Genomic DNA, 57,671 nt, shown 5'->3' with positions numbered 1-57,671 from the left:
GTTTTTTGATGACGGACATGACAGTGGTCTTTTCACATGGGACTATTTGTACGAACTTGCCATACATCAGGATTCTCTATGGCAAGACTACCTTAACCGACTTCAGAAAGCCGGTTATCAGCGCCAACAGTAATAGGTCAAGTTATGGAAGCCAAAGACACCACCCATTTCGGTTATAAAGAAGTACCCACGGCCGAAAAAGCCAAACATGTCGCCGAGGTTTTTCACTCGGTTGCAGGTAAATATGATCTGATGAACGACTTAATGTCGCTTGGTATTCATCGCTTCTGGAAGCACTTTACCATCATGAACAGTGGTGTTCGTCGTGGGGCAACCGTATTGGATATCGCCGGCGGTACAGGCGATCTGACCCGACAGTTTTCAAAACTGGTAGGTGATACAGGCAAAGTTGTATTAGCTGATATCAATGCGTCTATGCTTAATGTTGGTCGTGACCGCCTGACGGATGATGGTATTGTGGGCAATATTGAATACGTTCAGGCCAATGCGGAAGCCCTGCCGTTTCCTGACAACAGTTTCAACTGTATTACCATTGCTTTTGGTTTACGTAATGTCACAGATAAAGATAAAGCACTGGCATCAATGTTTCGTGTACTCAAGCCAGGCGGCCAACTGATGGTCTTAGAGTTTTCTAAGCCAGCTGAGTGGATGGCACCGATTTATGATGCTTATTCATTTAAGATTCTGCCGCAGCTGGGCAAAATTTTTACTGGGGACGAAGACAGCTATCGCTATCTGGCTGAATCCATCCGTATGCATCCGGATCAGGAAACCTTAAAACAGATGATGACGGATGTCGGTTTTGAACGTTGTGAATATCACAATATGACCGCCGGTATCGTCTCACTTCATCGCGGTTATAAATTCTAGACTCATGGCCATTTTATTACGTCCAATCGAATTGGCTGTTAATCAGGCATTGAAACAGGATCCTGAAACGCGCGAACGGCTTAATACTTTTGAAAATCGTGTGATCGTGATTCATATTCAGGACTGGCAGCAATATTTACACGTCTCATTTCATCAGTCAGCAATCAAGCTGACTCATAATGATGAAGAAAATGCGGATTTATTAATCACCGCTAATGCGATAAGTCTGCTGAAGCTGGCCAAACACCCAGAGCACTTGTTCTCCAATGAGATACATATCCATGGGAATGTACAATTTGCCAAACAGTTGCAAGACGTTCTCGACGGGTTTGACTTTGACTGGGAACAGCAAATTGCCAATGTCACAGGGGACGTGATTGCTCAGCCGCTAAATTATGCCATCAAACAAGGTTTTTCATGGCTAAATGCGACCCAACGCTCCTTATCGATGTCACTTTCTGAATACCTGAGAGAAGAAGCTCACATCTTGCCAGACAAGATTCAAATCGACGATTTCATGAGTGATGTAGATAAGATCAAGGCAGATATTGATAGGCTTGAGGCACGTATAAACCGGCTGGAAACACATCATTGACGCACGTGAGCATTGACCTCAGCTATATCCATGTAAGGAGCCATTAATGAAGGCTAATCAGTTATCCAGACTGATTCAAATCAATCATGTCCTGGCAAAACATCGCCTGGACGAAGTGATCAAAGCGATTCATCTGTTACGTCCACTTCGATATTTTAGTTTTTTATCTCCTCATCGCTGGCGCAATAAACAATCGACACTTCCCAGAGGCGAAAGATTAAGACTGGCGCTACAAGACTTAGGCCCTATTTTTGTCAAATTTGGTCAGGTGCTATCCACTCGCCGGGATCTGCTGCCACCGGATATTGCCAACTCACTGGCCAAATTACAGGATCAGGTTGCCCCCTTTCCTGCGGAACAAGCCAAACAACTCATCGATAAAGCGTATGAAGCAGAATCACTGAATGAATTATTCGCTCATATTGAACCAGAGCCTCTTGCCTCAGCCTCTATTGCACAAGTCCATGCCGCGACCTTGAAAAATGGTGAACAAGTTGTAATAAAGCTGGTACGTCCCGGCATAGAACCTATTATTAAACGTGATATTGCCTTGTTATATACCCTGGCATCCTTCGCCGAACGATATTGGTCTGAAGGCAAACGCCTGCGTCCGAGAGAAATCGTTGCTGAGCTGGAAAAGAACCTGTTTGATGAACTCGACATGCTGCGTGAAGCATCCTCGGCATCACAACTTCAGCGTAATTTTGAAGGCACCACTTTACTCTACGTGCCGAAGATATATTGGAAACTGACAAAACCCAATATTCTGGTTCAAGAACGTATCTATGGCACCCCTATTAGCGATACTGAAGGTTTGATCGCCAAAGGGGTGGATATGGCTAAGCTCGCAGAAATGGGCGTTGAAATATTTTTCACCCAAGTCTTCAAACATAGTTTTTTCCATGCCGATATGCATCCCGGCAATATCATGGTGGATATTCATGATCCAAAAAACCCGAAATATGTGGCTGTCGATTTCGGCATTATGGGAACCTTGTCACCAGATGATCAGCGTTATCTCGCAGAAAACTTTCTTGCCTTTTTTAATCATGATTATCGTCGTGTGGCAGAGTTACATGTGCAATCTGGTTGGGTGCCAGCTGACACACGCTTGGATGAGTTTGAAGCCGCTATACGCAGTGTTTGTGAGCCTATTTTCGCAAGGCCACTAAAAGAAATTTCTTTCGGGCAGTTGTTATTAAGACTGTTTCAAACAGCGCGTCGTTTCAATATGGAAGTCCAGCCACAACTGGTTTTACTACAAAAAACCCTACTCAATATTGAAGGATTGGGCCGTGACCTCTATCCCGATCTGGATCTCTGGAAAACAGCCAAACCGATTTTAGAAACATGGATGAAAGAAAAAATGGGCTGGCAAGCCGCTTTAAGAACATTACAACAAGAAGCGCCACATTGGGCTGAAACCTTACCTGAAATGCCACGTCTATTATATGACTTGAGCAAACGTGCTCAGGAAGGTCAATTCAACGTAAATTTAGCATCAGCCGATATTCAGCAATTACGTAAAGAAATCAAGCAAGCCAGCTACCGTAGTGCCGCTGTTACAGCCGGCGCTGCTTTCCTGGTTGGTGCCGCAGTGATTACCGGGCTTGATGGTTATGCGACGACGATGTTTGCCGGCCTCCCAATTCTCAGCTGGGTGTTTGGTTTATGGGGGCTTGGCCTCATTTATTTTAGTATTTCAAAGAAAAGTTAATCGTTATGTTTAAGTGGATAGGCCTGATTTTAGGCTTCTTATTATTAAGTACCATGAGTGTTGGTTTACTGATTCTGGGTATTTTTGGTGCCCTGATAGGGCTTATATTTGGTGGTTTTGCTGATCGTGTACGGGCTTATGGACTTGGTGGCGCGAATCCTTTTACCAACCAAACTCGTCAAGCCGTCTTCCTGGAAACAGTCTTTGTATTGATGGGGAAATTAGCAAAAGCTGATGGCCGTATCAGTCAAATTGAAATCGACCATGTTGAAGCCTTTATCAAAAAAATGGGCATGTCTGGTGAGCACAGACAAGAAGCTATTCGTCAGTTCCAACGTGGCGCTGAACCCGACTTTGATATCAACGAAACAGTGACGAAATTTAAACAGCACTGTGGCAACACCTTTAATTTAAAACAAGTCTTACTGGTCTACCTGACGGTGATGGCTTTGGCCGATGGTAAGCTCGACCCACAAGAAAGACAGATTCTGGAGCAGGTTTCATCACAACTGGGTTATAGCCGAGCAGAGTTTAATCGAATCCTCGATATGGTGTTAAGTCAGGCTAATTTTTCAAGCGGCTATCAACAACAATATTCGTCAGGTCAGCAACGCTCTTCTATGAATGACCTTGCGGAAGCTTATAAAGCACTTGGTGTCACAGAGCACAGTTCTAATCAAGAAATTAAACGTGCATACCGCAAATTAATGAGCCAATACCATCCTGATAAATTAATGGGTCAAGGTGTACCTGAAGATATGATTGCTGTTGCTACTGAACAGGCTAAAGAAATTCAATTGGCTTATGATTTAATCAAAAAACATCGAGAGCAAAATTAGCCACCTTCATTTCAATTTTTGTTATTTCTTTGATATTATTTTTTACCCGAAATGCTTCAATCAAAGCCAAACTCGGTGTGAACCAAGGACGGAAAGTTACAGACCTTAAGATATTAAGGTGGCTGTGCTGCAATAATAACTAAGGAAGAAACACATGAAAAAAACGGCTTTTATGGGCTTGGCTTTATTTGCGGGTTTAACTAATATTGCCTTAGCGGCACCAACGAGCTTATCCACTACAGGTACCTGGCAAACAGCCAGCGGAGACTTAAGTTCACTTATTGGTCAGTCGGCACCTGCCACCTGGTCTTTCGACACAGACTTAACAACGGAGTTTGGACCATTTGGTGCTAACCTTACACCAATTCCAGGAAGCTCTGGTACGAGGCAACTTAGCAGCTCACCTAACTACATCCTCTCAGGGACAGCTGCGCCTACTGTATTTGATGGAAAGCAATTTAGCATCAGTATCTTAGATAATACTATTGCAAACGAAGATAAATTTCACTCAGATCTCGTAACGTCAATGGTCAATAAAGGTCTCAACCCTAACATGACAGGTGATGCACTTTTATTTAAAGCTAGAGTTATGACTCCGCCTCAGAAAGATTCCGTAGAATTCTTTACGATATATGGCCTAATGGTATTTGATGAAGACTTTTTCTCAACCCCAGTTTCAATATTACCTTCTGTAGACGTCCTGCTAGATAATGCATTATTTTCTTATGCATTACTGAAACATGAAATTAACTATGAAGAAACAGGCTATGCTAGTTATATTCAAACACCATCAGCCGTGCCTGTCCCAGCAAGTATATTGATGTTTGCTCCAGCATTGTTAGGCTTTCTTGGTTTGCGTCGTAAGGTGTAAAGGCATAAAAGCTTAAAATATTTAAATAAGAAAAAACTAAAAAGCCGTAGTGAGAAATTATTACGGCTTTTTTTGATCGCTTTAATAACTTAGCTTTGCTATTAAAATAATCCTACTATTGAACCATTATCATCAATATCAATCCGCTCTGCTGCAGGATGTTTTGGTAATCCTGGCATAGTCATTACATCACCACAAAGCACGACAAGAAAACCTGCACCGTTTGACAGACGAACATCACGAATGGTTAGCGTATGGTTCTCAGCCGTGCCACGTAAGCTCGGGTCACTGCTAAAAGAATACGGCGTTTTTGCCATACAAACCGGAATATCCCCGTGCTGCTCATTCAGCATGGCGATCTTATCCATCACTTTTTTATCAGCTACGACCTGACCTGTACCATATAAACGTTTAGCGACTTCGTTGATTTTGTCCCAAAGCGGCAAGCTATCCGGGTATAACAACTGACAAGGTTCGGCATCAGCATCCAGCATTTCAACCACACGCTGTGCTAATGTTTCAGCACCAGCACCACCTTCGGCCCAATGGCGAGCAAGAATAGCCTCTGCGCCCATCTCTTTCACTGCTGTTTTAATCAATTCAATCTCAGCATCGCTATCATTGACAAAATGATTGATGGCGACAACACAACGCAAGCCGAACTCGTTTTGCAGATTGCTTAGGTGACGTTTTAAATTAGCCAGTCCCGTATTCAGTGCATTAAGATTTTCAGCAGTTAGCTCTTTCAGCTCCAGACCACCGTGATATTTCAGGGCTTTTACTGTGGCGACAACCACTGCCATATCCGGTTTAATTCCCGCTTTACGGCACTTAATATTGATGAATTTTTCTGCACCTAAATCAGCACCAAAGCCGGCTTCAGTGACAACATAATCACCCAGTTTTAGTGCCATCTTGGTTGAGATGACAGAATTACAGCCATGCGCGATATTGGCAAAAGGCCCGCCGTGTACAAAAGCCGGGTTATTTTCTAAAGTCTGAACCAGGTTCGGCTTAATCGCTTCTTTCAATAAAGCCGCCATCGCACCATGCGCCATAATGTCACGGGCATAACGAGGCGTCCCATCTACCGAATAAGCGATTAAAATTTCGCCAAGACGTTGCTTCAATTCCTGTAAAGAATTGGACAAACAAAAAATGGCCATCACTTCTGAGGCCACCACAATATCAAAACGCTCTTCACGTAAATAACCGTTAGCAGGGCCACCCATACCAACGACGATGTCCCGCAGCGCACGATCATTCATGTCCATCACTCGTTGCCAGACAATACGTCTAGCATCTAACTGCAGTGCATTGCCATGATGAATATGGTTATCAATCATCGCTGATAATAGATTATGTGCTGAGGCAATCGCATGTAAATCGCCGGTAAAGTGAAGATTAATATCTTCCATCGGCACGACCTGTGCATAACCGCCACCGGCGGCCCCACCTTTCATACCAAAACACGGCCCCATTGATGGTTCGCGCACACAGACAATCGATTTTTTGCCAATTCGGTTAAGCGCATCACTCAAGCCAATGGTTGTAGTGGTTTTGCCCTCACCTGCCGGCGTTGGACTGATGGCCGTGACTAAAATCAACTTACCATCCGCTTTCGCTGCCATATCATCCATTACTTCCAAAGAGACTTTGGCTTTGAAACGTCCATACGGGTCAATATGATGTGAGGCAAGACCAAGCTTTTCCTCAGCGAGACTAGTGACTTCCTGCATTGAAGCTTGTTGGGCAATTTCAATATCTGACATGGTTTTCCTGAGCGGGGTTGAATTTGAGTCCTATTATACGTGAGTTACGAGGGAATCCCGAATAGCACATCAGTCCCCCCAACGAGGCATCAGATTATGTTCTATTTTCGCCTGGTCCAGTATTCTGGCGACAACAAAGTCGACCAGTTCATTTAGGGATGTAGGATTAAAATAGAAGCCAGGATTTGGGGGGAAAATACACACGCCAAGCTTAGCAAGTTTCAGCATATTTTCCAGATGAATCACTGAAAATGGCGCCTCCCTCGGCACTACGATCAATTTGCGATCTTCTTTGAGCATGACGTCGGCAGCGCGGTTTATCAAATTATCACTCTGGCCGCAGGCGATAGCCGATAGAGTGCCCATGGTACATGGACACACAATCATGCTTGGCACGCGATGAGAGCCGCTTGCCAATGGCGATGACCATTGCTGTTCACCATACACCCGTAACTGTTCAGGGTGGCAGTTAAACTCTTGAACTAATTTCGTTTGAACATCACTGGCCCGAGCGGGTAATTTCCAATCAAGCTCATCAGCAAGCACGATTCTGCCTGCAGTGGAAATCATTAAATGCACAGTGAGGCCTTGTTGTAACAGCACCTCCAGTAAACGCTTTGCATAAGGTGCACCTGAAGCGCCTGTAATGGCTAATGCGATCTGCTGCTGATCTAACATAATTAGGCAATCGCCTCTAAAATCCGTTGGTGAATACCGCCAAAGCCACCATTACTCATCACTAAAATTTCATCACCAGACTGTGCTTCATTGCTGATTGTTTTAACGATAGCGTCGACAGAATCAAATACACTGACATGATCGCCCAATGTTTCTGTGACTTGTTTTAGTGACCATTTCAAATCAGCATCCTGAAGCAATAACACTCTGTCTGCCTGAATTAAAGACTGAGCCAATGTCTCCTGATGCACACCCATTTTCATGGTGTTAGAGCGAGGCTCAAGTACCGCAATCAGCCGACGGTTCCCTACTTTAGCTCTTAACCCGGCGATAGTGGTGGCAATAGCGGTCGGATGATGAGCAAAATCATCGTACACCCGAATATTATTAATTTCGCCTTTCAATTCCAGCCGTCGTTTAACACCGGCAAACACTGATAAGGCCTCACAAGCATGTTCAATGGTGACACCAACATGATGAGCTGCCGCTATTGCCGCAAGGGCATTACTCACATTATGCTGACCGAGCATATCCCATACAACGCGGCCAGTGGCTTCACCATGGCGTACTTCAAACTCGCTACCATCATTCTTCAATAATGTCGCTTGCCAATCCCCCTCAGCGCCCAGTGTTTGACGTGGTGTCCAACAGCCCATATTGAAGACATGCTCAATTGCTTTCTCTTGTGGCGAAAGAATCAAACCTTGCTCAGGCACAGTTCGAACTAAATGATGAAACTGCTTTTGAATAGCGGCCAAATCATCAAAAATATCAGCGTGGTCAAATTCAAGATTATTAATAATCAACGTTCTGGGCATGTAATGGACAAATTTAGAACGCTTATCAAAAAATGCCGTATCGTACTCATCTGCCTCAATTACAAAAAAAGGCGTTTTACCGAGTCTAGCTGTTTCGCCAAAATTATCAGGCACCCCGCCGATAAGGAAACCAGGTGCCATATCGGCATGCTCGAGAATCCAAGCTAATAAACTACTGGTGGTTGTTTTTCCATGTGTACCAGAAACAGCCAACACCCATTTCCCTTGCAGCACATGTTCATTCAGCCACTGTGGACCAGAAACATAGGGAAGACCTTTATTTAACACATACTCTACGGCCGGATTACCTCGTGACATGGCATTGCCCATCACCACTAAGTCAGGGGCAGGCTCTAAATGTTCAGGTTTGTATCCTTCCCTGACATCAATGCCTGCGGCAGCAAGCTGATCACTCATCGGTGGATACACATTGGCATCTGAACCACTCACTGTCATGCCAAGCTCTCTGGCTAAAATGGCCAGTCCGCCCATAAACGTGCCACAAATCCCCAGTATATGAATATGCATTACGCAACTCCTGAAATAGTGAGTCCAACCACAATCAACGAAGCAATGGTATAAACCGTCGTTATAACCGCTGCTAAACCGGGTCGGATATCAAGTGCATACCTGAAGATATGTGCAACAACAAATAAACTCCAGAAAATAACAATAAGTACCAGTAATAAGATAATACTGGTTAGCTGACTATGAGGCTCTACCTGTCGAAATAATACAAAGACTGGCCAGCTAATCATGCCAATTAATGCACCAGTCCCTGCCATAGCTGTTAAGGTTTGCTCGAAGCGAGAAGGCAATCCGCGGATAAATAATAAGCCTTTAGTAACGATAACCAGCATGGCAGTATCAGCCAGTGCTGCCACCAAGCTAATCGTCCAGCTATGATCAATATGGCTAACCAGTACGCCGACGATAAAATACGTGACAACACTAAAGTTCAGTAATATTGAAGATGCCGGAATATCGGCCGGACTTGCCTGAAATAAACAAACCTGGAAAAACCGCAGAATCACTTTAATCATCACGGCATAATAACGTGTCACTTAAACGGAACAAAGTATTTAATGATTTTTTTCGAAGAGATATAAAAAAACCCGGCAAAATAGCCGGGTTTTTTTGTCGACATATTAATAAAATATTAATCGTCAACAACGACACCCCATGGGAATTTGCCCACTTCGATCGTTTTAATTGTTTTATTTGTAGCTGTGTCCACGACAGAAACGGTACTACTAACACCATCAGCTGTGTATAAACGTGAGCCATCACGCGTCATACCCAAGCCCCATACACGTTTACCAACAGGTACATTTGCTTTCATTTCCAGTGTTTTAGCATCTAAAACAGCGACGGAGTTACCACGCCCCGTTGTTACATAGATGGTTTTATCATCTGGGCTAACAGCAATATCCATAGGCTTGGAGTTAGGTAAGTCGATAGAAGCCTGTTTGATAATTGATAATGATTTTGTATCAATAATCGTCACTTCATTACCTACTTCACTGGTTGAGTAAGCCAACGAGCCGTCACTGTTAAATGCCAGACCACGAGGACGGGCAGCAACTAAAATATTTTTTACCACTTTATGTTTAGCCGTATCAATCACATGAACCATATTAGTGGATTCACTAGTAACAAGTGCCAAGCTACCATCAGGTGAAACGGCAACACCTTCGGGTTCCAAACCAACAGGAATGACTTCAATGATTTTGCCTGTTTTCGGATCAATGACACTGGCTTGAGCATCATCCTCGTTAGATATATAAATATTGCCATTCGGTGCGACATCAAATGTTTCAGGATCGTCTCCCGCTTCCAGCTTTTTCACCACTTTCAGCGTATCTAAATCAACAACGGCTATCGCACCTTCTTCACTAATAGCAACGTAGAGTTGTTTTTGATCCGGTGATAAACCAATCCCTCTTGGCCGCTCCCCAATATTAATGGTGTTTATCACTTCATTGGTTTTTGTATCAATGACGCTGACCGTATTGTCTTTTTCATTAGTGACAAAAACACGGTGTGATGGCTCAGCCCAAACGGTTGTACTGGCCATAATCAATGTGGCTAATAAAATATTTTTTAATTTCATCATGTTTCCTTCTTCTCTCTAATTATTTTTTACAGGTAACCATTCCAAGACTATCTAAACCACCTTTTACACCTCTCAATGGAGCTTCGGCGACAATGTTATCGTCCTTGTCAATCAGTAAAACAATCTGACGTAATTGCCCTGTTTCTCTGAATGTCGCGGTATCCCCTTTCTGCCCATCAAATGACAAGTCATTCTTGAGGTAGTTCAACATTCCTGCAGCATCAATTTTTTGCGTTCTGGCAACAGTATCTGACAACATCTTCACCGCTGCCCAACCAGCCCAAGCATCATCATCCATTTGTGTTTTGTGATTTCTGGTGAATCGTTTATTCAATTGTGAAGCAGCAAACTTAACAAAATCATGATGCCATGCATGAGCCGTCACCAATGTATCAGGATTCTTTGCCTGCCATTGAGCGAGTGCATCAGCTTTCATTTGTTTGCTCAAAGGGATATTCAATAAATTCGATAAACATGCCTGACGTAATCCATCAGCATCAGAGCTCAGGTTAAACACCGGTACATGGGCTAATTTTTTCATTTTGGCAACGTCGAGAATATGTTTAGCATCTGTTCCAACCAGTACCGCCGTTATTTCAGATTCTGGCAGAGCAGCAAGTTCTTGTTCGGTGACATTTTTGACTTGATAGTTTTGTCCTAAAAACTGTCCCTGTAGATTAGCCTCCGTGAGTCCTTGCTGAACCCCAGCCCAAACCTGCCCATCTGTTGGACCAATATAATGAAGAGTGACATTAATTGGGTTGGCAAAGATAATTTGTGGCCAGATAAATAAAACCATAAGGCCCAGCTTTTTTAACTTACTCATAATCTCTCCATTTTTATTTTGCTTCTTATTTTCCACCATACAGAATCAGGAAGCTGATTAAATCAGCAAATTCCTCAATCTTGTAGAGCACTTCTCATTTAGAAAGTTCAACCATCCACACTATTGTGTCAGTAAAACAGGCCGTTACACCTTAGGAGTTTTTCCTGTTTTGTTGATGGCAGCCATTATTGGTTTAAATCAACCATTCTATGAGCAAAGCTTTATATTCAAGAAATCAAAATGAAGGTCGATAGCTTGATTATCACAACAGGTTAGTTTTTTATGAATAAGCAATATCGCCTTCAGGTTCAACAAACACAGGAAAGTCTTGAAGAGTTTGTCACCTTCATGAGTTTCCGTTGTGACTGTAGTGGTGTACGAATATTGTCTATCGAAACAAAAGAGCAAGCCGCCATACGAGATGAAGCAGAACAGTCAGGAAAAGTGGTGCCCATTCAATCACGGCGCCGTTCTAAACCATCCACTGTAACGATTAGCAAAGAATTACGTTTTAACGACCAAAATACTCACTCATAAAAAAAGCCCGATTTCTCGGGCTTTTTTGTTAGACCTGACTACCGTCTTCGCCAATTTCCTGATCGCTGTCTTTCACTGGCGGAAGTAAATCCTCTTTACTCACCCCCATAAACAGTACAGCAGAACTCGCCACATAGATTGAGGAGTAGGTACCAATCATGATGCCCAGCAATAATGCCTCAGCAAATGAATGAATCACCTCACCACCCAGGATAAATAAAGCAAACACCACTAATAACGTTGTGAATGATGTCATTAAGGTTCTGCTCAACGTCTCGTTCAGAGAGGTATCAATCACTTCTTCTGATGTCGCTTTTCGGATTTTAAGGAACCCTTCACGCACCCGGTCAAAAACAACAATCGTATCATTCAATGAATAACCAATAATGGCCAGAACGGCAGCCAACACCGTTAAATCAAATTCGACATGTGTAATTGAGAAGAAACCTAAGGTGATAATGACGTCATGCACCAAGGCAGCGACTGACGCAATCGCAAAGCGATATTCAAAACGGAATGCCACATAAATCAGAATACCAATTAAGGCATATAAAACCGCTAAGCCTCCCTGTTCTGTCAGATCATCTCCGACTTGAGGCCCAACGAACTCGACACGACGAACATCGATCGGACTACCAGAATCAACTTGTAATAAGGAAACGACATTATTACTCATCTCCGCCATGTTCTCGGTTTCAACGATAGGTAAACGAACGAGAACATCATGGATTGAACCAAAATTCTGCACGACTGCTTCCGGATAACCACCATTTTGGAGACTTGAACGAATCTTATCCAAGTTAGCTGGCTCCTGATAACCCAGCTCGATCATGGTGCCGCCAGTAAAATCAATACCAAAGGTCAAACCTTGTGTCACCAATGAGCCTATAGACACGATAAGTAATATGCTTGAAAACGCTATGGCAAACCAGCGTTTCGACATGAATTTGATATGCGTTTGTTTATTAAAAAACTGCATGAACATGATTCCTAAATTGATAGCTTAGGTTTATTTTTACGACCATAGAACAAGTTAACTAAAGCACGTGTTCCCATAATGGCCGTAAACATAGAAGTGATAATGCCGAGTGATAATGTCACAGCAAAACCTTTAATCGCGCCCGTTCCGAAGCCAAATAACACAATGGCTGCAATCAAGGTGGTGATATTCGCATCAGCGATGGTAGAGAACGCTTTATCATAACCGGCGCTGATACTGGCTTGAGGGCTATTACCATTTCGTAGCTCTTCACGAATACGTTCATAAATAAGTACGTTAGCGTCAACCGCCATACCCACAGTCAGCACGATACCAGCAATACCGGGCAAGGTCAGTGTTGCCTGTAATAACGAGAGTAATGCCACAATGAAAATAAGGTTCGCGGCTAAAGCGACGTTGGCAAATAAACCAAATACGCGATACCAGACAAGCATAAATACCAGCACCAGTACAAAACCAATAATGACTGACTCAAAGCCTTGTTCGATATTCTGTTGCCCCATGCTTGGTCCAACAGTCCGTTCTTCGACAATTTCAATCGGAGCCGCTAAAGCACCCGCCCGTAACAGCAGCGACAAATCACGCGCTTCTGTTGTGCTGTCTAAACCAGTAATCTGGAATTTTTTACTGAGTTGATCGCGGATGGTGGCGACATTGATAATCTCAGGCACCTGACGTCTGACAGAAACCAGTTCACCATCAATCTCTTTTGTTTCCATTTTTGACTCAATGAAAACCACCGCCATTGGATTACCGATATTATCGCGGGTCACATTACTAAATGCTCTCGCACCTTTACCATCCAAGGTGACAGAAACAGCTGGGGTACCAGATTGCGGATCTAAAGTTGATGCCGCATTGATCACATGCTCACCCGTCAGCATGACGCGCTTATCCAGCAAATAAGGACGTCCATCACGGCTGTAATAAAGTTCTGAGTTCGGTGGAATGCGTCCATTCACCGCATCTTTAACATCATGCTCTGTATCAACCAGTCTGAACTCAAGGGTAGCTGTCGCTCCCAGGATCTTCTTCGCCTGCGCGGTATCCTGCACACCAGGCAGTTGAACGACGATTCGGTCATCCCCCTGCTGCTGCACCGTTGGCTCTGCCACACCCAGCTCATTAATACGATTTCTTAATGTAGTGATGTTTTGTTGTAAGGCGAGTTGTTTGGTCTCACGAATACTCTTTTCAGACATATTCATGATGATTTCAGGGGTAGCCTCATTATCAGATACTGTGACCTGAAGATCATTGAAGTTTTTCAGAATCAAAGATTCAGCTTTGTCTCTGTCTTCGGTGTTGCGTAACACCAAAATCAGGTTCTGACCTTCTACTTTGATTTGTTTATAACGAATTTTTTCTTCACGAAGTGATAAACGAATATCACTGCCATAAGTATCAAGGCTTTGCTTCACAGCGGCGTCCATATCCACTTGCATAAGAAAGTGAACACCGCCACGCAAGTCCAAACCGAGATTCATCGGTTCAGCACCCAAAGACGCTAACCAATGTGGTGTGGTAGATGCCAGGTTTAATGCAATGATGTAATCACCTACCAGTGATTTGCTTAAAACGTCCTTGGCTTTTAATTGGCTGTCAGCTGAGGTCAATCTGATAAGTAACTTATCATCTTCAAGCTGAGCACCTTTATATTCAATGCCAGCCGTTTTGAGTGCTTTTTCCGCTTTATCGGCTAAAGCCAAATCCACCGTGGCAGTTCTACCAGCAGAAATCTGCACTGCCGGGTCATCCCCGTAAAGATTAGGGAGTGCGTATAGTCCAGCGACTAACAGCACAATAAGAACAAGTAAGTTTTTCCACAGTGGATATCGGTTCATAATTCATTCCTGACTTTTACTTCAAGCCATCCTTCAGATGGCCAGACCTTATAGTTTTTTCAATGTACCTTTGGGTAAAACAGCATTGACTGATTCACGACGTACTTTTACTTCAACATTTTCAGCAATTTGAACAGTGATCGCATTATCGGTAATTTCAATAATTTTCCCCATCAAACCACCGTCTGTTACCACTTCGTCGCCTTTTGATAAGGCAGATTGCATTGCTTTATGTTCTTTTGCACGTTTTTGCTGAGGTCTGATCAGCATGAAATAAAACAGCACTAACAGGATAATTGGAAAAGCAAAATCCATCAGGCCTGGAGAACCTGCTGTTGTCGTTGCTGCATCAGCAGCGGCAGCTGGAGAGATAAAAAAGTCCATCGTTAATCCTCAAAATCAACAAGAAAAAAGAAACCGATTATGCCACAGCTGACAGGGTGTTCGATAGCATTGAACCGTTTTAAACAATTTCAGTTTCTCTGAGGGCATAAAACTCATGACGAAATTGCGTGAGTGTATTGTTTTCTATTGCCTGCCTCAGGCCACTCATCAATGTCTGGTAGTAATGAAGATTGTGAATGGTATTCAGTCTCGGCCCCAACATTTCTCCGGTTTTATCTAAATGATGCAGATAAGCCCGGCTATAGTTCTGACAGGTGTAACAATCACAATATGGGTCTAATGGTTTAGTGTCCGTCTTGAACCGGCTATTACGAATCTTAATCACGCCCTGATGCACAAATAAATGACCATTGCGTGCATTACGGGTAGGCATGACACAGTCGAACATATCCACGCCACGCATCACACCTTCCACTAAATCTTCGGGACGTCCCACGCCCATAAGGTAATGGGGTTTATCCTGCGGCATCACCGGCGCCAGAAAATCGAGTATCCGCAGCATATCTTCTTTCGGTTCACCCACTGATAAGCCGCCAATGGCATAACCATCAAAACCAATCTCCATTAGTCCATCTAAGGATATTTGACGTAATTTCTCATGCATTCCTCCCTGCACAATGCCAAATAATGCTGAAGGATTATCGCCATGCGCTTCTTTACTGCGTTTTGCCCAACGAAGTGATAACTCCATGGATTTTGCTGCGGTATCGATATCAGCTGGATACGGTGTGCATTCATCAAAGATCATGACGATATCACTGCCCAAAGCGCGCTGCACCGCCATTGACTCTTCTGGTCCGAGAAAGACTTTACTGCCATTCACTGGTGAACTGAAATGAACACCTTGCTCAGTAATTTTACGCAGCTCTCCCAGACTAAACACTTGAAAGCCGCCGGAGTCAGTCAGGATAGGTCCCTGCCACTGCATAAAGTCATGTAAATCACCATGGGCTGAAATAATCTCTGTCCCAGGGCGCAGCATTAAATGAAATGTATTGCCTAATATTATTTCAGCACCAGTCGCTTTGACCTCTTCGGGTGTCATCGACTTTACTGAACCATAGGTACCAACAGGCATAAACGCAGGGGTTTCTATTGTTCCCCGTTCAAACGTTAATCGTCCTCGACGGGCAAAGCCGTCCTGCGCAAGTAAATCAAATTTCATTCATTTAATCTCAGCAAAAAACGCCGGACAGAATAACATTTTCTTGATATTAACGGCGAAACTGACGCAATTGAGGTAGGATCCCGGTCATTGTCAGTTTGGAGAAATCAATGTCAGATCCGAGAATTATTGTTGCCCTTGACTATGCTACAGCCAATGATGCCCTGCAGATGGCCGATCAAATTGATCCGAAGCGTGCACGCGTAAAAGTAGGGAAAGAGTTATTTACCCGCTCTGGCCCAAGTGTAGTCACTGACCTAGTCTCCCGCGGTTTTGATGTGTTTCTCGATCTGAAATATCACGATATTCCTCATACTGTTGCCAAAGCCTGTGCAGCCGCTGCTGATCTAGGTGTATGGATGCTCAATGTACATACTTTAGGTGGTGCAGCGATGATGGAAGCAGCTAGAGAAGCCGTTGACAGCGCTTCTACTCAACCAATTCTGATTGGTGTTACCTTGCTTACCAGTATGGATCAAACTACGTTTGAGCAAATCGGCCTTAGCGGTAATATGTCTGATACCGTGATTCGCTTAGCAAAAATGGCTAAAAGCAGCGGCTTAGATGGCGTCGTATGTTCTGCTCAAGAAGCTAGTGCGCTTCGCGAAAATCTAGGCGAGGCTTTCCAATTAATCACGCCGGGCATTCGTCCTGCAGGTAGTGATGTTGGAGATCAACATCGGATTATGACACCAAAACAAGCAATAGAAGCTGGAAGCCATTATCTGGTGATTGGCAGACCAATTACCGCAGCAAGTGATCCAATGCAGGCGTTGGCAGATATTGAAAAAAGTCTTCTCTGAATAAAAAAGCCCGGTAAACCGGGCTTTTTTTATTTCTATATTTCAAAGCACATTTATACTTTAAATTTACTTGCCGCTTCTTGTAACTGCGTCGCCAGATTACTCAATGTTTCTACTGCAATAGAAGACTCTCTAGCCCCCTCAGCCGTATGCTCAGCAACCTGACTGATATTTACAATACCACGGTTGATATCTTCAGCCACTGAAGACTGTTCATTCGCGGCACTGGAAATTTGTGCACTCATTTCATCCATGGTGGAAATCATCGCAGTGATTGAATCCAAAGCAGCGCCAGCACTGGATGCTTTTTCAACACTGTGTTTGGCTCGCTCACGGCCTTCGTTCATCACTTTTACCGCTACTTGGGCACCTTGTTGCAAGCGTTCAACCATCTCTTCTATTTCATGAGTAGATGATTGTGTTCTAGCAGCCAGCGTACGGACTTCATCGGCGACCACCGCAAAGCCTCGACCGTGTTCACCTGCACGGGCAGCTTCAATAGCTGCGTTCAGTGCAAGTAAGTTAGTTTGTTCAGTAATGCCACGAATGACATCAACGATTGCACCGATATTACCGATATCTGATTCCAAGCTACTCAATTGTTCTGCCGCTTTTTCAACTTCGGTAGCTAAGGAGTCAATGGCTTGCATGGTTTCCATCACCACCTGCTTGCCTGCTTTAGCTTCTGTATCAGCATTTCGAGCAGCTTCTGCCGCACTGGAAGCTGTTCGAGCCACTTCTTGAACTGAAGCGGTCATTTCATTCATGGCTGTCGCCACTTGTGTCGTTTCTGACTGTTGGCGTAATACTCCATCAACCGTTTCTTTGCTGATAGCTTGCATATTTTGACTTGCTGACGTGAGCTGAGTTACACCACCAACTAAAGTATGGACTAGGTTAGCAACATTTTTTCTGGCACTATCTAACTCAAACGCCATCCAACTAAAGTCACTTTTACCAGAAATGGCCACTTTATGCGTCAAATCACCTTTCTTGATATTTTGAATTGCACCAACAAGTGTTGTTGCACGTTTGTCACCGAACCGACCAATATGATGAGCGATAGCCACCACTAAAATACTTGCTACAACAACGTATATCGCTGCAATGTAAAGAGCCTGTATTTCCTTGATACCAGAGTGATACATATAGCCTTCAAGCAGTAATAGCCCCAATAAGGCAACCACACCGAGACCACCAATGATATACATGCGTTTTCTCAAAGAGAAATTTTCAAGTTTGAACACGTCCGTCTCTCCCGGATTGAACTTAATTATTATTTTTGCCTCAGACGTATAAACTAAGACCACTATCCTCTATAGCTGAACCTAGTGTTTCCTCGGCTTCAGTCATTATATCGTCACTTTGACCGTTCGCTTGAGTAAAATTCTGAGAATTCTGCATTTGCTGTGGCTGATCATCTCTTTGCTGCTGATGCTGTTGCTGACCAACCTCTGCATGCGTTAATTGAATCCCATTTTCTGCAAAACTATCTCGTAATTTTGGCAAAGCCTGTTCCAACGCATCTCTTGTTGTAGAGTGTTGTGCGAGAAAAGTTACACTGGCCTGATCATTTTGTACATGGAGTTTTACTTCAACTGGACCTAAATTAGCCGGGTTCATTTTCAACTCTGCCTGCTGAATGCCTTCTTTAGCCATCCATACGACTCGGCTATTCATCACTTGTGACCATGCTGAGCTTTGTATATTCGGCTGAACGGGAAGGTTTACCATAGGCGCGCTTGCTGTTGTTGTAGATCCTGACTGTGATGACGTTGAGCTAATATTCACAGAGGCCGCGGTAGCCGGTGCGCTAGCTGATATCCGCTCTTGAATCGTTTTATCAGCACGAATGCCAAGCAGATCAACATCTGTTTTATCTTTGTTTTCGGCTTGTGCTGCCATCATATTCCTAACATTAGTAACCTGCTCACCATCACCTCTTTGGCGTTGTCGTTTAATGGCATCCATGATGTCGGCACGAATTTCACTGGTTTTGCCGTCTGCTTCATTCATGGATTGCAACGCCTTGGCAAAATTGGGCACTTTTTCGTCAGTCGAATTTTGAGTTTGTTTAATGACCGCTTTTTCTGTCTCCGTTACCGTAACTAAGCTGGCATCAGCTTGTTTTTTGTTAAGCGCATTGGTTTCTGAGTTAGCTTCACTTGAGGATGTTGATTGTTTTTGAGACTCTAAAGTTGATGTAACAGACGGCGCGGTCGCTGTTCTTTTTACGCCAGCGTCACCTTCCTCCGCCACATTAACTTCATCGTTGCTGGTCGCGGGTAGTTTTGTTTCTGGCGACTGGGCAACTATAAAAGTTGTTTGCGAAGCTGCTGTGTCAGAATCCTCAGAAGGTGATTCCGAATCATTTTTAGGATCAGTATCTTTATCACTGACCTTGTCCTCAGACGGCAATTTCTTGCCGTCATCGTTGTCGCTTTTTTCCGTCTTTTTGTCCGCTTCCGTTGTGACGGAGTCATCCTTTTCCGTTTTATCGGTCGCCTTATTATCGCGGCTTTCAACTGATTTCGTTTGCGACTTATTTGATTCGATAGACCTCTGTTCTGCTGTATTGATATGTTTATCAAGCGTTTCAGAGAAAGAGTTATCCTTCGATATTTCTTTGGTATGTGCTGGCTTAGTGCTGACAACACTATCGGTTTGTATAGAAACACTTTGTGGCATAACGCCTCTCCCTACTCTATCATCGTTATCGACCTGTTCATGGAGTTAGGAGCAAGCAATGTGCCAGTATTTAGAAGAGTTCGATATCTCCGGCATCGACACTTTTTTGTGAGACAGATTTGTGTTTTGTTTCATCTATTTTATTCTGGAGTTCAGCTACTGTTTTTTTGACCTCTAGAAATTTCTGCTGACATGCTGCTAGATCACCATCGGGATCCGATGACAAGGGTATCTCACTAATTACATTGATAAGTGCTGACACTGTATTTAAGCGCTTATCCATATGTTCGCTTAACTGATGACACATATCTTCAAACTGAAGTGATGTTACCGCTTGGTTTACTAAACCAGATATCTGATGACTAATCTCACTCGTACCAGATATCACGGATTGCGTTTTATCATTCAGTGCTGACATGGTAGTGGTCATTTCTGCTACTTTGGCTTTACTGTTCATTACTAAATCGGTATCGGCAGAGACCAACTCAGAAATGACATCACTTGCCTCGTCAATGGTTGACTTCACCTGCATAGTGATTTTATTTATTTCATCACTAAAGTCATCAGATTTTTGTGATAGTTTTCTGACTTCATCTGCAACAACAGCAAATCCACGCCCGGCATCTCCTGCTCTTGCTGCTTCTATCGCCGCATTTAAGGCTAATAAGTTTGTTTGAGATGCAATATCTTTTACGTCATCCAGCAAAGAAATTACGCCGTCTACTCTCTGATTAATTTCATCCAGTTTATCCATTACTAAACGACTATCTTCTGAGTTTTTTAGCAAGGTTTGCACAAGAAAGCTCATAACCGATTCGGTTTCTTTTATAAACTCAGACAGGCCTTGCTGACCATCTTTATGATCAACCAAGCTATGAAGCATATCATCCTCATTTGCTGCCTGTTCATTCAGACCTTGGAAACTACTCCCTAAAGATTGCACAGCATTTGATAACAGCGCTGAAATTTGTTCATTCTCTGCACGTATATTTTCGATCTGAAGCGTGATATCACCGACTACTTCTTTTTTTAAATCATCAATATCTGCCGAAGATAGCTGTGTCGTAGCAACCACTGTCTGCGTTTGAACTGACACATTCTCACGCAATAAAAAAAATACTGAAACAGAGGCAAATAGAACCAATAACGCCGCCAGCCAGTTCACAAAAAATAAGGCAGCCACAACAAACCCTATGGACGATAGGAAAGCAATAATATGTTTTTTATCAAACGGATTTTTCATCATATCGTCCTTAATTAACTCTCGCGTATGTATCGAACATTATCGACCCTGTTTCATGATCTCTTGAGCAATTTTATCCAGCGGTAGCATCAATTCCGCCGCCCCCAGCTTGTAGGCCGCGCCGGGCATACCCCAAACAACACTGCTTTTTTCATCCTGAACGATGTTACTTGCCCCATTTTCTTTCATCTCCATCATACCCCTAGCGCCATCATCCCCCATTCCCGTCAACATAATCCCAATCGCATTCGCTCCAACATTTTGAGCAACTGAGCGAAAGAGAACATCTACTGAGGGTTTATGACGTGATACCGCGGGACCATCATTCAATCGGCAATAGTAACGGGCTCCACTACGCTCAACTAAAAGATGTTTATCTCCTGGGGCAATATAGGCATGTCCGGGCAGTATTTGCTCACCATCTTCTGCCTGACTGACATTCAACGCCGACATTTTATCAACACGGTCCGCAAAAGGCGCACTAAAGCTCGCAGGAATATGTTGGGTAATCACAATACCCGGTGCATTAGCAGGCAAAGCACACAAGACTGTCTTTATTGCTTCTGTTCCACCAGTGGAAGCTCCAATTGCAACAATTTTTTCAGTGGTTCTTAACGGAATATTTTTTGAACTCTTAGCAATAATCGCGTCAGCAGTTAGACGCTCTTCGACTTCCAGTACCGCTTTTTGGCTCAATTGTTCAGGCTGAACACCTGCCGCAGCTTTAACCTTACTGATAATTTCTTCTGAGTAGGAGGATAACGATTGAGATAAATCTAATTTGGGTTTTTCTACAAAATCAAATGCACCTAGAGCCATTGCTTCAAGGGTGATTTGTGCACCTTTTTCGGTCAGTGTTGAGACCATAACCACTGGCATTGGTCTCAACCGCATCAGATTACGTAAAAATGTCACCCCATCCATTTTTGGCATTTCAACATCCAGCGTTAACACATCTGGATTAAACTGTTTAATCTTTTCTCTAGCCTGATAAGGGTCTCCAGCTGTCGCGACTACTTCCAGTTCAGGGTCGGAATTGAGGATCTCTGATAGTAGCTTTCTGACTAACGCTGAATCATCAATGACAATAACAGAAATCTTTTTCATTCCTTCCCTACCTGTCGAATAACTCTACGCCACCACTCTGGGGCGCGGCTTTTAATTGTTCATGATACTGAGACTCGCGCTGGTAAACAGTATCATTTTGAAGTTTCTGAATACGTTTTACATACATTTGCCCGGTACTGGGGTAATACATCAGTTTTCGTGGATGAATGTCTCCAAGATCATAAGCAATCAGAGGGATGCCCTCGGTTTGAGCGAAGCTAAGAATAAAGTCACTATTTTTACGTCCAATATCATTAGATATTCCGTTAATGATGCGAGCCCCACCACAAACCTTCATTTCTAAATTAGCGCGTTCGCCACCGGCCTTTAAAATCTCATTTATCAATGATTCCATGGCAAAACTGCCATAACGTGTTGCCATACCTTTCCATGTTTCACTAGGTGCATTTTCCGTCCATGGCAGCATAAAGTGATTTACGCCACCAATACCTTTTATTCGATCACGAATACAAGCCGCAACGCAGGAACCCAACGTTGTTGAAATCACCTCATCATCACTGCAACTAACATAGAGCTGTCCAGGTAAAATTTTTGCAACCCAGGCTTGAGCATAGTTATCCCAGTAACGATTAACGTCTTCAAACCCTTTTATTGCAGTTGGTAGAACAGGAAGTAAAGCCATCATGACTGTCGTCTGTATATTGTGTTTCCAACAGAAACAAACTGTTCACTAATATTAAATAACGTTTCTGAGTGCCCGATAAACATATAACCACCGGGCAGTATCTTTTCAGCAAACCGATGGAATAAATCTCTTTGAGTGGCTTTGTCAAAATAAATAATGACATTTCGACAAAATATCACATCAAACGGCCCTCGCATTGGAAAGGTGTGCAACAGGTTTAACCTTTTAAAAACAATATAATTCTGTAAGAAACTCTTAACCTTCACTAGGTCTGTATTCTCTTTTCCTCGAGCGAACCAAGATTTTTTTTCATTCTCTGAGAACTGAGTAATACGTTCAATGGCATAGACACCCGATGCAGCTTGCTCTAGAACATTGGCATCTAAGTCGGTTGCCAGAACTTTTACATCCCAGTCTTTTTTATCACGGAAAAACTCGTGTAAGCATATAGCTAAACTGTAAGGCTCTTCTCCAGTCGAACACCCTGCAGACCAGATACGTATTCGTTTAGTCGTTTTATTCTTGAGCATTAACTCTGGAAAAACGTATTGTTTTAAATAATCAAAATGATGCTTTTCCCGAAAAAAAGCTGTCAGATTGGTTGTAATGGCATTGATTAATAATTCTTTTATTTCATCATCACCATTTTCGATAGCATTACAAAATGTATCAAAGCTACCCTGAAACAATTTCCGAACATGTTTCGATAACCGGCTATACACCATGTCTTTTTTTGCCGGTGGCAATAAAATTCCGGTGTGCGCAGTTACGAAAGCACTTATTTTAGAAAAATGCTTATCCGAGAACTCAAATTCCCGCGCAGTTCTATCCATGAGAATACAGCTCCAGAACCGGACCAGCAGGCCTTAAAACTCTTCCCACTCATCACTTTCTTGATGATTTGACATGACCTGACGACTTGCTGTTTTTGCTGTCGCCATCGACTCCGGCCTTGCTTTGATGGCTTTTACTTCTTTTCTTGGTGCCGCAGCATCAGCTAATACAGCACGTTGTTTGGGGGATGCCTGATCAGAATCTGTTTTGAAGAACATCATCATTTCTTCCAGATGCTTCCCTTGTTCATCTAAGGATTCACTCGCCGCAGCCGCTTGCTCTACTAACGCTGCATTTTGCTGCGTCATTTCATCCATCTGAGTCACTGCCTGATTAACTTGCTCGATACCTGATGTTTGCTCTATACCTGCAGCAGCGATTTCAGAAATAATGTCCCCAACCTTTTTCGCTCCCTCTACAATTTCTTCTAAGGTTTTGCCAGATTCATTGACTAAAACAGAACCTTCCCTGACTTTTTCACCACTGTCATTAATCAGCTCTTTAATTTCTTTTGCCGCAGCGGCTGAACGCTGTGCCAAGTTACGTACTTCTGACGCAACCACGGCAAATCCACGGCCTTGCTCACCTGCTCGAGCCGCTTCAACAGCTGCATTTAATGCCAGCAAGTTAGTTTGAAAGGCGATTTCATCAATAACACCAATAATATCTGCAACGCGCTTACTGGAAGTGCTGATTGCTGCCATCGCTTGAATGGCCTCCTGTATGACGCTTCCCCCTTTTTCAGCCTTACTCCTTGCATCCACGGCAAGCTGGTTAGCCTGACGAGCATTGTCGGAATTTTGTCTGACGGTACTGGTGAGCTCTTCCATACTCGCTGCGGTTTCTTGCAGTGAGGAAGCCTGTTCCTCTGTTCGCTGACTTAAATCAGTATTACCTTGCGAAATTTCACTCGCTGCAGAAGAAATGCTGATCGACGCTTCAATGATGTCCTGCACAATGGATGAAATTTTTGTAATTGAACCATTCACCGCTTGCTGAAGTAGAGCAAACTCGCCCTCAAACTCACCATCCATTAGCTTGGTGAGGTCACCTTGTGCCAATGCATTCATCACGGTGGATGTCGATGATAAAGCTTGTTGAACGGCAAACTGTAAGTGTTTTTGATCAGTAATGTCTGAAGCGTATTTAACAACTTTATAAGGCTTACCATTTAAATCAAAAATGGGGTTATAGCTGGCTTGTAACCAGATATCTTTTCCATCTTTTCCAACACGTTGATATTCTCCGGCATCAAACTCACCACGATTGAGTTTTGCCCAAAATTCTGCATACTCAGGACTTTTTGCTAACTCAGGTGTAGCAAACATACGGTGATGTTTACCCACAACCTCCTCACGATGATAACCGACAGCATTGAGGAAATTATCATTCACGCTACGTATGGTGCCGTCCATATCGAAACTGATTACACCCATTGCTTTGTTAATGGCAGAAATTTGACCTTCAAAATTGGCGCGCTGCAATTTTGTTTCTGTAATTTCCGTTGCAAATTTAACGACTTTAAAAGGTTTGCCATTGATATCCAGAATAGGATTGTAGCTAGCTTGCAGCCAAATTTCCTTACCACCTCTGGCAACCCGTTTATATTCACCACTATCAAATTCGCCACGGTTTAATTTTGCCCAAAACTCAGCATATTCGACGCTTTGAGCTAATTCAGGCGAGACGAACATTCGATGATGCTTCCCTACGACATCTTCACGACTATAACCCACTACTTTGAGAAAATTATCATTCACATCAATGATGGTACCGTCCAATTCAAAACTGATGACCCCCATCACTTTATTCAAGGCATCAAATTGGCCATGAATATCAGCATTTCTCAGCTTCTCTGCGGTGACGTTATGCCATTCGAGCATATTGCCGATGTAGTTGCCTTCTTCATCCATCATTGCCGTGACATTCAGCCTGAAAGCCAGTGGTCCCACTTTAATATCAGCCTGATGTGGCAGATTATCAGGATTACTAAGCATTTGCCTTTGATGAGCTGGATTTTTATGAAAAAGATCAATGTTGCTGCCAACCAGACCTTTGACAGAGAATCCAGGATAGACCGATTTTAGCGTTTCTTCATGCTCACCCAGCATGTTTAGTGTTGATTGGTTGGCGTACGTAATAATGAAATCTCTATCAATCATCATCACAGCCGTTACCGCATTATCAAGCGCATTGGCTCTATTTAGGATTTCTTTATCAGCTTTTTGATTAACAGCCATGTCTCTCTCCTCCACGGACTCTTCATCCGTCGTCATTTTTTTAATAACGCTATCCAGTGTTTCATTCCAGGCTGAAGCAACAGCTTGTGACCAAGCAGATTCAGCATATTTTTCCAGCACAGTTAGCAGGCAATTTTTAACGGCCTGGTAATCCGCCTCTTTCACTCCATATGAAACATGGCGTTTACCTAATTCTGTCAAATAACTGTCCAGTAGAGCTGGATGACGCAGGTTTTGTACCAACAGTACTATCGCTGCTAATAATTTTTTCTGTTGCCCCTGTTGTGACACACCACTAAACAAGCGCTGTAACTGTGGTTGTGATGCAAAAAGTTCACTATAAAAATCAGCAACCAATAGTTCACCTTTAGCGGCGATAAAAGTAAAACTCTCCTCCACTAACTCTATAGGTGTTTTTTCAGGAAGTTCAGTCTCCGTAGATGACTCAACCTCAGCCGCCTGTTTTGTTTCATTAGCATGCACACTTTGAGTCGACGTTTGACTATCAACCGTTAACCAGGCGAGCGGGTCGTTACCCATGACGTTTTTACTCTTGGCCATCAGCCGCTCTCCTGTTTAATACATCGCTGGCCAGAGTGAAATAATCCTCCGCACCAGCACTTTTTTTCCGATAATCAAAAATTGTTTTACCAAAACTTGGGCACTCAGCTAGTGCAACATTTTCACGAATAGGGGTAAACAACACCCTGCCTGGGAAATATTTAAGCACTCGTTTGCGAACCTCAGCGGTCAATTTCCGACGTAATTGCATACGGGTCGAAACCAGCCATAATCGAATGCGATGTCCTGAAATTTCCTCTGACCGTTTTAAAATTTGCATCATACGAGATAACCCTTGTAGTGACAGATAATCCCCTGACACAGGAACGATAAGTTCGCTAGAAGCAAACATGGCATTGACACCAAGTAGCCCTGAAGAGGGTGGGCAATCTATCAAGACAAAATCATAAGCCGATAACGAGGACTCCTCGATTGCTTTTCGTAGTCGGTGACCACGTTCAACACCACCCTCGTTGATATGTTCAAACTCATTCAAGCGCGGTCCCGCAGGTACTAGATCCAAGTTATCCCTGGCCTGGTGCTTGACGACATCAATCGCTTCACCCTCAAGTAAAACAACATCAATTCCTAGTTGCTGATTATCCAGGCCCAGGCTTGTCGCCACTTGTCCCTGAGGATCCATATCGATCAACGCCACTTGTTTGCCTTGCAAAGCAAGTGCGTGCCCAAGATTAACGGTGGTAGTGGTTTTCCCCACCCCGCCTTTTTGGTTCATAATGGCAATTACACGAACATGGCCAGTAGTCATCAGCCTACCTGCTCTACACTGAGTAATTTATCGATATCCAATAACATCAGCATATATTCATCGTTACTGGTGATGCCTTTTATAAAACTGGTGTCGACGACAGTGCCTAAGTCAGGTGCGTTTGAAATCATTTGAGGGTCCACGTTCTGCGCCTCTGATACCGCATCAACCACAATACCGACAACACGATCAGTGATACCTTCTACTTTCAAAACGACAACCACTGTTGTTTTTGTGTATGGATTAAAAGGCATTTGAAATAACAATCTCAGATCAACAATTGGCACAATCACGCCACGAAGATTCAACACTCCGCAAACATGAGCAGGCGTATTTGGAATCGGCGTCACATTATCCCAGCCTTTAATTTCCTGAACCCGTAGAATTTCAACGCCATAGTGCTCATCTGCAAGTTCAAATGTGAGGTATTGCTGCGCACCATCATCGACACTATCAACAACATCAAGAATATCGAGTATTTCGTTTTCTGTAGTGATTTCAGACATCGCTCAAGCCACCTTTCCTGATGAGTTCTTTTTGACCTGAGAAGGATCTCTATGCATTGCCATTAATCCTGGAATATCCAGAATCAAAGCGACGGTACCATCGCCTAGAATCGTTGCACCAGCGATACCTTTAACTTTGCGGAAATTGGTCTCCAGGCTTTTGATAACCACTTGCTGCTGTGCCAACAACTCGTCGACAAATAACCCCACCTTATAATCTTCACAGTCAACAATCACCAGTAAGCCAGCCTGCAAATCCTCTATGCCACCCTCTACATTGAAAACATTCGTCAGCCTGATTATTGGCACATACTCATCACGTATTTTATAGAGCTCGCCTTTACCCGTTACTCTGTTGACTCTACCCGCTTCGACTTCAACTGACTCAATAATCGAAATCAATGGAATAATGTACCGTTGATCGGCAACTTGGATAATTTGACCATCCATAATGGCTAAGGTTAATGGCAATCGAATAGTAAATGTAGAACCAATACCAGATTCCGATTTGACCTCAACAGCACCACCTAAGCTATTAATATTTTTTCTAACCACATCCATTCCAACCCCACGACCAGATAAGTCGCTGACTTGGTCTGCTGTAGAAAATCCTGGTAAGAATATGAGTTCGTGTATTTTTTCTGGGGAGAGTGTTTCGTTCGGATCAACTAAACCTTTCTCGATCGCTTTATTTAAAATTTTGTCTTCGTTTAGACCGGCCCCATCATCACTTATTTCAATGACAATATTGCCACCCTGATGGTAGGCATTAAGTTTTAGCGTGCCGGTTTCAGATTTATTAGCAGCTCGACGTTTTTCGGGTGTCTCCAAGCCGTGATCTAATGAATTGCGCACCAGATGAACCAAAGGATCACCTATTTTCTCCATCACTGTTTTATCAAGTTCAGTTTGCTCTCCGCTCAGAACTAACTCGACTTGTTTTCCCAACTTACTGGTCATATCGTGCACCAGCCGAGGGAAACGGTTAAAGACAAAACTAATAGGCAACATGCGAATTCGCATGATACTTTCTTGTAGCTCACGGGTATTACGTTCTAACTGTTCAAGACCATCAATCAACTGAGGTAGCATGTTGATATCAAAATTCTCGCCAATCTGCCCCAGCATTGACTGAGTAATCACTAACTCACCAACAAGATTAACCAGTGAGTCAACTTTATCTGTGCCAACACGAATAGAAGCATCCGGAGTCACGGCTTTCTTTTTAGGCGAAACTTCATTTTTTTTCGGTGTGAGATGATCAATCTCAGCTGATGTTTTGAGTTGGGCTTCAGTTGCACTTGGCGATGGAACTTCGGGTTCGACTGTTTCACCCTCCGTCAGTGAACTAGGAGGAATCATGGGCTCATGGATATCAATCTGTTCAGATTCATGTGCCGACAGAGCAGGCTCGATATCAGGCACATTTTGTTCAAGCCGCTCAATACTCAGCTCACAATCACCATCCACCCACTCAAAGACTTCGTTTATCGCTGCTTCATCAACGTCACCCGATAAAGTCAGTTGCCAACTCAAATAACAGATTTCAGGATCAAGATCGGTAAACGGAGGTAGCTCCTCCTCATTCACCTCAACAGATAACGCCCCCAACTCCGCTAATTCACGGAACATCCGAATAGGTTCATTTCCCGTCTGGAGCATATGAGATAGAGGTTTGAACTTAATCAGCCACGTTTGAGTTAATGGCTCTGATGCGCTCACATCCGCATCAGAAACCTCATCCATTACCTTGTCGACGTCATCAGACGTTGAACCTAGTAAAATTTGCTCAAGCGCCTTTGATACTTGTTTGACTTTTTCTGTATCTACCTCTGAACTATCTTGAACAGCTGTTAACATTTCACGTAGTGTATCTACAGCTGAAAGTAATGTTTCAATCACATCATCCGTTGCTTCGCGTTCGCCATTACGAATTTGATCAAGGAGGGTCTCTAATCCATGTGTAAACTCAGAAATATTGCTAAAGCCAAAGGTGCCAGCCCCTCCTTTAATGGAGTGTGCGGCACGAAAGATACCATTGACCGTATCATCATCGATTTCTCCCTGCGACATGCTAAGCAAGCCACTTTCCATAATATCGAGACCTTCGAAGCTTTCTTCGAAGAATATGCTATGAAACTGGGAGACGTCGATGCTCATATGATTAACCCAAGACTTTTTTCACCGTTGCTAACAGCTGTTCAGGATTAAACGGTTTAATCAGCCAGCCTGTTGCACCAGCAGCACGACCCTCTTGTTTCTTTTCTGGTCCGGCTTCAGTTGTTAGTACGAGTATAGGAATAAACTTAAACGTGGATAATTGGCGTAATTGACGGGTTAAAGTCAAGCCATCCATTACCGGCATATTGACGTCAGTAATGACCAAATCAAAAGACTGTTTTTGAGCTATATCCAGGGCCTGTTTACCATCATCTGCTACGGTGACTTTATGTCCGGCACCTTGCAAAGTGAAGGTGACCATTTGCCGCATTGAGGCAGAATCATCGACTGCGAGAATATTAGCCATAACAAAAAAGCTCCTTCTTTAATATTAGTTTTTATATTTTATTGTGCGTAAAATGCTTTGATACCCAATCTATCGACAGCATCACAAAAAAGTTGACTGGGATTTGACCAAATGACAACCAGCCCCTGAAGTTGAGCATCACGATAGAACGCATAGAAAAGTTGAATGACCGCTGTATCGATACGTTCAATTTGACCTAAATTAATTTGAATAGCCTGGCCTTCAGCCATCGCCATTAACAGCTGCGCATATATATCTGCAACCTGTGCGATCGTGACCGATTCAGCACAGTTTATTTCGGAAATCGAGTCAGCCATTTTTCTATTCCTTCTATTTCCCTCGGCTATAGCGTCTCAGCTTTATCTTGGCTGATTCAACTTCACTATGCCTTTTACATGTTTTACTGGTATCGGCCTCTTTTCAAAAAAAATTATCTTAATTTTGCAACTATTGAAAATTAGGTATTTATTTTATTTATTTCGGTTTCTCAGCCATACACCGTTTGTGTGCTCATCCGCTTCGGCTTGTTCTCTTTTTAATTGTTTTTTGAGCTCTGTGGCTTCATACCGTGCCATTAAGGCATCAATAGCCTGCTCCTTATTTCTGGCTTGCAACCACATTTTTTGTTGGCGCTCGACTTTTTCATTAGCTGATTTGACTTGTGATTCCTGGCTGAGAATAGCTTGGTCTAATTTAGCTAAAAAGCTTCTCAAATCGAGTGCTTTTTTTGCAGTCATCACCATAGGATCAGCCTGTCGAAAGCGCGAGAGATACTCAGCCCGGTATTGAAGGAGATCATCCAACTGGAATTGCTCCTGTTGAAGTAAGGCATTTTGTTGACCAAGTTTTTGTAACTCGGACTCTGTTGCTTTCCGAGCCATTTCGATAACAGGATCAAGTTTTCGACTACGACTCATTTATCAACTCCACGCTGAGCAATAATATTAAAAACGGCGAGTATTACCATCCATTAGCATCGGTGTCTGTGCCACATTCTGCTGTTGGTTTTGTAATTGATTTCTTAACTCAAGTACTTGCTTCAATCGCTGATCACTTTGTTGCCAGTTAACCGCTTCATTCATGCCTTGTCTCAACAATTGCCTTAAGGCTGGGAACATGGCAATGGATTCATCAATGGCAGGATCACTCCCCTTACTATAGGCGCCTACACTAATAAGATCTTGGTTTTGTCTATAAGTAGAGTAAATCTGCTTGAATTGCTGTGCTTGTTTTAAGTGTTCATCACTTACAATATGTGGCATGACACGACTTATTGATGCTTCTACATCAATCGCAGGATAGTGTCCCGACTCGGCCAGTTGTCTTGATAAAACAATATGCCCATCTAATATGGCCCGAGCCGCATCTGCCACAGGGTCCTGCTGGTCGTCACCTTCCGTTAATACAGTATAGATAGCCGTAATAGCTCCACCGTCAACAGCTCCGTTGCCAGCGCGTTCAACCAATTGCGGTAACAATGAGAATACTGAAGGTGGATAACCTTTCGTTGCCGGTGGCTCACCAATCGCCAAGGCAATTTCACGCTGCGCCTGAGCAAAACGAGTCAAGGAATCCATTAATAATAAAACCTGCTGACCTTTATCCCGGAAGTATTCAGCAATGCTGGTTGCCAGCATGGCACCATGCAGTCGCATCAAGGGGGAATGGTCAGCGGGTGAAGCGACAACAACGGATCTTGCCATGCCTTGTTCACCGAGAATATCTTCAATAAACTCTTTGACTTCCCGGCCACGTTCACCAATCAAGCCAACTACGATAACATCGGCCTCAGTAAATCGTGTCATCATGCCTAACAACACACTTTTACCAACACCACTCCCTGCAAACAGCCCCATACGCTGACCCCGGCCAATACTAAGCAAGGCATTAATACTCTGTACACCAACATCGAGGTGTTGACGAATAGGTGATCGCGCCAACGGATTAACCGGTTCGCCGTGTAAAGGCACCTTGTCATGAACTCTTAATGGACCTTTACCGTCGAGTGGTTTGCCTGCACCATCCACCACCCGACCAAGCATGGCTTCACCGACAGGTACTAGAGAATCGCTTCGTACAGGCCTGACTTTAGCGTTAGGAACTAGTCCACGCATATCGCCTGTGGGCATCAAAAAGGTTGTTTCACCTGAAAATCCGACCACTTCTGCTTCGATGGGCTTTTGTCCTTTGCCAATAATCTCACAGCGGCTGCCAATGGGCACCTGAAAGCCAACGGCTTCGAGCGTTAATCCGACCATTCTGGTCAAACGTCCTTCAATTAAAACACTTTGTTCATCATCCGTATCCAATCGTTGTTGATATTGCATCAACTTATTTTGTAATCGGGATTGACGCTCAATATTACTCATTGTCAGCATCTCTTTCATCACCAAGCACTTTATTGATGATGCTGTTCAGCCTGGACTCGACCGTGGCATCAACGCTGGTATCAGAATTTTCTAAGCGCAGACCACCGCGAGTGAGTAAAGGATCTTCTATCCATTGATATTTGTCTGAATCGTGTTCTAGAGATAAACCTTTTTGGATAATATGCAGATCGTCAGGATGAACATAAATTTTGAGTTGACGGTCACTGATCGGCAAGGCTTCTAAAGCCGCCCGCATAGCGCCAATAACGTGTTCAGGTTGATGCTTTAACTCCCTGCGAACAAGCTGCCGCGTCATGGTAATGGCCAGGTTAACTAAATCTTTTTCCAGAATCTCATCTAATTCTGTCAGTGGCTGTTGTAAGGTATTAAGCATCTGCTGAAGCTTTTCGACTTGCAACTGAATATCTTTCAGTCCTGCTTCCTGACCATCGGCAAAGCCAGCCTGGTGACCTTCTTCATAGCCAACTTTGTAGCCTTCTTCCTGTGCTTGTTGTTGTAATGCCTCAATGGCTTTCACATCAAGCACTTGTGGAGCGTCCTTATCATCCACATCCGTCACTGCGACCATTCTTGGCGCTTCCCAGCGTTTTATGGCATCAGCAATTTCATCCGCAGATAAGACATCGGCTTGTTTGGTAACAAGCGTGTCATCAGACGAAGTCATCACCTGCACCTCCGCCTAGCATAATTTCGCCTTTATCAGACAAGCTTCGTGCTGTAGCAAGAATGGCTTTTTGCGCTGCTTCTACATCGCTTAAACGAACAGGCCCCATCGCTTCTAAATCATCACGCATCATTTCACCTGCACGTTGTGACATATTGCGTAGGAATTTCTCTTTCAATGCATCATCAGCACCTTTTAATGCCAGCTGCAATTGATCGGTCTGAATCTCACGCATCAATGTTTGCATGCCACGATCATCGACATCGATAAGATTTTCAAAGACAAACATAAGATCTTCGATATTCTGTCCAAGATCGGGCTCGCTCTCTTTGATTTTTTCCATGATGGCCGCTTCAGAAGTGCCATCAACAAAGTTAAGGATATCTGCCGCTGTTTTCAGTCCACCCACCATCGTTGATTGTGCGCCTGCAGCACCACTGAATTGTTTTTCCAGAATTTCGTTAAGTTCTGTCAAAGCAGAAGGTTGAACACCATCGAGTGTCGCAATCCGTAAGATAATATTCGCCTGATCCCTTGATGGGAATTGCGACAAAACACCTGCCGCCTGGTCTGCATCCAGAAAGGAACAGACAATGGCAATGATCTGTGGATGCTCAAGACGAATGATTTCGTAAATCCCTCTGGCATCCATCCATTTGAGCTGTTCCAGACCGTTAGTGTTACTGCCAGATAAAATACGATCTAATAAGCTGCCAGCGCGGTCTTCACCTAACGCACCCACCAGCATCTTACGAACATAATCATGAGAACCAATACCAAGACCTGTTTCTTGTTCAACAGTGGTCACAAAACTGTTTAAGACTGATTGGACTTCTTCTCGCGTCACGTTTTGTAACGTCGCCATGGCCTGACCGACTTTCTGTACCTCTTTCGGCCCCATATGTTTCAGTATTGCTGCCGCTTCCTCTTCACCTATAGAGCGAAGAAAAACAGCTGCTTTTTCCGTGCCTGTTAGTTTTCTGACTTCTTCTGCCATTAGGCATCACCCGCCGTCCAGTTTTTGACTACTTGCGCTACGAGCGCAGGGTCTTGTTGCACTAAACTTCGGACATTAGATAGTTGTTCTTCCATCTTCTCCGAACCAGTGGTCAGTTTAGCAATCTCTTCACCACTCTTGCTACTTCTGGCTAAAACTTCTTCCGGCGATAAATTTTCGTCATCATTTTCAGAGACAGGGACTTTGGTCATATCTCTGAATGCGGGACGGATAACACCAAAGATAAGGAACAGAACCACCAGTGCTCCACCGACTTGTTTTGCTAAATTCCAAACCCAAGGTTCTTCCCAGATAGGTTTTTCTGGCAAGGCTTCAATCGCTTCAGGAGCCATAAATGGGGCATTCACCACATTTAGACTGTCGCCACGTGCTTTACTGAACCCAATAGCATCCATTACCAGCGCATTAATGCGTGTCATTTCTGACTCTGACAGCGGCTGAGATGTCACATTACCTTCAGCATCAACGCTGCGTTTTTCATCAACGAGTACAGCCACGCTCAACTTTCTAACATTGCCCGGTGCCATGCGGGTATGGCTGATCGTTCTGTCTAGTTCAAAATTACGTGTTGTACTTTTTCTGCTTGAACCAGGTGTTGTGGTTGTCGTTGTTGCCTCTTCACCATTTGCCGCATTATCTGGGGCCGTTTGTTCCGGCGCAACACCACCACCAGGCGGTTGATTACTGAGAGCTCCTGGTACACCAAATGGGCCACCATTACCAACACGCTCTTCTTCCTGAAGCTGTTCGCTTCGGACGGCTGTCATGTCTGGATTGTAACTTTCATGCGTTTGTTCAGACATTGTAAAGTCAATATCTGCCACGACTTGAGCACGAACACCGCTCATACCGACAATCGGAGACAGAATATTCTCGATACGATCAATATAGATCTGCTCAACTTTACGGGTATATTCAAGCTGAGTATCACTCATTGCAACACCGGCAGCCCGCTCTGGTTGCGTTAACAAATTACCGCGCTGATCAACAATCGTCACATCGGCATTTTTCATATCTGGCACACTGGATGCGACCATGTGTGTGATGGCAGCGACCTGAGATTGATCCAATGTTCTGCCTGCATATAGATGCACTACAACGGAGGCGGTGGGATCTTTACGATCACGCACAAAAACAGACTGTTTGGGAATCGCTAAATGCACACGCGCACTTCTGACATTATTTAGTTCGGCGATAGAGCGGGATAACTCTTCTTCCATGGCGCGCTGATAACGGGCCCGCTCAATAAACTGGCTGGTGCCAAAGCCTTGATCCTGATTGAGCATTTCCATGCCTAATGCAGCACTTCTGGGCAGCCCTTCTGCAGCCAATTTCATACGCAACGTCTGCAGGTCAGCCGCCGGTACTAACACCGCCCCGGTGGTTGGATCTAATTTGTAATCCACATTCATTTGCTGCAAAACATCGACAACTTCAGAAGACTCCGCCGGCGCCATATTACCGAACAGCACTTGATAAGACGGCGTTTGTGACCACATCAGCACATAACCACCGACAGCAATACTGGCAGCAATAGCTAATAAAAATAGAACCTGCTTAACTACAGGTTGTCGTGAAATATTAGCTTGCATGGCGCCCAAAGCCGTCGTTGGTCGGGCTGCCGGCATATTAGCTTGAGGGCCGGTAGTAGCAGGTGCGTTTTCCATATATTGTCTCTACTCAGAAATGTTCGCCGACTAAATCGACATACGCATAACTTCTTGATAAGCCTCAATCAGCTTGTTTCTGACTTGTAAGGTAGCTTCAAAAGCCACACCGGCTTTTTCTGATGCAATCATGACATCAGCCAGGTTGACATTCGGATCGCCAAGTTCAAACGAGGTTTTTAAGTCGCCTGATGTTTTTTGCAAATTATTGACTTCACCTATGGCTTGTTTCATCACATTTCCGAAATCAACCCGACCATTGCTTTCAGCATTATCGGCAGAAAGTGGTTGAGTTGCAGGTGATGCCTGAGCTTGCAAAGCTCGCATTTGGGTAAGTAATTGATTCGGATCGATAGCTTTGATCATGATTCTCTGAACTCCGCTTAAAAAATGACGCTGTTAGTTGCTCTATGCAGACTTCTTGCCAAGTTTTTCGGGGATTTCCACCCCCTGCTCACGGAATTTGGCGATCTTATAGCGTAAAGTCCGCTCACTGATTCCCAGCTCTTTAGCTGTAAGTCTTCGGCTACCTTGATATTTTTCCAGCATGTCGAGAATATGACGCTGCTCCTGTGAACGAAGGTCATAACCTTCAAGCACGGGCTTATTATCTGCTTGAACAGGCAAAACGTCTGATTTCACCGTAGTATGCTCCAACTCCTGACCAGAGACTGCCTCGAAAATAATATCCTTAGCCGTAATTGACTGGCCTGATTGCAGTATTAAGGCACGCTGAAGCACATTATCCAATTCACGGACATTGCCGGGCCATGAGTGAGACAACAATCGGGACTGTGCTGCCTCGTCCAACAAAGGCGCTACACGTCGACTGTGACTTGCATGGCGAGTAAGTAATCGATTAGATAGTGGCAAAATGTCATCTATACGTTTTCTAAGTGGTGAAATTTCAAGTGGGAACACATTAAGACGATAAAATAAGTCTTCTCGAAAACGCCCCGCTTTTACCTCGTCGCGTAATGTTCTGTTGGTAGTGGCAAGTACCCTGACATCAAGTGGAATGACTTTTCTACCACCAATCCGTTCAACTTCACGTTCCTGTAATACACGCAATAACTTCGCTTGCAGAGATAAATCCATTTCTGAAATTTCATCTAACAAAATCGTCCCATGGTTTGCTTGCTCAAATTTACCAGCATAGGCTTGACTGGCACCGGTAAAGGCCCCCTTTTCATAACCAAATAAGGTGGCTTCCAGCATATTTTCAGGGATAGCGGCACAGTTAATCGCCACAAAGGGTGCAGAAGCTCGTGCTGAATGTATATGAAGATAACGGGCTAGCACTTCTTTACCTGTACCACTTTCCCCGTTAATTAATACCGTAGCATCACTGTCAGCCACCCGTTTGGCGATAGCTTGCAGCTCTTTAGATGCCTGAGCGTGAGCCACCATATCATCTTCTTCTGTTCCAAGATCACTAATATAGCGTTGCACCCGCTGTAATAACTCATCCGCTTCGAATGGCTTTAATAGATAGTCAGAAGCACCTTGATGCATGGCATCTACTGCACTTTGTACGGTGCCATAAGCTGTCATCATCACGACGGGTAAATCCGGCATCATGGCTTTTGCCCGCTTTAATAAGGTATGCCCATCCATAGGTGACATTTGCAAGTCACTTAACAATAAACCGACAGGTTCACTGGCGATTTTATCTAATGCTGATTGACCATGCTCCATTCCGGTCACACGGTATCCTGCTAACTCAAGTGTGTCACATAATGCTCTACGAAGATTCGCATCGTCCTCAACCACTAAAATATTAGATGGATTCATAACGCAACCTCCTGCGTGACTTCATCTGATGATGAACTTGATGATGTATAAAGAGGGAAAAACATGGTCACCGAACTGCCTTTTTTAGGCTCGCTTTCAATTGTTAAGTGACCTCTATGAGCTTTTACTATTGACTGAACGACGGCCAAACCGAGGCCTGTCCCATTCGAACGAGTAGTATAAAAGGGAGTCAGTACCTGGTTCAGCACTGAAGCAGACATGCCCTCACCATCATCATTAACGCTTATGCTGATACATTGCTCATCTTCTTCGTTGATGGCGTAATCTGCTTTTACTTCAATATGTCCACGCGGCTCAGATGCCTGACGTGCATTGTTAAGAAGATTAGTAATTGCACTAATTAATGCAGATTGGCTGCCATAGATATAGCCATCATTAACACGATTCGAAATGGTCAATCTGACATCACTGCTTTCTACATCATTTTGAGCGGAAAACTGCTGCTCAAGCTGGCTTAATAACTCTTGCAGAGCTACTGGTGAGGGGGCTGCCATATTTCCACGTGAAAAAGATAAGAGATCACGAATCAATTGCTCCATATGAGAGAGACTCTCTTTCACCCGTAATGCAAACCGCTGCTTTACTTGTTCGTCGGCCCCCTCTTTGAGTAATGGAGACAGATAAAGCATCGCAGAAGATAATGGTGTTCTAATTTGATGAGCAAGCCTTGCAGTGACTTCGCCAATGGTGGATAGTCGCTGTAAATGTGACACTTTGCTTTGTAAAGTTCGGGTATCAGTCACATCCTGCAATAAAATGATTTGTCCCGGTTCATGACCTAGCGGGTTGGTTGAGATATGAACTAAACGACCATCTTTCAGTGAAACATCGTGACCATCGCTGGGCTTGGGATCAAAAGCGCGTTCAATCACATTGACCCAGCGTTCACCTGAGAGTGGTTCACCTAGTAAGGATACAGCCGCTTCGTTCGCTTCCTGAATAAAACCAGAGCCATCCAATACAACGACACCAGCAGGAAGAACCGCGAGTAAACGACTATGGCGATTTGCTAATTGGTCAGCCTGAGATGAGGCTTTTTTAGTCTGTTCAGCCGATATATGGCTGACATTAGAAATAGTGCTGAGATCAATGTCTCTTGAAAAGGGTTGTTTTTGGTAATGCGATTTTTGTAAATCATCACCCACCGATAATTTCAGATTCATGTTTCTTGCTCCTACATGCACTATTGCATCGTATTAGAGCTTGAGCAATTACCATGCCCAAATTAAATCTAATTAATTATCAACAAGTTAAACAAATAAACGTCAAAAGTCCGACATTCAGCAATGACACTATTCCGTATCTCTCTGGATACCGTATTTACGCATTTTTTCTACCAAGGTAGTTCTTCGCATTTTTAATTTATTAGCGGCGTGGGCAACCACACCTTCAGCATCGTCTATCGCTTGTTTAATCAATAAATACTCGAGATTTGCCAGGTGCTCTTTCAGGTCAATCCCATCCTCTGGCAGCACCATGTCATCTGAGAGGCTATGCAGGCTATCTGTTTGAGAAGATAGCTTAGGCGGCTGTTTATCCTCAATACTGACCTCAGGCATATTTCTTGGTATATCTTGTTGCGGACTAGCGGTGATGATCGACGTGATTTCTTCTGGGAGGTCATCCCCTTCCAACCTGTATTTATCAGGTAGATCATCAAAATCCACCGTCCCATAAGGGTAGAGAATAACTAAACGTTCAACGACATTGGCTAATTCACGTACATTGCCAGGCCAGGGATAGCGACATAAGGAAGTGATGGCAGCAGGAGTAAGATGGATTGTACCTCTATTCTCATGCTCAATACGTTTAATCAATTCATTGATAAGTAGAGGTATATCCTCCGGTCTATCGCGTAATGCCGGCATTTCAATCGGGAAAACATTGAGACGATAAAATAAATCTTCACGGAAACGCCCATCAGCAATATGCTCTTCAAGATTACGATGTGTTGCAGCAATCACACGCACGTTGGCGGTTTGTGTTTTATTGCTTCCCACTTTTTCATAGGTTCGTTCTTGTAATACACGAAGCAGCTTTACTTGCATCGGTAATGGCATATCACCTATTTCATCCAGAAATAAGGTGCCGCCCTCTGCCATTTCAAAGCGCCCTTTTCTTGATGTTATTGCCCCGGTAAAGGCGCCTTTCTCATGGCCGAATAACTCACTCTCTAATAATTCTCCAGGAATCGCACCACAATTTACCGGTACAAAAGGTTTGTCTCTTCGGGATGAAAAGTGATGTAAATTTCGGGCAACGACTTCTTTCCCTGTTCCAGATTCACCCAGGATAAGTACATTAGCTTCAGAATCAGATACTTGGTCAATCATCCGTTGAACATTTTTTATCAGACGACTGTTGCCAACAAGTGATCTGAATAAATTAGTATCGGCAGAGACTTCTGTTGTCATACCCCGATAAATGGTCGCCTGTTGCAGGGCATTACTCAACTGTGGATATTTTAGCGGATAACGAATCGCGCCGATGGTGCCAGGAAAGCTTATTGATTCGCCTGCAATAGACTCGAGAGTAAATACGGGCACACGCGCTTCATGATTGACCAGTTCCCTAAGCAACTGTTTGGTTTGATTCTGACCACCACAGTCTCCGACGATAGCCATAACCACATCATCTAAAGCATTGACATGCTCAAACCAAAGATCAGGTTCACGTATTACTATCGGTTGGCAGTTTATAAACTCAATGAGTGTGCTCAACATCTCGCATCGGTCATTATCACTTTCTACGACCAATACATTATTTGCACTCATACGCACTCCATCATATCGCTTGATTCTGAACAGGCCATAAGCCATAGGTAATTGGAGTTAAGCATTTTCTAGCAGGTATTGTCAAAATTATGACGGGTTAAATTTAAGCGAGATGTGACGTATTAGTTAGATTGGTAAGCTGCTGCCACTTTTTTGTTTTTATTAAACTGGCCTAACTCGGTTTGGATCGTTTGTCTTGCATCACGACAACGTTGCTCAACATTCTGATTTAGCGTAACAATTTGTTCTATTAATGGACGCGCTTCTGACTCGTCAACATTATTATCAAGGGGAAAGATACTTTCCATTAATTCTGCTCTTAGCTTTGTCAGAGTGGAGACATCACTCCATTTGCCAGCATTCACTGCAGCACTCATGTCCTCAGTTAATCTTAATACCTGTTTTAGACGTGTTATCTCAGACATAGCTAGTGAAACTCAGGGGGAATGCCATCCCAGCCTGCTTTTATCTCTTCGAGTAACTTGGTGACTTCATCCAAAATGGCTACGTCATTACTCACATTGGCTTCAAGTAAACGCCTTGTAATGTAGTCATACAAAGAGTCTAAATTAGCAGCAATCTCTCCACCCTTTTCAGCATCCAAGCTGGTTTTCAATCCTTCAACAATCCGGATACACCATGAAATCTGATGGCCTTTTTCAGCAATTTCATTGCGGGCAATACATCCTTTTGCAGTCGCGACGCGAGCTAGTGCTCCTTCCATTAGCATCTGAATAATTCGATAGGGTGAAGCGTAATTTACTTCAGATTCTATGGCACCACGGCCATACCCTTCCATCGCTTTTTTATTCACCATTACCTGCATACTCCAATCCTTAATATAAGAATCATTCTACTTAATTTGAGTTCATCGCGGATAGTTGCGAAATCAAATAATTGCCCTGTGATTGTAAACTGCTGACCAATGTATCCATGGCTGCATACTGAGCACGCAAACGTGTTTCCGTCATTTCAAGACGTGATTCCATTTGCTCTTTTTGCGAATCCATTCTTTTTAAACGCGCATTGAGCCCTTCTTCTTTGGAGTCAATCAGTCCATCTGTTTGTAACCAGGTATCAGCTAGAGACTCTAAACGGTTAGCGAAGCCTTCACCTTCAGCTGAAAATAAATTAGCAAATGAGTTAAAGTCTGAACTTAACACCTCATTGACTTTATCTTCATCCACCGTCATCACACCATTTTTATCCAATGAAATTCCCGCTTCGATTAAATAACTAAAGCTTGAACCAGTGATGCTAGCACCTGAATTAAACACATTACGTATCTGACTTTCTATCGTTAGCAGCGTACTGTCAGCTTCTAACTGCCCACTTCGTTGAGATTTAATTTCAGTCATCAGTGCATTATATGCGGATGCAAACTCATTAACTGACTCAAGAATCGCTTCATCATTACGCGTGATGTCTAATGTGGAACTACCCACATCTTTGACATTCAACGTGACACCATCAATAGCATTAGCAATCGAGTTTGAGCTACTGGTCACTGTAAAGCCATCAATTTCTACAATGGCATCTTTCGCCGTCGAGATGGCAGAGAGGTTTTGGGTGCCACCCGAGCTGTATACGAAAGCAGATAAACCAGACGTATCAGTATCATTGCCATCACTGTCACCACTCACAGACACACTGATGGCGTTTTCAGTACCTGTTTCGTTTGATGTGAGAACTAATCTGGCGCCACTGTCATCTGTGATGATTGATGCAGTCACACCAGTGTTATCAGAAGCATTATTGATAGCGGTACGAATACCTGCGAGGGAGCTATTACTGGAGTCTATCGCGACATCGAAGCTCTCCCCCCCCACACTGATCGTTAGCGTACCTTCACCCACAGTGCTGTTGTAATCAGTAAATGCGGATGAAGCCAACTTGTCGCGAGTCGCTATCTGGGTCACATCGATATTGTAGGAGCCTGCACTGGCCGCACTGGTGGACGTTGCCGTGAACAGATCTTCGTCTTGAGAGTTAGCCTGGAACACCTTAAAACTGGATGCATTTGCCAACGACGCCATTGCCGTTTGAAAAGAATCGAGTTTACTCTTGAACGAACCATAAGCACTGATCTGTGCGTTGATAATACTCTGTTTGCTCTCGAGTCTGTCGAGCGGTTGACGCTCAAGATCCATTAAGCCTGTAACAATGCTCTCTAGATCGAGTCCCGTTCCTACGCCTAATGATGAAATTGTCGCCATGTCAATTCTCCGCCTAAACTTAATTGCAAAATTGCAGCAAGTTTTGAGCCAATCAAGCCTTTGTTTCTAACAATATACCGCGATACTTTTCCGCAGCATGTCTTGCCTCAAGAATCTCTTCTGAAGGGATCTGTCTGACCACCTCTTCAGTTTCTGAGTCAATCACTTTAATCACCGTATCCCCACTACTGTCATCGACACTAAACTGCAGGTTTCGGTTCATGTTCTGCATATAATCGTTAAGTTGAGCCACCTTATCACGCAAATCGTCTGTACGTTGTTGCTGCTGGCTATTCTGCTTCTCAGCTTCTTTCTGGAAAGCTTGAGATTGAACAGATGATTCAGTAACAGTCTCAGTCTGAACAGATTGCGTAACCGGTTTAGACTGACTAGTAACATTGTTTTGCACTGATTGAAGGGCAGATTGCACTAACAGATCATTATTAGCCATTGTCTTCCTCCTAATCTAAATACTTTGTAAACGGCATAAAGCCTGGAGAGTAGTTTACCCACCAGGCTCATGCGTTTCATCCTTTTGTTATTATCCCAACAGTGATAATGCTGACTGAGGAATAACGTTAGCTTGCGATACGATTGACACACCAGCCTGTTGCAGAATTTGCGCTTTAGTCAAAGCAGCAGTCTCAGCAGCAAAGTCGGCGTCAATGATACGACTACGTGCAGCTGTAGTATTTTCACTGAAGCTTGCCAGGTTTGAAATAACCGCTTCGAAACGGTTTTGAATCGAACCAAAAGTCGCACGCAGTGTACTCACTGTATTAATGTCAGTGTCTAATGTACCCAAGGCAGTAGTTGCACCACCTGAAGTATTAACAGCAGCAGCAGTTGTAGTCAAAGCAGTTGCTGATACAGCTACAGTATCAGTGGCATCTTGACCAACTTGGATAACAGTATTCAATCCGCTTAAAACAGCTGTTCCATTAAATTTGGTTGTATCAATGATACGTTTATTTTCTGCTTCAAGTTGAGTTACCTCAGCTTGCAGACCTGTACGGTCGGTTACTGTACCGTTAGCAGACTGTACCGCAATTTCACGAATACGTTGTAAGTTGTTACTGATTTCAGCTAACGCACCTTCAGCAACCTGGGCTAGAGAAATACCGTCAGCAGCATTACGTTGAGCCTGATTCGCACCACGAATATCTGCTGTCATTTGTTGAGCTGTGTATAAGCCTGCTGCATCATCTTTCGCACTATTAACACGTAAACCAGAAGACAAACGTTGTAACGATGTATTCAGAGTACTTTGAGATTTAGTTAAGTTACGTTGCGCATTTAATGATGCAATGTTTGTGTTGACTACTAATGCCATGAGATTTACTCCCTCATAGGGTCGAGCTATGCTCGCTTTATACATGGCGGACAAACTATGAATTTTCTAGTTTTTACCGCCTCCGAAAACATTAGCGGCAGGGAGTGAGATTTTCTTTAAGACAATTTACAAAAAAATAGGTCAGACTTTGCAAAAGTCTGACCCAGTTCACATTTTACTTTTTTCAGCTTAGCCCTGAAGCAAGGATAAGGCGTTCTGAGGCAAGGTATTCGCCTGCGCAAGGATAGAAGTACCCGCTTGCTGTAAAATTTGAGCACGTGTTAATTTCGCTGTTTCTTCAGCAAAGTCAGCATCCATAATTCGGCTACGAGCTGCACTGGTATTTTCAGACAGACTTTGTAAGTTAGAAATAACGGCTTCAAAACGGTTTTGAATCGCACCGAACGTGGCACGTAATTGGCTAAGATTATTAATATCGGTATCTAAGGTACCGAGCGCTGTCGATGCACCTGCTGATGTTGAAACGACTGCTGCTGTTGTAGCAGCAGCAGTTGCGGTAACAGTAACGGTATCAGCAGCATCAGCGCCCACTTGAAAGGTTAAAGTTACGCCACCCAACACTTTTTGCCCATTAAACTGGGTTGTATCAATAATCCGTTTATTTTCCGATTCAAGTTGAGTAACCTCAGCTTGAAGACCATTTCTATCCGTGACAGTACCGTTAGCAGACTGCACAGCAATTTCACGAATTCGTTGTAGGTTATTAGTAATCTCAGCAAGAGCCCCTTCTGCGACTTGGGCAAATGAGATACCGTCTGCGGCATTTCTCGCTGCTTGATTCGCACCGCGGATATCAGCAGTCATTTGTTCGGCTGTATATAAGCCTGCGGCATCATCTTTGGCACTATTAACACGAAGACCAGAAGAAAGACGTTGTAAAGCGGTATTAAGATCACCTTGCGATTTGGTTAAGTTCCGCTGCGCATTAAGCGACGCAAGGTTAGTATTTACGATTAATGGCATTTGAATTCTCCCATTTCAAATATTATTTGCCTGTGACCACAAGGGGTTATCAGACTCGATGGGAGTAAAGCAGTTTGCGTACCAGTTTTTTAATCGGTCAACACAAAAACCTTTAACCAATTGTTTTAATTACACTTAAACACTTTAAACCACTCATCCAAGTGATCTTCAAGGATAAATTTTTGACGTGCCCAATTTTGAAGCTGCCGTCCTTGAGCGGCAATTTTCTCCGGTTCGGCTAAAGCGGCAAGAATGGTTTCTATCCATACCTCCTCATCATTTGGAATCAATGTCACTGGCGCGCCATCTTGCTGATATGGATAGATATCGCTGGCAATGACTGGCCAGCCCATGACGCCATACTCGAGCAGCCGTAAATTACTTTTCGCATCGTTAAAAGGGTGTTCCTCTAAAGGTGCAAGAGCCAGATCCAAATCAAGATCAGCTAAAGCCTGGGGATATTGATTAAACGATACGAATTGGTGGAATTCTTTCACATAAGGCCTTAGTTCAGGTGGGCACATGCCCATAAAAACCCAATCTACTTTATCTGCTAATGATTGAACCACATTAGACATTAAGGCCAAATCGCCAGCATGCTGATGTGCCCCAGCCCAACCTACTCGGGGCTTTTTATGAGTCTTTTTCTCTGATGACGATAGGTTTAACCAGCGCCGTTTCTCAAGCCGATTAGGAATAACTGTGACATTGTCCGTATATTGACGGCATAAATCCGCCAATGGTTGAGTCGAGACAATGGTGTGATCACATAAGGCAAGTGTTTTTCTGAGCCTTGAACGCATATCCCGGAAAACCAGTTTTTTTCTCTCGCTCATTTTTGGTAAGTTGGTGACCAAGTCATCTAAGGAAAAAACAATTTTGATTTGCGTGTGCGCTTTGACTTGTTTTAGAAATTCGTAGGTCACGTCACTCAACATTTGTTGCACATAAAGCACATCTGGCTCTAGCCGCATTAGCTCGTGTAATGTCGGCAATAAGGGCTGTTCTTTAAACTCATGAAATGGCATCCATGTTAATTCAACATCACCTCGTTCTGCCAAAGCCTGCATTGGCGCAATCATTCGGTAGATACCCGAGCCTGAACCATTGATAGGAAATACAACTACACGTGTTTTGTCATGAAATCGTGGGTCCCACTGCCGTTGAATATCTACCTCAGGTGCAAAAAAACGGGAACGTAAACTCAGGTTGTCATTGTAGAAAGGATCATGAGTGAATAATTGAGACCACTTCTCGACCAATACATCTTCTCTAAGTGGGTGGTAATCAGCCACGCCATTTGACTGTTCAGCCAACTTTTTATCCTGAAATAAAGTGACATAAGGTGACCAGATAACTTTTTTACTCTGCTGCTGAATTGTGAGGCATAAATCCATTACCGAGTAACGCGTATCTGAAAATACGTTTTCACACAGGCAACCAGCTTCAATAAATGCCTGTTTTTCAATACCGAAACAAGCTGATGACACAGAGGAATATTGCTGAATACAGTGTGCACGCTCCATGTAACCAGAATCTGTAATATCCAGCCCCTGAAACATACCACTGACATCATCAGTAATTCCGAACACGCCACCTGCATGAATGACATTATTTTTGTCATCGAGGATTCGAGCACCAACAACCCCGACATCCTCTCTGGTCAACAATGGCATCATCTCATTTAGCCAATTGCCGTTCACAGCCATAGCAAAGCAGGACATAACAACAATGTAATCACCACTAGCGATTTTCACACCATGGTTAATAGCTGCCGAGTAGTTTTTCTGTTCAAAACGCGTTGAGACAAAACGTTCTCCCCACATTTCTGACATCTCAGCATACACATCCCCAAGATCTTCGACATCACTCATGACATCTACAACAACCACTTCATAGTTGATATAGGTCGTGTTGAGCTCTAACTCTTCCAAACAACGGGCAAGGAAGGAAACGTGATTATGATGAGCAATGATGATAGAAACTTTCGGCTGGTTTTTCGTGCTGTAGACCGTCTGAAATCGCGGTTTATTTTTAGGGTTCGATATCGTTGCAGAAACACCAAGCCTGTTTAGATGTGCATGGCGAGTCAACCATTCATTTTCGGCCAATAGCTCTTTATTAACGTCTAATGGAACTGATGTGAGCAATACATCGGGAATGTGAGAAAACGCTGATTGCTGATTCTGCTCATACACCTTAAATGCCATATCCGTGGTGTGCACATAAGCCAAGTTTGAATAACCACCGACCTGTTCAAAGGCTTCCCTACTAACAATAAATGAACGCCCTAAGTATGAATAGGCCCTTAAATAATCAAGATTGAACTCAGGTTTGAACCAGATATCAGCTTTAGACTCATCGACTATTTCATCACTATAGATAAACTGCGCTTTTGTCTCTAAGTTAATCGTATCCGCAAAGCTCAATAAAGCATGTGGCGCTAACTTATCACCGGGAATTAATTGCATAATCCAATCAAGCTGAGCGGCTGAAACAGCATGTTCAATATCTTCATTGAGACTTGCACCTGTGATCCGAATCCACTCAATATTCTCAGGCACATAGGAAAAAGCATCCGGGGCCGGGGTATTACTTAGAATAGTTAAACCCCAAGCTTGATAGAGCTGCTGCTCTAATGCCTCAAGCGTTTCGGATAAACGGCTAATTTCATGAGCATTTACAATGGATATTAAATGAAAACTTGGCTGTTTTCTCCAAGAATTAACCATTCTCTCAGCCATACCCGAGACAGAGGCTTCACTAGGTGCATTTCTTGTCAACCAAAGTCCATTCGTAGTCATTCTAGACGTTGGTGAAATAACGACAGACTTTATATCATCTGTATCCACTAAAGCATCTAAATGCTGATACCAACTGTAATCGATGACTTCACATGTTTTCTTGGCATTAGCCTGAGTATCGCGGATAAATGACTGAATGGTATTACGGCAAAAATTTAAGAAAACCATTTCCTCTTCTGCAACAAGATGAATGGTTTCTCTTGCTCGACTAATTTCTTCAATTGTAGGTGCTTCTGCTATGCCCGGCCCACTAATAGGGTATGTAAGGTTATCACTCAACAAATCATTCTGTAACATGACAACAGGACAACCACATAGTAATGCTTCACGTATGATCGCAGAAGGTTCGTAGCAATATAAGAGTTCAGATTTTCTAAAAATATCTGCAAGCTCAGCATGCGTCATACGAACATCTTGACAAACACTCCTTGCGCCTTTTACCTCTTCTGTGAGTTGTCCTCCTTTGGCTAGATACTTATTGGCGTAATAACATTTACCCTCACGCTTATTATCGAATGGGTTGTTATCATTATGGAAAATCTGGCTGTTAACGACAGGTACGATTAATTGAGGAAAGCGCATCCCTTCAGGAACATAGTCGTGCGTATACGTATAGATCCATTCACTCAGATCGAAGCTCTCATCACCATCAACAAACCCCGGCTTATTTAACAACCACCGGACTACAAAAGGTGCTTTGAGAGGATTGCCGTGGACCACTTCTGGATATATAACGATAGGCTGGCTATCTAAGCGACGATGACGTTCTACATCATTTAGAGACAGTCGTGGCGTTCTTAAACTATTATCCTGGATATCAGCACCAACGAGATATGCTTCCGCTCCAGCTTCATTAAGAGCATGACACAGATAGTAAAGTGCCCTGATACCAGCAGATCCTTGACGAAAACCTAAACCTTTTGTGTAGATATAATAAGGTGATCTAGACGTTAAGTGGAATGAATAATCTCGCTGGGAATGGACTACATGATAAATTTGTCGAAGTACTCTCTGAAAAAACAGCCAGCTATCAGATAGTTCAGTTCTTTCCAGAAAGCGTTCAAATGAAAATGTACTCGTAAAAATATCCTCAGTCATCAACTTCGAGTCATTAACAAAGAAAAGAATATCTTTTGATTGTCGAGTGGTTTCAGTGTCGTCATAGTCATTAAGAATAGAAAATCGAGAGCTAGATATTTCAGTATATTGCTTGTCAGCCATAAACTGAGTAAACATAGCAGCCAGACGCTTAAGCAAGATTGGATATTCAATTCCACTCGCATTTAAGTCATGCGCTTGAATCAACTGCCTAAATGAATCACGATAAAGTTGTATTTTCTGACGCTCGGTAATCCATAACCACATAAACACAACTTGTGACTGGCTATTCTGTTTGCTGGACATTTGCTGATTGTTACTATCTTTTTGCTTAGAATCACTTTCGGGGAAAGCCGTTACTACAGATTTGTGCGATGCCTCGACTTCTTGAATCAGATGCGAAACGCTGTTCGATAGCACAACATTGAGTGGTGAGTATATGAATATATTCTCTTCCCAGTCATACTCAATAAAACTTAAAGGCCAACAATCACCATATTGCTGGAGATACTTATCTGGCACGACCTCAACACTAATATCAAATTGATACTGGTACTCAGCTAAAAAATCACCAATATTCATAGGTGAATCAGCACGAACAAGAAATGTAAACGCCAAGTCTTTACTTTCAAGCCCAGAGTGAAGCATCCATGAATATAAAAAGCTCTCAGTCATCATTCTGGTTACTGGGGCATCAAAGAGAAGTGATATGACTCTTACTTTTTTAGCTGACATACTCATGCTCATATTTTTTACAAACTAAGTTGCTATGGTTCGTAGGAAGTTAACTTTTATGATGTCGTGAGACGGCACTCTCTCAACAGTAATTCTGCTTCATTGTAACCGGGCCGGATGGCTAGACAACGCATCAAGCAATCACGAGCTTGGGCGCTATTGTTCAACTCTAGGTAACATTGAGCTGCTTCAAATAAAACCCCGGGACCAGGCCACTCAGGAATTTCACTGACTGAGCTTAAAAAAATATCAATGGCTTCCGTTATTGCTCCTCTCTTTTTATGTGCTAACCCAAGCGCTTTCCTTGCTCCGCCATTTATTGGCTCATTATCGATTAACCGCATCAAGCATGAGATGGCTTCATTCAATTTCTCTGGGCTCTCTATACTCGATATCCACTTTTCCCATGGAAGTACAGACTGAGGAAACTCACGTTTCACGTGAGAAAAGACTTCGATGATTTTTTCAGGCTTTTCGTGTTCAAGCCAGCCCTGAAAGGAAGAGAAGCTACCTTCTCGCGCTAGCAATAGAGCATGCTCAAATCGTGGTGGATACCAGTTCGGTTTGACAGCTATTGCTTTTTCGAAGTATTTCTTTGCCATTAGGTCATTAGCTGAAACAACATAAATTCGTGCAATGTGATGATATGCTTCCGCCCATTCTGGATCGAGAGAAATAACCTTCAAGAAATACGGTAAGGCCTCCTGCCATAGTTGATGATCAATGAGACATGCGCCAGCATTAAAGTGAACTTCCGGATTAGAGTCATAGAACTGACACCATTGAGATAAAATATCAGTCATCTCTTGTGGTGATAGATTATCTGTCGCACGGACATACTCAATCATCGAGTTATGATATTGACGAGCTAAGCGTTTGCCTAAACGCTCCCCCGGATGATGAATATTGCCTCCGTGTTCAAAAACATACGCTGGAATATTGACCGTAGCGTCATGATACATCTCAACTAGCTCAGCAATTTCCGATGTAGGAGAGGAACAGAAAGCGACAGCTGGCCCTGATGATAGACGATTAAGAATGACAACTGAGTCAACTCGAGAAGATTCCTCAATGAAATTAATGGCCTCTAACAGATGCCAATTGAGGACATCATGACAAAAAAAGAGACAATTTGAAGAAGCAAATTTGATCGCTTCTGAGAAATCTTTAATTAGCTGGGGGTTAGCATGAAGACCATCGATAAGGACAAAATCTACTTCTCCTCCCAAGTGCTTGTTAACCGTGGACATAGTGTCAGCTGGTGAGCAAGCATCAATAACGTCGACGTTTAGCTTTTCTTCTGCAGCTATGGCAAGGGTCAGCTTCTTTCCTTCAAGAACTTGCTGTCCTTCAATCATCGCGTCCATTGCGACAACTTTAGCCTTTGGAAGACACATTGCTGTAATTAAGGTGCTCCATCCAAAAGCATTACCTATGACTAGAACATTTTTGATGTTGCTTGCCAAACTTAAAAGCTCTTCCAAAAACAACGTTTCTGAAAAGGATATACCTCTTCCTGTACTCAGTAGCTCGCCATCCTTAACCAGAGCAGTAAACCCCTCGTCAGGGTTATCCATGTAATAAGGATTCAAACCAGTGCGAACTTGGTAACCATGTCTACCATAAGCCCTGACCAGTCTGGTGAAATGACTTGCCATCAAAAATTCTTGCCGTTAAAAACGTTACATTGCTTACACACTTCTAATGGCTCTCCCCCTTCCATTAATCCATCCAGAAGACGTTGATATTTTTGACCATTCCAAAGAGATTCAAAAGACTCTACATTCAAATTGCCCATGCTTGAACGTTGTGACATTTGGCAACAAGGGTATACCTCACCACTCAAACCAACTTGCACCCAATTCAGGGGACTATTACAACGTAACCCTTCGCGAGAATATTTCTGGTAAGGGACTTTTTTATCCTTGTTATTATCGCCTGTCAGTTCAGGAAATTTTTCAGGCAATGTCAATCTGATGTTACTCGCTTTTGCAATGGCAATAACTTCTCTGAAAGTATTAAGTACTTCTTCCCTATCACAACTGTCTAGATGTTGGTCATCAACACAAAGCTTATCTGAACTCATATTGGCATAGTTTGTAGGGTTCAGATGCACAAAAATCATCTCATTTGCGCCGACTTCAACTGCGAGTCTGATAATAGCTGGCAAGTCGCTGAGATTCTCTCTCATACACACCGCATTCATAATAAATGGAATCTTAGGCGTCACAGCGTGAAAAGCATCAGAAATCTGGCCTAGAACAGTTCTAAAATGTTCAAAGGTATGGCCACGAATACTCTGGTAAAGAGGATCAGAAGTCGCTTCCAGTGAAATAATCATGTAGGAGACGAGTTGTTCTTCAGCAACCGCTTGCCAGAATTTGGGATCCTTTCGTGTCGCATTGGTAACAAAGTGTCGACCTCTAAAGCCTTGCTCCTTAGCCACTCTTAGATAATCGAGAATTTTGGGCACAATGGTGATCTCCCCAAAGTCACTGACAATGAGGCTATTAAAATTCTCTGAATTAAACTGGCTCAGATAGCTCTCAAATTGAGGTAAGGACATCGTAGACATTCCCTCATAGCGGGTCTCTCTTGGACAGTGACCGCAAATTTGATTACACCGTGTTGTGATTCCGACTTGTAGAACTTGAAAATCAGTCGGCATCGCTATTTGAGTGTGAATAGATGTGCGCTTTTCAATAGTCACTTCTTTAGCAATATTTGCCATCTCTCTCTCCTTATCTCTGCTTTGATACAGAACATGAGTTACTACTAAAACGCATTACCGTTCAGGAATATGAATATCAGGGTTATCAGCATCAAACTTCATAGTTAGCGCATTTATCCATTTTGTATTTTCGTGACAATAAAATGTGTGGATTTCCATCGGCTCAATAATGAAGATATCAAGTGATTTGAATTCGTGAACTTCCTTACCCTTACTTTCAGAAATTATTTCAATGTCACCACGTCCCTCAATGATGAAAAAAAACTCCCGGGTATTTTTGTGATAATGATTTCCTCGTTTATTACCCGCCTTTGTCTCCAAGAAGTTAATTTCCTGCCACTCAGAGTGATTTAGTAAACCGAGTAGATAACCCCGTTCATCTTCAAAGGTTTGATACGGCGATAGAATTTTCATCGAGTACCTCCAGTGAGTTCAGGTACGCATGATGCGTGCCAATGGTGACATCAAGTGACTCACAGGTCATGGTATTTTCTAACGACAAATCACCGAATAAAAATGGCACTTCACCATGCAGTCGACTGGCTTGAAGAATTAATTCATCATCAAAACCAGCACTTCTGGCAAATAACTTAGCAAAGAAAAATCGCGATATTCTCTGTCCACAGACGTGATAGACCCGATTAGATAATTTTGGCGTCATCACGAGTTTATCTAAAACGTTCAAGAAATCTTTATAAAAAGTGGGTGAGTAGAAAGCATCATCAAAACAGTCGACCGCTTTACCGCTTTGTAACTGCTCTCGAAGAAATCTCAAGAAGGTCGCTTCTCCGTCATAAAGTGCACTTAGTCTTAAGACATAAAATTGGTCGCTCAAGATTAAGCCATTCAGTTCAGCTGAGGCCTTAGTTTTCCCATAAACTGTCAGAGGAGAAATAGGATCGGTTTCTCTATATCCACCTCGGTCACCTGAAAACACATAGTCACTTGAAATATATATTATTTTTGCATCAGGAAAGGCTTTTATAAGATTGAGCGTTGTTTGCACATTCGCCTGATAAGCCAGACTAGGATCACGCTCACATCGCTGTATATTCTTATCACCCGCCGCGTGAATAATCACATCTGGAGAGACAGTCTGTGCCAGCTCAACAACCGCACGTTCATCAGACAAATCACATGCGGCTATATTTTGGTCAATATCACCATGCTGGCTAACACCTAAAATCTGCCATTCGCTATCAAATGCCGTTTTAATGTGTTGGCCGACATAACCTGTGGCACCCGTTAACAGAATACTCATAGCCCCATTGTGCTCCATACAGGGTGAGCTAGGTCGTATAACGGTAGGATGCATACCTTTCCTTCTAAGTAGTTTATATCCTGATAAATACTTGGTCCTGAAGCACCTGCTGTCAAAATGAGAATATCCATATCAACCTGCTCTAACTCAGTCATTGCAAAGACAGGAATCCCCATAAACGCACTCGATTTTAGCGAACGGTCCACGATGCCAATAATTTGCAGATTAGGAGTGATATTACTGATGAGATCGAGTGTTGTCTGCCCCATTCCAGAGATACCATAAATGACCACTCTCATGTTTTGTTTAGCAAAAACAGGGAGCAACCTTCTCAACCTTTTTACGTACTCAAAGTTATCAATGTAGGGAAATGCAGAACTCAAATATTCAGGCACTGAAATTACAGCTTCAGTGACGATACGACCTGTTGGTATGGTCGCCAGCTCCTCTTGACTGCTTGTATCAAAGAAATAATCCAAGAATGATTCAAGTTTATGCCCTGGCACAATGTAGTTGTTCAACAAATGTATCTTGGCATTTTTCTTGATTCCAAGAAGGATTGTGGTCTTCTCATCACCTAGTAGTGGAAAGAGAATTTCATCGTCGACAGCGCCATCAAGCAAGGTAGAGTGCTTCTCAACCAGTTTTGGTTGAAGCGGGTTGTAGGTGAGATTACCTTCAAAATCAATATAGCTACTGACTTCGAGTATCTGATCAGGAAACCGCTTTAAAAAAGGACTTAATGTAGCGTAGGAAACAGTGAGCTTGTCGAACCTGCCAGCTTGAATATGAATCCACTGGTCATCTCTAAACTGCACAGTCTTATCTTTAATTTGCTTTTGAAATGTCTGCAATGCTTGCTGTGAGGTAATCGAGATAACTTCAACATCAGGTATTGATGGTGAAGTTTGCTTCTCTGATGGGTAGAGCTTCTCCATTGTGTCAAAGAGGGTGCCCACACGATTATCCAAGGTATGTTCAGCCAAACTCCGCTGGTAAGCCGCATCGGCTATCTGTTCTCGTTCTTTATTATTTTCGAGGAAATATTCTACTTTTGAGAATAAAGCTTCATCATTATCATAGAAAACGATCTCTTTATCCGGCTCATAAAGCTCTGCCAGTTCCGAATTAGTATTTGTAATTTGGAAAGCTCCACAGCCAGGCACCTCGAAGTGACGAAGTTTTGTTTGAACAGCATCAGTTCCATCCGATGACCAAGCAGGATTAAAAACAATCTTTGTTGAATTAAGGATTTTTACCATCTCTTCCTGCGATGGCACACCACCAGCATACTCAGAAAGTGTTGGATGTTTATCCCATCCATAGCCGAATATTTTAAAAAGCCAGCCACGGGACTTAGCAAGCGTTGCTAGTTCTTCAAGAATTTTTTCTCGTTGCTGTCCATCTTCTAAATAGGATTTGTCATCAAGTTCATTCACTTTATGTTTACCGAAAAAGACAATATCAATCGATTTCGGAGAATCATCCAAGCGATAGCATTGACGTTGATTGTAGCCCCATGGCAGGTATATCACCCTATCTGTCCAGCCACTTTGCTTCCTTCTCTCTACACCACGAGATGAGTGAGAGGCAATCACATCGTAATGATGATCAAACTGTGTGTTTCTTTGGTACCAAACCTCTGGCTCATCATCTGGAAGAAAGGTAGCGATCTTGATTCCTGCTGAACGTATCTTTTCAAAAAACGTATCTGGGTAATCAGCAAAAATCCAATCATGATAGAAGAATATGTAGTCAATATGCTCACGACGAATTAAGTCGTATATATAGGCACAATGAAAACTCTCAGGCTGAGTCGAGTAACGTTCTTTGTTTACCAACAGTGGTGCAGCATTGACACAAATAACTTGCTCACCCAGTACTGCCTGAAGTGCATCAAACCAATTTTCTCGTATATATGGAACCCATAATGCTCCAATAGCCAATACCCTCATGAGTTATACGAAAAAATCTGACCACGCCGGCTCACACCAGCGGTAATGTTGCCTGCCAAGTATGAAGCGACACTCTCTACCTCTTGATACCCATCTCGATTCTCAAATGTGTATGGGATAAAAGCACCTTTGAAGGTGATATCGTTTTTCAGCACGTCCAACTCAGGCTTAAGCATGTCACTAAGAAAATGACTATTACCGGAGAAAGCATGAATCTTATCTTCTGATAGCACGGGAGAAAATTCATCTTTAAATCGAACAGGTGTTAAAACATGTACATCCAGACCTAACTTCGCAAGAGAGGTAATGATCCAACGAGTAAGATGTACACGTGAGGACTGCATCACAACGACGCTATCACCCTTATTTAGATTACTTAGCGTTTGTTTCAATTTTATGGTGACTTCTTCCGCCGGAAACGCTCTTTCTACCTGAGCTTGATCGAAACGTCGATATGCCTCTTTGACATAAGCCTCAAGCTCTTTTGCAGTGAAGTTTTCTGTTCTCGAGACCGCTACCGTTGATCCATTGTAATCATCCCAATCTTTGGAAACGATCCAACCTTTTTCATCGTATAAACGATACATTTCTGTCCCAGGGAATGGCGTAGCAATAGAGAATTGAACAGTATCAGCCGGCAAGCCACAAGCCATATCAATTGTATTCTCAATAGTTTCAGCTGTATCACTAGGTAAACCAAATGTGAACGTGAGATGTACGCGAATACCCAGCTCTGATGTCAGCTTGATCATCTCAATATTTTTTTCGGCATTCATCCGTTTATCAATTTCATCTAGGATTCCCTGCTCGGCTGACTCTACACCATATTTAATACTGAATAATCCAGCATCTTTTAGCGCTTCCAATGTCTGCCTGTCCATCAAATCGGCTCTACCCATCGTTGACCATGGGATACGATTACCAATACCAGAAGACTTCATCTTAGCGGCTAGCTCAAGTACAAACTTTTTATTGATATTTACCGTATCATCATCGATATAAATACTCTTGTAAGGCACCTTTTCTAGATTTGCTTTAATTTCCTCTATGACATCGTCAGTCGTGCGCATGCGATAACGAGGACTACGGAATAACATTTGCGGCCATGCGCAAAAAATACAGCCGTAAGGGCAACCACGTGTAGCCATTAACTGCAATTGAGGGCGCTCAAGTCCACATACACCATCAAAATAATTCAGGTTTGGTAAGCCTTCACGTTCAGCCCAAGGCATAGTGGAAAGGTCTGGCAATCTGCCATACTCATTTTTTTTCACCTGGCTTACTTCGATAGTCTCAGACACTTCTTGTTCTGATTCCTTTTCAGCTTCATTTCGATGTATTTTTCCATTATCCCTGTATATCAACGCAGGAATATCTTCCAATGAGCGGTCGTCTCTGAGCGCGCATAAAAGCTGGATTACGGTTGTTTCGTATTCACCATAAATGGTGAAATCGATAACCGGGTTTTGTTCCAAAAACGTTTCATCTTCAAACTCGGTATGAAGTCCTGTAAACGCTACTTTGACGTCAGGAAGCAGCGTCTTGATCCGACTCACGATCTTGAGATCGGTTTTTACAGTTGGGGTTGAGCTCTCGATAACGATGAAGTCAGGTCGGCTTTCTTTGATGAACTGATAGAAACTATCAAATGTTTCACCCATTGAAAGCGAATCACGAATAACTGTCTCAAACCCTTCTCGCTTCGCATAGGCTGCGCCAGTAGCTAGCCAGACAGGAAAGGGTAAATAGCCTCCGATATGTTCCTGAATGATGCCATCTACAACTGTGTGCGAATGCACTTGAAAAGTATGTGGCCAGCGGGAACCAGCTCTTACGCCTCGCCAGCCAGGCGTCTCTGGTGTGGCTTCTTTGTACCATGGAGGATTCGAAAATAATACTTTCATAGCCATTGCCTTTCGTAGTGCAGCAAAATACGTGTTTTACTGTTTATTATTATCAGAGTTAATGTTGTTTTCATTCCAGCACAGTGATACCAGAAGCCCAATATTCTGCCGTCTGATTAAAATGAGGTCGCTTATTAAACGTTAAGTTATAACCATACGCTTCAAAATGATAATTCGCTTTGGGATTATCCGTCTCCATACCAGCTAACCATAATAGCGGAGGATAACCATCTTTCCTGAACAATAACTCTGGCACCGAAATAAAAGCTGCTGTTGTGTCATAGGCTCCGGACAAAAGAAAATTCTCAGGAAATAATTCAATTT

General features: G+C 43.2%; 53 protein-coding genes and 1 riboswitch (2 of these 54 only partly in view). Of the genes, 8 read left to right on the top strand and 45 right to left on the bottom strand.

Annotation, left to right across the window (positions count from 1 at the left end):
* From B2248_RS03130 to B2248_RS03105, 6 genes are all read left to right on the top strand, one after another.
* A protein-coding gene (locus B2248_RS03130) for a DUF971 domain-containing protein (RefSeq protein WP_273178794.1) crosses the window boundary here: on the top strand, positions 1-133 show its end. The gene continues 227 nt to the left of window position 1, outside the view; only the last 133 of its 360 coding nucleotides appear in the window; its start codon lies beyond the left edge, outside the window; it ends in the stop codon at positions 131-133.
* A gap of 11 nt (positions 134-144) precedes the next feature.
* Positions 145-891 carry a bifunctional demethylmenaquinone methyltransferase/2-methoxy-6-polyprenyl-1,4-benzoquinol methylase UbiE gene (ubiE, locus tag B2248_RS03125; RefSeq protein WP_007144655.1) on the top strand — a complete coding sequence of 249 codons (747 nt, stop codon included), beginning with the start codon at positions 145-147 and terminating at the stop codon, positions 889-891.
* Positions 892-895: 4 nt separating this feature from the next.
* Positions 896-1,486: a ubiquinone biosynthesis accessory factor UbiJ gene (locus B2248_RS03120; protein WP_007144654.1), complete on the top strand. Its 591-nt coding sequence runs from the start codon at positions 896-898 to the stop codon at positions 1,484-1,486.
* Between the two features lie 46 nt (positions 1,487-1,532).
* Positions 1,533-3,203 carry a ubiquinone biosynthesis regulatory protein kinase UbiB gene (ubiB, locus tag B2248_RS03115; protein WP_273178798.1) on the top strand — a complete coding sequence of 557 codons (1,671 nt, stop codon included), beginning with the start codon at positions 1,533-1,535 and terminating at the stop codon, positions 3,201-3,203.
* 5 nt (positions 3,204-3,208) lie between these two features.
* On the top strand, positions 3,209-4,042 hold the full coding sequence (gene djlA, locus B2248_RS03110) for a co-chaperone DjlA (protein WP_273178800.1): 834 nt from the start codon (positions 3,209-3,211) through the stop codon (positions 4,040-4,042).
* A gap of 55 nt (positions 4,043-4,097) precedes the next feature.
* Positions 4,098-4,177: riboswitch (cyclic di-GMP riboswitch) on the top strand.
* 19 nt (positions 4,178-4,196) lie between these two features.
* On the top strand, positions 4,197-4,913 hold the full coding sequence (locus tag B2248_RS03105) for a hypothetical protein (RefSeq protein ID WP_273178802.1): 717 nt from the start codon (positions 4,197-4,199) through the stop codon (positions 4,911-4,913).
* 101 nt (positions 4,914-5,014) lie between these two features.
* On the opposite strand, the gene B2248_RS03100 is transcribed toward B2248_RS03105, so the two are convergent.
* The 6 genes from B2248_RS03100 to B2248_RS03075 form a co-directional block, all read right to left on the bottom strand.
* Positions 5,015-6,685: a formate--tetrahydrofolate ligase gene (locus tag B2248_RS03100; protein ID WP_273178804.1), complete on the bottom strand. Its 1,671-nt coding sequence runs from the start codon at positions 6,683-6,685 to the stop codon at positions 5,015-5,017.
* A gap of 69 nt (positions 6,686-6,754) precedes the next feature.
* On the bottom strand, positions 6,755-7,363 hold the full coding sequence (locus B2248_RS03095) for a UbiX family flavin prenyltransferase (protein WP_273178806.1): 609 nt from the start codon (positions 7,361-7,363) through the stop codon (positions 6,755-6,757).
* A gap of 2 nt (positions 7,364-7,365) precedes the next feature.
* Positions 7,366-8,709: a UDP-N-acetylmuramate:L-alanyl-gamma-D-glutamyl-meso-diaminopimelate ligase gene (gene mpl, locus B2248_RS03090; protein WP_273178808.1), complete on the bottom strand. Its 1,344-nt coding sequence runs from the start codon at positions 8,707-8,709 to the stop codon at positions 7,366-7,368.
* Positions 8,709-9,245: a hypothetical protein gene (locus B2248_RS03085; RefSeq protein ID WP_007144648.1), complete on the bottom strand. Its 537-nt coding sequence runs from the start codon at positions 9,243-9,245 to the stop codon at positions 8,709-8,711. The genes mpl and B2248_RS03085 overlap by 1 nt, the downstream gene beginning before the upstream one ends.
* 95 nt (positions 9,246-9,340) lie before the next feature.
* Complete coding sequence (locus B2248_RS03080) at positions 9,341-10,294, bottom strand: glutaminyl-peptide cyclotransferase (RefSeq protein WP_007144647.1); 954 nt, start codon at positions 10,292-10,294, stop codon at positions 9,341-9,343.
* A 22-nt stretch (positions 10,295-10,316) separates the two neighbouring features.
* Positions 10,317-11,123, bottom strand: a complete 807-nt coding sequence (locus B2248_RS03075) for an ABC transporter substrate-binding protein (RefSeq protein WP_273178812.1) — start codon at positions 11,121-11,123, stop codon at positions 10,317-10,319.
* Between the two features lie 282 nt (positions 11,124-11,405).
* On the opposite strand from B2248_RS03075, the gene B2248_RS03070 reads away from it, so the two are divergent.
* On the top strand, positions 11,406-11,660 hold the full coding sequence (locus B2248_RS03070; RefSeq protein ID WP_273178814.1) for a hypothetical protein: 255 nt from the start codon (positions 11,406-11,408) through the stop codon (positions 11,658-11,660).
* 28 nt (positions 11,661-11,688) lie between these two features.
* Here B2248_RS03070 and secF read toward each other — a convergent pair whose 3' ends face one another.
* From secF to tgt, 4 genes are all read right to left on the bottom strand, one after another.
* Positions 11,689-12,639, bottom strand: coding sequence for a protein translocase subunit SecF (secF, locus tag B2248_RS03065; RefSeq protein WP_273178816.1), 951 nt, complete (start codon positions 12,637-12,639; stop codon positions 11,689-11,691).
* 11 nt (positions 12,640-12,650) lie between these two features.
* Positions 12,651-14,504 (bottom strand): protein translocase subunit SecD, encoded by a 1,854-nt coding sequence (secD, locus tag B2248_RS03060; RefSeq protein ID WP_273178818.1) that lies wholly within the window; start codon positions 14,502-14,504, stop codon positions 12,651-12,653.
* 48 nt (positions 14,505-14,552) lie between these two features.
* The gene (gene yajC / locus B2248_RS03055; RefSeq protein WP_007144642.1) at positions 14,553-14,888 is read right to left on the bottom strand and encodes a preprotein translocase subunit YajC; all 336 of its coding nucleotides are present in this window, start codon (positions 14,886-14,888) and stop codon (positions 14,553-14,555) included.
* A gap of 79 nt (positions 14,889-14,967) precedes the next feature.
* The gene (tgt, locus tag B2248_RS03050) at positions 14,968-16,074 is read right to left on the bottom strand and encodes a tRNA guanosine(34) transglycosylase Tgt (protein WP_273178821.1); all 1,107 of its coding nucleotides are present in this window, start codon (positions 16,072-16,074) and stop codon (positions 14,968-14,970) included.
* Between the two features lie 110 nt (positions 16,075-16,184).
* Between tgt and pyrF the strand changes: the two genes are divergently transcribed.
* The gene (gene pyrF / locus B2248_RS03045; RefSeq protein ID WP_273178823.1) at positions 16,185-16,877 is read left to right on the top strand and encodes an orotidine-5'-phosphate decarboxylase; all 693 of its coding nucleotides are present in this window, start codon (positions 16,185-16,187) and stop codon (positions 16,875-16,877) included.
* Between the two features lie 53 nt (positions 16,878-16,930).
* Here pyrF and B2248_RS03040 read toward each other — a convergent pair whose 3' ends face one another.
* The 35 genes from B2248_RS03040 to B2248_RS02870 form a co-directional block, all read right to left on the bottom strand.
* Complete coding sequence (locus tag B2248_RS03040; RefSeq protein WP_273178825.1) at positions 16,931-18,124, bottom strand: methyl-accepting chemotaxis protein; 1,194 nt, start codon at positions 18,122-18,124, stop codon at positions 16,931-16,933.
* A gap of 40 nt (positions 18,125-18,164) precedes the next feature.
* Entirely contained in the window at positions 18,165-19,565 is a 1,401-nt protein-coding gene (locus B2248_RS03035; RefSeq protein ID WP_273178827.1) for a flagellar hook-length control protein FliK, read from the bottom strand.
* Positions 19,566-19,635: 70 nt separating this feature from the next.
* The gene (locus B2248_RS03030; RefSeq protein WP_273178829.1) at positions 19,636-20,808 is read right to left on the bottom strand and encodes a methyl-accepting chemotaxis protein; all 1,173 of its coding nucleotides are present in this window, start codon (positions 20,806-20,808) and stop codon (positions 19,636-19,638) included.
* 39 nt (positions 20,809-20,847) lie between these two features.
* Positions 20,848-21,915 carry a protein-glutamate methylesterase/protein-glutamine glutaminase gene (locus tag B2248_RS03025; RefSeq protein WP_273178831.1) on the bottom strand — a complete coding sequence of 356 codons (1,068 nt, stop codon included), beginning with the start codon at positions 21,913-21,915 and terminating at the stop codon, positions 20,848-20,850.
* Between the two features lie 7 nt (positions 21,916-21,922).
* Complete coding sequence (gene cheD / locus B2248_RS03020; protein ID WP_273178833.1) at positions 21,923-22,561, bottom strand: chemoreceptor glutamine deamidase CheD; 639 nt, start codon at positions 22,559-22,561, stop codon at positions 21,923-21,925.
* The gene (locus tag B2248_RS03015) at positions 22,558-23,394 is read right to left on the bottom strand and encodes a CheR family methyltransferase (RefSeq protein ID WP_273178834.1); all 837 of its coding nucleotides are present in this window, start codon (positions 23,392-23,394) and stop codon (positions 22,558-22,560) included. The genes cheD and B2248_RS03015 overlap by 4 nt, the downstream gene beginning before the upstream one ends.
* 33 nt (positions 23,395-23,427) lie before the next feature.
* Positions 23,428-26,196: a methyl-accepting chemotaxis protein gene (locus tag B2248_RS03010; RefSeq protein WP_273178835.1), complete on the bottom strand. Its 2,769-nt coding sequence runs from the start codon at positions 26,194-26,196 to the stop codon at positions 23,428-23,430.
* Positions 26,183-26,965 carry a ParA family protein gene (locus tag B2248_RS03005; protein WP_273178837.1) on the bottom strand — a complete coding sequence of 261 codons (783 nt, stop codon included), beginning with the start codon at positions 26,963-26,965 and terminating at the stop codon, positions 26,183-26,185. The genes B2248_RS03010 and B2248_RS03005 overlap by 14 nt, the downstream gene beginning before the upstream one ends.
* Positions 26,965-27,471: a chemotaxis protein CheW gene (locus B2248_RS03000; RefSeq protein WP_007144631.1), complete on the bottom strand. Its 507-nt coding sequence runs from the start codon at positions 27,469-27,471 to the stop codon at positions 26,965-26,967. The genes B2248_RS03005 and B2248_RS03000 overlap by 1 nt, the downstream gene beginning before the upstream one ends.
* A 3-nt stretch (positions 27,472-27,474) precedes the next feature.
* Complete coding sequence (locus B2248_RS02995) at positions 27,475-29,631, bottom strand: chemotaxis protein CheA (protein ID WP_273178839.1); 2,157 nt, start codon at positions 29,629-29,631, stop codon at positions 27,475-27,477.
* 4 nt (positions 29,632-29,635) lie between these two features.
* Positions 29,636-29,998 (bottom strand): response regulator, encoded by a 363-nt coding sequence (locus B2248_RS02990; RefSeq protein ID WP_007144629.1) that lies wholly within the window; start codon positions 29,996-29,998, stop codon positions 29,636-29,638.
* A gap of 38 nt (positions 29,999-30,036) precedes the next feature.
* Positions 30,037-30,315: an STAS domain-containing protein gene (locus tag B2248_RS02985; RefSeq protein ID WP_007144628.1), complete on the bottom strand. Its 279-nt coding sequence runs from the start codon at positions 30,313-30,315 to the stop codon at positions 30,037-30,039.
* A gap of 153 nt (positions 30,316-30,468) precedes the next feature.
* Positions 30,469-30,915, bottom strand: coding sequence for a flagellar export protein FliJ (fliJ, locus tag B2248_RS02980; RefSeq protein WP_273178842.1), 447 nt, complete (start codon positions 30,913-30,915; stop codon positions 30,469-30,471).
* 27 nt (positions 30,916-30,942) lie between these two features.
* Complete coding sequence (gene fliI, locus B2248_RS02975; protein ID WP_273178844.1) at positions 30,943-32,367, bottom strand: flagellar protein export ATPase FliI; 1,425 nt, start codon at positions 32,365-32,367, stop codon at positions 30,943-30,945.
* Positions 32,360-33,052, bottom strand: coding sequence for a flagellar assembly protein FliH (locus tag B2248_RS02970; protein ID WP_273178846.1), 693 nt, complete (start codon positions 33,050-33,052; stop codon positions 32,360-32,362). Before B2248_RS02970 ends, fliI begins: the two co-directional genes overlap by 8 nt.
* Entirely contained in the window at positions 33,039-34,049 is a 1,011-nt protein-coding gene (fliG, locus tag B2248_RS02965; RefSeq protein ID WP_273178847.1) for a flagellar motor switch protein FliG, read from the bottom strand. The genes B2248_RS02970 and fliG overlap by 14 nt, the downstream gene beginning before the upstream one ends.
* A complete protein-coding gene (fliF, locus tag B2248_RS02960; RefSeq protein ID WP_273178849.1) occupies positions 34,049-35,737 on the bottom strand; it encodes a flagellar basal-body MS-ring/collar protein FliF in 1,689 nt (562 codons plus the stop codon). Before fliF ends, fliG begins: the two co-directional genes overlap by 1 nt.
* Before the next feature lie 30 nt (positions 35,738-35,767).
* The gene (fliE, locus tag B2248_RS02955) at positions 35,768-36,103 is read right to left on the bottom strand and encodes a flagellar hook-basal body complex protein FliE (RefSeq protein ID WP_273178851.1); all 336 of its coding nucleotides are present in this window, start codon (positions 36,101-36,103) and stop codon (positions 35,768-35,770) included.
* A 42-nt stretch (positions 36,104-36,145) separates the two neighbouring features.
* Positions 36,146-37,531, bottom strand: a complete 1,386-nt coding sequence (locus B2248_RS02950) for a sigma-54-dependent transcriptional regulator (RefSeq protein WP_273178853.1) — start codon at positions 37,529-37,531, stop codon at positions 36,146-36,148.
* Positions 37,528-38,715: a sensor histidine kinase gene (locus tag B2248_RS02945; protein ID WP_273178855.1), complete on the bottom strand. Its 1,188-nt coding sequence runs from the start codon at positions 38,713-38,715 to the stop codon at positions 37,528-37,530. The genes B2248_RS02950 and B2248_RS02945 overlap by 4 nt, the downstream gene beginning before the upstream one ends.
* A 129-nt stretch (positions 38,716-38,844) precedes the next feature.
* On the bottom strand, positions 38,845-40,326 hold the full coding sequence (locus B2248_RS02940) for a sigma-54 dependent transcriptional regulator (RefSeq protein WP_273178857.1): 1,482 nt from the start codon (positions 40,324-40,326) through the stop codon (positions 38,845-38,847).
* Between the two features lie 122 nt (positions 40,327-40,448).
* Positions 40,449-40,751 (bottom strand): flagellar protein FliT, encoded by a 303-nt coding sequence (locus B2248_RS02935; protein ID WP_273178859.1) that lies wholly within the window; start codon positions 40,749-40,751, stop codon positions 40,449-40,451.
* Between the two features lie 2 nt (positions 40,752-40,753).
* On the bottom strand, positions 40,754-41,152 hold the full coding sequence (gene fliS, locus B2248_RS02930) for a flagellar export chaperone FliS (RefSeq protein WP_273178861.1): 399 nt from the start codon (positions 41,150-41,152) through the stop codon (positions 40,754-40,756).
* A gap of 31 nt (positions 41,153-41,183) precedes the next feature.
* Entirely contained in the window at positions 41,184-42,542 is a 1,359-nt protein-coding gene (fliD, locus tag B2248_RS02925) for a flagellar filament capping protein FliD (RefSeq protein WP_273178863.1), read from the bottom strand.
* Positions 42,543-42,594: 52 nt separating this feature from the next.
* Complete coding sequence (locus tag B2248_RS02920; RefSeq protein ID WP_273178865.1) at positions 42,595-42,993, bottom strand: flagellar protein FlaG; 399 nt, start codon at positions 42,991-42,993, stop codon at positions 42,595-42,597.
* 90 nt (positions 42,994-43,083) lie between these two features.
* Positions 43,084-43,875, bottom strand: a complete 792-nt coding sequence (locus B2248_RS02915; RefSeq protein WP_273178867.1) for a flagellin — start codon at positions 43,873-43,875, stop codon at positions 43,084-43,086.
* A 189-nt stretch (positions 43,876-44,064) separates the two neighbouring features.
* Positions 44,065-44,859, bottom strand: coding sequence for a flagellin (locus B2248_RS02910; RefSeq protein ID WP_273178869.1), 795 nt, complete (start codon positions 44,857-44,859; stop codon positions 44,065-44,067).
* Between the two features lie 125 nt (positions 44,860-44,984).
* Positions 44,985-49,496 (bottom strand): glycosyltransferase, encoded by a 4,512-nt coding sequence (locus B2248_RS02905; RefSeq protein ID WP_273178870.1) that lies wholly within the window; start codon positions 49,494-49,496, stop codon positions 44,985-44,987.
* 56 nt (positions 49,497-49,552) lie between these two features.
* Positions 49,553-51,154, bottom strand: coding sequence for a tetratricopeptide repeat protein (locus B2248_RS02900; protein ID WP_273178871.1), 1,602 nt, complete (start codon positions 51,152-51,154; stop codon positions 49,553-49,555).
* Positions 51,154-52,227 carry a radical SAM protein gene (locus B2248_RS02895; RefSeq protein WP_273178872.1) on the bottom strand — a complete coding sequence of 358 codons (1,074 nt, stop codon included), beginning with the start codon at positions 52,225-52,227 and terminating at the stop codon, positions 51,154-51,156. Before B2248_RS02895 ends, B2248_RS02900 begins: the two co-directional genes overlap by 1 nt.
* A 54-nt stretch (positions 52,228-52,281) precedes the next feature.
* Positions 52,282-52,641 (bottom strand): cupin domain-containing protein, encoded by a 360-nt coding sequence (locus tag B2248_RS02890; RefSeq protein WP_273178873.1) that lies wholly within the window; start codon positions 52,639-52,641, stop codon positions 52,282-52,284.
* On the bottom strand, positions 52,610-53,488 hold the full coding sequence (locus B2248_RS02885) for an SDR family oxidoreductase (protein ID WP_273178875.1): 879 nt from the start codon (positions 53,486-53,488) through the stop codon (positions 52,610-52,612). The genes B2248_RS02890 and B2248_RS02885 overlap by 32 nt, the downstream gene beginning before the upstream one ends.
* A complete protein-coding gene (locus tag B2248_RS02880; RefSeq protein WP_273178876.1) occupies positions 53,485-55,434 on the bottom strand; it encodes a glycosyltransferase family protein in 1,950 nt (649 codons plus the stop codon). Before B2248_RS02880 ends, B2248_RS02885 begins: the two co-directional genes overlap by 4 nt.
* 5 nt (positions 55,435-55,439) lie before the next feature.
* A complete protein-coding gene (locus B2248_RS02875; protein WP_273178878.1) occupies positions 55,440-57,347 on the bottom strand; it encodes a B12-binding domain-containing radical SAM protein in 1,908 nt (635 codons plus the stop codon).
* 70 nt (positions 57,348-57,417) lie between these two features.
* A protein-coding gene (locus B2248_RS02870) for a hypothetical protein (protein WP_273178879.1) crosses the window boundary here: on the bottom strand, positions 57,418-57,671 show its 3' end. Its footprint extends 559 nt past the window's final position; only the last 254 of its 813 coding nucleotides appear in the window; its start codon lies off the right edge, out of view; the stop codon is at positions 57,418-57,420.

The organism is Methylophaga sp. UBA2012 (assembly GCF_002335235.1).
Lineage (GTDB): Bacteria > Pseudomonadota > Gammaproteobacteria > Nitrosococcales > Methylophagaceae > Methylophaga > Methylophaga thalassica.
Note: the sequence above shows the minus strand (reverse complement) of the source record. Positions and strands in the feature narration are given on the sequence as shown.

Coding starts and splice junctions, on each gene's coding strand:
- ubiE (WP_007144655.1), top strand. CDS start 145: ATGGAAGCCAAAGACACCACCCATTTCGGTTATAAAGAAGTACCCACG.
- B2248_RS03120 (WP_007144654.1), top strand. CDS start 896: ATGGCCATTTTATTACGTCCAATCGAATTGGCTGTTAATCAGGCATTG.
- ubiB (WP_273178798.1), top strand. CDS start 1,533: ATGAAGGCTAATCAGTTATCCAGACTGATTCAAATCAATCATGTCCTG.
- djlA (WP_273178800.1), top strand. CDS start 3,209: ATGTTTAAGTGGATAGGCCTGATTTTAGGCTTCTTATTATTAAGTACC.
- B2248_RS03105 (WP_273178802.1), top strand. CDS start 4,197: ATGAAAAAAACGGCTTTTATGGGCTTGGCTTTATTTGCGGGTTTAACT.
- B2248_RS03100 (WP_273178804.1), bottom strand. CDS start 6,685: ATGTCAGATATTGAAATTGCCCAACAAGCTTCAATGCAGGAAGTCACT.
- B2248_RS03095 (WP_273178806.1), bottom strand. CDS start 7,363: ATGTTAGATCAGCAGCAGATCGCATTAGCCATTACAGGCGCTTCAGGT.
- mpl (WP_273178808.1), bottom strand. CDS start 8,709: ATGCATATTCATATACTGGGGATTTGTGGCACGTTTATGGGCGGACTG.
- B2248_RS03080 (WP_007144647.1), bottom strand. CDS start 10,294: ATGAAATTAAAAAATATTTTATTAGCCACATTGATTATGGCCAGTACA.
- B2248_RS03075 (WP_273178812.1), bottom strand. CDS start 11,123: ATGAGTAAGTTAAAAAAGCTGGGCCTTATGGTTTTATTTATCTGGCCA.
- B2248_RS03070 (WP_273178814.1), top strand. CDS start 11,406: ATGAATAAGCAATATCGCCTTCAGGTTCAACAAACACAGGAAAGTCTT.
- secF (WP_273178816.1), bottom strand. CDS start 12,639: ATGCAGTTTTTTAATAAACAAACGCATATCAAATTCATGTCGAAACGC.
- secD (WP_273178818.1), bottom strand. CDS start 14,504: ATGAACCGATATCCACTGTGGAAAAACTTACTTGTTCTTATTGTGCTG.
- yajC (WP_007144642.1), bottom strand. CDS start 14,888: ATGGACTTTTTTATCTCTCCAGCTGCCGCTGCTGATGCAGCAACGACA.
- tgt (WP_273178821.1), bottom strand. CDS start 16,074: ATGAAATTTGATTTACTTGCGCAGGACGGCTTTGCCCGTCGAGGACGA.
- pyrF (WP_273178823.1), top strand. CDS start 16,185: ATGTCAGATCCGAGAATTATTGTTGCCCTTGACTATGCTACAGCCAAT.
- B2248_RS03035 (WP_273178827.1), bottom strand. CDS start 19,565: ATGCCACAAAGTGTTTCTATACAAACCGATAGTGTTGTCAGCACTAAG.
- B2248_RS03030 (WP_273178829.1), bottom strand. CDS start 20,808: ATGAAAAATCCGTTTGATAAAAAACATATTATTGCTTTCCTATCGTCC.
- B2248_RS03025 (WP_273178831.1), bottom strand. CDS start 21,915: ATGAAAAAGATTTCTGTTATTGTCATTGATGATTCAGCGTTAGTCAGA.
- cheD (WP_273178833.1), bottom strand. CDS start 22,561: ATGATGGCTTTACTTCCTGTTCTACCAACTGCAATAAAAGGGTTTGAA.
- B2248_RS03015 (WP_273178834.1), bottom strand. CDS start 23,394: ATGGATAGAACTGCGCGGGAATTTGAGTTCTCGGATAAGCATTTTTCT.
- B2248_RS03010 (WP_273178835.1), bottom strand. CDS start 26,196: ATGGCCAAGAGTAAAAACGTCATGGGTAACGACCCGCTCGCCTGGTTA.
- B2248_RS03005 (WP_273178837.1), bottom strand. CDS start 26,965: ATGACTACTGGCCATGTTCGTGTAATTGCCATTATGAACCAAAAAGGC.
- B2248_RS03000 (WP_007144631.1), bottom strand. CDS start 27,471: ATGTCTGAAATCACTACAGAAAACGAAATACTCGATATTCTTGATGTT.
- B2248_RS02995 (WP_273178839.1), bottom strand. CDS start 29,631: ATGAGCATCGACGTCTCCCAGTTTCATAGCATATTCTTCGAAGAAAGC.
- B2248_RS02990 (WP_007144629.1), bottom strand. CDS start 29,998: ATGGCTAATATTCTCGCAGTCGATGATTCTGCCTCAATGCGGCAAATG.
- B2248_RS02985 (WP_007144628.1), bottom strand. CDS start 30,315: ATGGCTGACTCGATTTCCGAAATAAACTGTGCTGAATCGGTCACGATC.
- fliJ (WP_273178842.1), bottom strand. CDS start 30,915: ATGAGTCGTAGTCGAAAACTTGATCCTGTTATCGAAATGGCTCGGAAA.
- fliI (WP_273178844.1), bottom strand. CDS start 32,367: ATGAGTAATATTGAGCGTCAATCCCGATTACAAAATAAGTTGATGCAA.
- B2248_RS02970 (WP_273178846.1), bottom strand. CDS start 33,052: ATGACTTCGTCTGATGACACGCTTGTTACCAAACAAGCCGATGTCTTA.
- fliG (WP_273178847.1), bottom strand. CDS start 34,049: ATGGCAGAAGAAGTCAGAAAACTAACAGGCACGGAAAAAGCAGCTGTT.
- fliF (WP_273178849.1), bottom strand. CDS start 35,737: ATGGAAAACGCACCTGCTACTACCGGCCCTCAAGCTAATATGCCGGCA.
- fliE (WP_273178851.1), bottom strand. CDS start 36,103: ATGATCAAAGCTATCGATCCGAATCAATTACTTACCCAAATGCGAGCT.
- B2248_RS02950 (WP_273178853.1), bottom strand. CDS start 37,531: ATGAATCCATCTAATATTTTAGTGGTTGAGGACGATGCGAATCTTCGT.
- B2248_RS02945 (WP_273178855.1), bottom strand. CDS start 38,715: ATGAATCTGAAATTATCGGTGGGTGATGATTTACAAAAATCGCATTAC.
- B2248_RS02940 (WP_273178857.1), bottom strand. CDS start 40,326: ATGAGTGCAAATAATGTATTGGTCGTAGAAAGTGATAATGACCGATGC.
- B2248_RS02935 (WP_273178859.1), bottom strand. CDS start 40,751: ATGTCTGAGATAACACGTCTAAAACAGGTATTAAGATTAACTGAGGAC.
- fliS (WP_273178861.1), bottom strand. CDS start 41,152: ATGCAGGTAATGGTGAATAAAAAAGCGATGGAAGGGTATGGCCGTGGT.
- fliD (WP_273178863.1), bottom strand. CDS start 42,542: ATGGCGACAATTTCATCATTAGGCGTAGGAACGGGACTCGATCTAGAG.
- B2248_RS02920 (WP_273178865.1), bottom strand. CDS start 42,993: ATGGCTAATAATGATCTGTTAGTGCAATCTGCCCTTCAATCAGTGCAA.
- B2248_RS02915 (WP_273178867.1), bottom strand. CDS start 43,875: ATGGCATTAGTAGTCAACACAAACATTGCATCATTAAATGCGCAACGT.
- B2248_RS02910 (WP_273178869.1), bottom strand. CDS start 44,859: ATGCCATTAATCGTAAATACTAACCTTGCGTCGCTTAATGCGCAGCGG.
- B2248_RS02905 (WP_273178870.1), bottom strand. CDS start 49,496: ATGTCAGCTAAAAAAGTAAGAGTCATATCACTTCTCTTTGATGCCCCA.
- B2248_RS02900 (WP_273178871.1), bottom strand. CDS start 51,154: ATGGCAAGTCATTTCACCAGACTGGTCAGGGCTTATGGTAGACATGGT.
- B2248_RS02895 (WP_273178872.1), bottom strand. CDS start 52,227: ATGGCAAATATTGCTAAAGAAGTGACTATTGAAAAGCGCACATCTATT.
- B2248_RS02890 (WP_273178873.1), bottom strand. CDS start 52,641: ATGAAAATTCTATCGCCGTATCAAACCTTTGAAGATGAACGGGGTTAT.
- B2248_RS02885 (WP_273178875.1), bottom strand. CDS start 53,488: ATGAGTATTCTGTTAACGGGTGCCACAGGTTATGTCGGCCAACACATT.
- B2248_RS02875 (WP_273178878.1), bottom strand. CDS start 57,347: ATGAAAGTATTATTTTCGAATCCTCCATGGTACAAAGAAGCCACACCA.